Origin of the sequence: Arthrobacter sp. C9C5 (assembly GCF_013359735.1) — a bacterium.
In the GTDB taxonomy this organism is placed as follows: Bacteria; Actinomycetota; Actinomycetes; order Actinomycetales; family Micrococcaceae; genus Arthrobacter.
On sequence record NZ_JABFMX010000001.1, the window covers coordinates 56,127 to 111,808 of the forward strand.

At 67.2% G+C, this 55,682-nt stretch carries 50 protein-coding genes, 4 tRNA genes, 1 other RNA gene and 1 riboswitch; of the genes, 35 read left to right on the plus strand and 20 right to left on the minus strand.

Annotated elements, in window-relative coordinates; all coding sequences use genetic code 11:
* Window positions 1-10: 10 nt before the first annotated feature.
* A complete protein-coding gene (locus tag HNO80_RS00290) occupies window positions 11-208 on the minus strand; it encodes a hypothetical protein (RefSeq protein ID WP_175320878.1) in 198 nt (65 codons plus the stop codon).
* A 4-nt stretch (window positions 209-212) separates the two neighbouring features.
* Complete coding sequence (locus tag HNO80_RS00295) at window positions 213-1,088, minus strand: slipin family protein (RefSeq protein ID WP_175320879.1); 876 nt, start codon at window positions 1,086-1,088, stop codon at window positions 213-215.
* Window positions 1,089-1,200: 112 nt separating this feature from the next.
* Here HNO80_RS00295 and rnpB point away from each other — a divergent pair.
* Both rnpB and HNO80_RS00305 read left to right on the plus strand, forming a co-directional pair.
* Window positions 1,201-1,594, plus strand: an RNA gene (gene rnpB, locus HNO80_RS00300) — RNase P RNA component class A.
* A 169-nt stretch (window positions 1,595-1,763) separates the two neighbouring features.
* Window positions 1,764-2,885 carry a right-handed parallel beta-helix repeat-containing protein gene (locus HNO80_RS00305; RefSeq protein WP_175320880.1) on the plus strand — a complete coding sequence of 374 codons (1,122 nt, stop codon included), beginning with the start codon at window positions 1,764-1,766 and terminating at the stop codon, window positions 2,883-2,885.
* Window positions 2,886-3,048: 163 nt separating this feature from the next.
* Here HNO80_RS00305 and HNO80_RS00310 read toward each other — a convergent pair whose 3' ends face one another.
* Window positions 3,049-3,201 carry a hypothetical protein gene (locus tag HNO80_RS00310; RefSeq protein WP_175320881.1) on the minus strand — a complete coding sequence of 51 codons (153 nt, stop codon included), beginning with the start codon at window positions 3,199-3,201 and terminating at the stop codon, window positions 3,049-3,051.
* A 283-nt stretch (window positions 3,202-3,484) separates the two neighbouring features.
* Here HNO80_RS00310 and HNO80_RS00315 point away from each other — a divergent pair, with 283 nt between their 5' ends.
* The 4 genes from HNO80_RS00315 to HNO80_RS00330 all read left to right on the plus strand — a co-directional run bounded on the left by HNO80_RS00315 (window position 3,485) and on the right by HNO80_RS00330 (window position 6,610).
* Window positions 3,485-4,978 (plus strand): glyceraldehyde-3-phosphate dehydrogenase, encoded by a 1,494-nt coding sequence (locus HNO80_RS00315; protein ID WP_175320882.1) that lies wholly within the window; start codon window positions 3,485-3,487, stop codon window positions 4,976-4,978.
* A 65-nt stretch (window positions 4,979-5,043) separates the two neighbouring features.
* The gene (locus HNO80_RS00320) at window positions 5,044-5,253 is read left to right on the plus strand and encodes a hypothetical protein (RefSeq protein ID WP_175320883.1); all 210 of its coding nucleotides are present in this window, start codon (window positions 5,044-5,046) and stop codon (window positions 5,251-5,253) included.
* 150 nt (window positions 5,254-5,403) lie between these two features.
* Window positions 5,404-6,201, plus strand: a complete 798-nt coding sequence (locus HNO80_RS00325; RefSeq protein ID WP_175320884.1) for an HNH endonuclease family protein — start codon at window positions 5,404-5,406, stop codon at window positions 6,199-6,201.
* A 121-nt stretch (window positions 6,202-6,322) separates the two neighbouring features.
* Entirely contained in the window at window positions 6,323-6,610 is a 288-nt protein-coding gene (locus tag HNO80_RS00330; protein ID WP_175320885.1) for a hypothetical protein, read from the plus strand.
* A 19-nt stretch (window positions 6,611-6,629) separates the two neighbouring features.
* Here HNO80_RS00330 and HNO80_RS00335 read toward each other — a convergent pair whose 3' ends face one another.
* Complete coding sequence (locus HNO80_RS00335) at window positions 6,630-7,196, minus strand: PH domain-containing protein (RefSeq protein WP_175320886.1); 567 nt, start codon at window positions 7,194-7,196, stop codon at window positions 6,630-6,632.
* 99 nt (window positions 7,197-7,295) lie between these two features.
* On the minus strand, window positions 7,296-8,258 hold the full coding sequence (locus tag HNO80_RS00340) for a 1-phosphofructokinase family hexose kinase (protein ID WP_175320887.1): 963 nt from the start codon (window positions 8,256-8,258) through the stop codon (window positions 7,296-7,298).
* Between the two features lie 135 nt (window positions 8,259-8,393).
* Here HNO80_RS00340 and ppk2 point away from each other — a divergent pair, with 135 nt between their 5' ends.
* A complete protein-coding gene (gene ppk2, locus HNO80_RS00345) occupies window positions 8,394-9,290 on the plus strand; it encodes a polyphosphate kinase 2 (RefSeq protein WP_175320888.1) in 897 nt (298 codons plus the stop codon).
* A 162-nt stretch (window positions 9,291-9,452) separates the two neighbouring features.
* On the opposite strand, the gene def is transcribed toward ppk2, so the two are convergent.
* From def to orn, 4 genes are all read right to left on the minus strand, one after another.
* Window positions 9,453-10,025, minus strand: a complete 573-nt coding sequence (gene def, locus HNO80_RS00350; RefSeq protein ID WP_175320889.1) for a peptide deformylase — start codon at window positions 10,023-10,025, stop codon at window positions 9,453-9,455.
* A 46-nt stretch (window positions 10,026-10,071) separates the two neighbouring features.
* Window positions 10,072-11,226 carry an acyl-CoA dehydrogenase family protein gene (locus HNO80_RS00355; protein WP_175320890.1) on the minus strand — a complete coding sequence of 385 codons (1,155 nt, stop codon included), beginning with the start codon at window positions 11,224-11,226 and terminating at the stop codon, window positions 10,072-10,074.
* 107 nt (window positions 11,227-11,333) lie between these two features.
* Window positions 11,334-11,406: transfer RNA gene (locus HNO80_RS00360), tRNA-His, on the minus strand.
* Between the two features lie 131 nt (window positions 11,407-11,537).
* Window positions 11,538-12,185 carry an oligoribonuclease gene (orn, locus tag HNO80_RS00365; RefSeq protein ID WP_175320891.1) on the minus strand — a complete coding sequence of 216 codons (648 nt, stop codon included), beginning with the start codon at window positions 12,183-12,185 and terminating at the stop codon, window positions 11,538-11,540.
* Window positions 12,186-12,343: 158 nt separating this feature from the next.
* Here orn and mptB point away from each other — a divergent pair, with 158 nt between their 5' ends.
* Entirely contained in the window at window positions 12,344-13,909 is a 1,566-nt protein-coding gene (mptB, locus tag HNO80_RS00370; RefSeq protein ID WP_175320892.1) for a polyprenol phosphomannose-dependent alpha 1,6 mannosyltransferase MptB, read from the plus strand.
* A gap of 40 nt (window positions 13,910-13,949) precedes the next feature.
* Entirely contained in the window at window positions 13,950-14,717 is a 768-nt protein-coding gene (gene map / locus HNO80_RS00375; RefSeq protein WP_175320893.1) for a type I methionyl aminopeptidase, read from the plus strand.
* Between the two features lie 31 nt (window positions 14,718-14,748).
* On the opposite strand, the gene HNO80_RS00380 is transcribed toward map, so the two are convergent.
* Window positions 14,749-15,276 (minus strand): LapA family protein, encoded by a 528-nt coding sequence (locus tag HNO80_RS00380; RefSeq protein WP_175320894.1) that lies wholly within the window; start codon window positions 15,274-15,276, stop codon window positions 14,749-14,751.
* Window positions 15,277-15,515: 239 nt separating this feature from the next.
* Between HNO80_RS00380 and HNO80_RS00385 the strand changes: the two genes are divergently transcribed.
* Window positions 15,516-16,532, plus strand: a complete 1,017-nt coding sequence (locus tag HNO80_RS00385) for a magnesium and cobalt transport protein CorA (RefSeq protein WP_175320895.1) — start codon at window positions 15,516-15,518, stop codon at window positions 16,530-16,532.
* Between the two features lie 89 nt (window positions 16,533-16,621).
* On the opposite strand, the gene HNO80_RS00390 is transcribed toward HNO80_RS00385, so the two are convergent.
* A tRNA-Arg gene (locus HNO80_RS00390) sits at window positions 16,622-16,694 on the minus strand.
* 280 nt (window positions 16,695-16,974) lie between these two features.
* Here HNO80_RS00390 and HNO80_RS00395 point away from each other — a divergent pair.
* The 3 genes from HNO80_RS00395 (at window position 16,975) to ettA (ending at window position 19,823) form a co-directional block, all read left to right on the plus strand.
* Window positions 16,975-17,517, plus strand: coding sequence for a single-stranded DNA-binding protein (locus tag HNO80_RS00395; RefSeq protein ID WP_175320896.1), 543 nt, complete (start codon window positions 16,975-16,977; stop codon window positions 17,515-17,517).
* A 191-nt stretch (window positions 17,518-17,708) separates the two neighbouring features.
* Window positions 17,709-18,053, plus strand: coding sequence for a DUF6993 domain-containing protein (locus HNO80_RS00400; RefSeq protein ID WP_249777073.1), 345 nt, complete (start codon window positions 17,709-17,711; stop codon window positions 18,051-18,053).
* Between the two features lie 87 nt (window positions 18,054-18,140).
* Window positions 18,141-19,823: an energy-dependent translational throttle protein EttA gene (gene ettA, locus HNO80_RS00405; RefSeq protein ID WP_175320897.1), complete on the plus strand. Its 1,683-nt coding sequence runs from the start codon at window positions 18,141-18,143 to the stop codon at window positions 19,821-19,823.
* Between the two features lie 78 nt (window positions 19,824-19,901).
* Here the strand turns inward: ettA and tesB are convergent, their stop codons facing one another.
* Window positions 19,902-20,882, minus strand: a complete 981-nt coding sequence (gene tesB / locus HNO80_RS00410; RefSeq protein WP_175320898.1) for an acyl-CoA thioesterase II — start codon at window positions 20,880-20,882, stop codon at window positions 19,902-19,904.
* Window positions 20,883-20,945: 63 nt separating this feature from the next.
* On the opposite strand from tesB, the gene HNO80_RS00415 reads away from it, so the two are divergent.
* Window positions 20,946-21,605 carry a DUF8185 domain-containing protein gene (locus HNO80_RS00415; protein WP_175320899.1) on the plus strand — a complete coding sequence of 220 codons (660 nt, stop codon included), beginning with the start codon at window positions 20,946-20,948 and terminating at the stop codon, window positions 21,603-21,605.
* Window positions 21,606-21,637: 32 nt separating this feature from the next.
* Here HNO80_RS00415 and HNO80_RS00420 read toward each other — a convergent pair whose 3' ends face one another.
* A complete protein-coding gene (locus tag HNO80_RS00420) occupies window positions 21,638-22,081 on the minus strand; it encodes a GNAT family N-acetyltransferase (protein ID WP_175320900.1) in 444 nt (147 codons plus the stop codon).
* A gap of 38 nt (window positions 22,082-22,119) precedes the next feature.
* Here HNO80_RS00420 and HNO80_RS00425 point away from each other — a divergent pair, with 38 nt between their 5' ends.
* Entirely contained in the window at window positions 22,120-22,827 is a 708-nt protein-coding gene (locus tag HNO80_RS00425) for a Pr6Pr family membrane protein (protein ID WP_175320901.1), read from the plus strand.
* 121 nt (window positions 22,828-22,948) lie between these two features.
* Here HNO80_RS00425 and HNO80_RS00430 read toward each other — a convergent pair whose 3' ends face one another.
* Both HNO80_RS00430 and HNO80_RS00435 read right to left on the minus strand, forming a co-directional pair.
* Complete coding sequence (locus HNO80_RS00430; RefSeq protein WP_283810418.1) at window positions 22,949-23,407, minus strand: globin; 459 nt, start codon at window positions 23,405-23,407, stop codon at window positions 22,949-22,951.
* Window position 23,408: 1 nt separating this feature from the next.
* Window positions 23,409-24,068: a mechanosensitive ion channel family protein gene (locus tag HNO80_RS00435; RefSeq protein ID WP_175320902.1), complete on the minus strand. Its 660-nt coding sequence runs from the start codon at window positions 24,066-24,068 to the stop codon at window positions 23,409-23,411.
* Window positions 24,069-24,156: 88 nt separating this feature from the next.
* Between HNO80_RS00435 and HNO80_RS00440 the strand changes: the two genes are divergently transcribed.
* Window positions 24,157-25,164, plus strand: a complete 1,008-nt coding sequence (locus tag HNO80_RS00440; RefSeq protein WP_175320903.1) for an NAD-dependent epimerase/dehydratase family protein — start codon at window positions 24,157-24,159, stop codon at window positions 25,162-25,164.
* Here HNO80_RS00440 and HNO80_RS00445 read toward each other — a convergent pair.
* A complete protein-coding gene (locus HNO80_RS00445) occupies window positions 25,152-25,682 on the minus strand; it encodes an OsmC family protein (protein ID WP_175320904.1) in 531 nt (176 codons plus the stop codon). The genes HNO80_RS00440 and HNO80_RS00445 overlap by 13 nt on opposite strands.
* Window positions 25,683-25,800: 118 nt before the next feature.
* A complete protein-coding gene (gene pepN / locus HNO80_RS00450) occupies window positions 25,801-28,353 on the minus strand; it encodes an aminopeptidase N (protein WP_175320905.1) in 2,553 nt (850 codons plus the stop codon).
* Between the two features lie 145 nt (window positions 28,354-28,498).
* Here pepN and HNO80_RS00455 point away from each other — a divergent pair, with 145 nt between their 5' ends.
* From HNO80_RS00455 to HNO80_RS00465, 3 genes are all read left to right on the plus strand, one after another.
* The gene (locus HNO80_RS00455; protein WP_175320906.1) at window positions 28,499-29,500 is read left to right on the plus strand and encodes a hypothetical protein; all 1,002 of its coding nucleotides are present in this window, start codon (window positions 28,499-28,501) and stop codon (window positions 29,498-29,500) included.
* Window positions 29,501-29,572: 72 nt separating this feature from the next.
* Window positions 29,573-30,067 (plus strand): ribose-5-phosphate isomerase, encoded by a 495-nt coding sequence (locus tag HNO80_RS00460; RefSeq protein ID WP_175320907.1) that lies wholly within the window; start codon window positions 29,573-29,575, stop codon window positions 30,065-30,067.
* Window positions 30,067-30,999, plus strand: a complete 933-nt coding sequence (locus HNO80_RS00465) for an Fpg/Nei family DNA glycosylase (protein WP_175320908.1) — start codon at window positions 30,067-30,069, stop codon at window positions 30,997-30,999. Before HNO80_RS00460 ends, HNO80_RS00465 begins: the two co-directional genes overlap by 1 nt.
* A gap of 145 nt (window positions 31,000-31,144) precedes the next feature.
* On the opposite strand, the gene HNO80_RS00470 is transcribed toward HNO80_RS00465, so the two are convergent.
* Window positions 31,145-31,215 (minus strand) — tRNA-Gly (locus tag HNO80_RS00470).
* Window positions 31,216-31,346: 131 nt separating this feature from the next.
* Here HNO80_RS00470 and HNO80_RS00475 point away from each other — a divergent pair.
* From HNO80_RS00475 to HNO80_RS00505, 7 genes are all read left to right on the plus strand, one after another.
* A tRNA-Pro gene (locus HNO80_RS00475) sits at window positions 31,347-31,421 on the plus strand.
* A 68-nt stretch (window positions 31,422-31,489) separates the two neighbouring features.
* Window positions 31,490-32,911: a trigger factor gene (tig, locus tag HNO80_RS00480; protein WP_175320909.1), complete on the plus strand. Its 1,422-nt coding sequence runs from the start codon at window positions 31,490-31,492 to the stop codon at window positions 32,909-32,911.
* 246 nt (window positions 32,912-33,157) lie between these two features.
* Window positions 33,158-33,769 carry an ATP-dependent Clp protease proteolytic subunit gene (locus HNO80_RS00485; protein WP_175321079.1) on the plus strand — a complete coding sequence of 204 codons (612 nt, stop codon included), beginning with the start codon at window positions 33,158-33,160 and terminating at the stop codon, window positions 33,767-33,769.
* Window positions 33,770-33,807: 38 nt separating this feature from the next.
* Window positions 33,808-34,467 carry an ATP-dependent Clp protease proteolytic subunit gene (locus HNO80_RS00490; RefSeq protein WP_175321080.1) on the plus strand — a complete coding sequence of 220 codons (660 nt, stop codon included), beginning with the start codon at window positions 33,808-33,810 and terminating at the stop codon, window positions 34,465-34,467.
* Window positions 34,468-34,676: 209 nt separating this feature from the next.
* A complete protein-coding gene (gene clpX, locus HNO80_RS00495) occupies window positions 34,677-35,957 on the plus strand; it encodes an ATP-dependent Clp protease ATP-binding subunit ClpX (RefSeq protein WP_175320910.1) in 1,281 nt (426 codons plus the stop codon).
* A 148-nt stretch (window positions 35,958-36,105) separates the two neighbouring features.
* The gene (locus tag HNO80_RS00500) at window positions 36,106-36,723 is read left to right on the plus strand and encodes a mycothiol-dependent nitroreductase Rv2466c family protein (RefSeq protein ID WP_502707789.1); all 618 of its coding nucleotides are present in this window, start codon (window positions 36,106-36,108) and stop codon (window positions 36,721-36,723) included.
* A 536-nt stretch (window positions 36,724-37,259) separates the two neighbouring features.
* Window positions 37,260-37,553, plus strand: a complete 294-nt coding sequence (locus tag HNO80_RS00505; protein ID WP_175320911.1) for a putative quinol monooxygenase — start codon at window positions 37,260-37,262, stop codon at window positions 37,551-37,553.
* Window positions 37,554-37,668: 115 nt separating this feature from the next.
* Here HNO80_RS00505 and valS read toward each other — a convergent pair whose 3' ends face one another.
* Entirely contained in the window at window positions 37,669-40,287 is a 2,619-nt protein-coding gene (valS, locus tag HNO80_RS00510) for a valine--tRNA ligase (protein WP_175320912.1), read from the minus strand.
* Between the two features lie 83 nt (window positions 40,288-40,370).
* Between valS and HNO80_RS00515 the strand changes: the two genes are divergently transcribed.
* From HNO80_RS00515 to ndk, 7 genes are all read left to right on the plus strand, one after another.
* Window positions 40,371-40,739: a DUF488 domain-containing protein gene (locus HNO80_RS00515; RefSeq protein ID WP_175320913.1), complete on the plus strand. Its 369-nt coding sequence runs from the start codon at window positions 40,371-40,373 to the stop codon at window positions 40,737-40,739.
* Between the two features lie 26 nt (window positions 40,740-40,765).
* Entirely contained in the window at window positions 40,766-41,545 is a 780-nt protein-coding gene (locus HNO80_RS00520) for an SDR family oxidoreductase (RefSeq protein ID WP_175320914.1), read from the plus strand.
* A 193-nt stretch (window positions 41,546-41,738) separates the two neighbouring features.
* On the plus strand, window positions 41,739-42,824 hold the full coding sequence (locus HNO80_RS00525; protein WP_175320915.1) for a glycerophosphodiester phosphodiesterase: 1,086 nt from the start codon (window positions 41,739-41,741) through the stop codon (window positions 42,822-42,824).
* 401 nt (window positions 42,825-43,225) lie between these two features.
* On the plus strand, window positions 43,226-46,573 hold the full coding sequence (gene ileS, locus HNO80_RS00530; RefSeq protein WP_175320916.1) for an isoleucine--tRNA ligase: 3,348 nt from the start codon (window positions 43,226-43,228) through the stop codon (window positions 46,571-46,573).
* 3 nt (window positions 46,574-46,576) lie between these two features.
* On the plus strand, window positions 46,577-47,935 hold the full coding sequence (locus tag HNO80_RS00535) for a bifunctional folylpolyglutamate synthase/dihydrofolate synthase (RefSeq protein WP_175320917.1): 1,359 nt from the start codon (window positions 46,577-46,579) through the stop codon (window positions 47,933-47,935).
* A gap of 3 nt (window positions 47,936-47,938) precedes the next feature.
* Window positions 47,939-48,382, plus strand: a complete 444-nt coding sequence (locus tag HNO80_RS00540; RefSeq protein ID WP_175320918.1) for a DUF4233 domain-containing protein — start codon at window positions 47,939-47,941, stop codon at window positions 48,380-48,382.
* 38 nt (window positions 48,383-48,420) lie between these two features.
* On the plus strand, window positions 48,421-48,834 hold the full coding sequence (ndk, locus tag HNO80_RS00545) for a nucleoside-diphosphate kinase (protein ID WP_175320919.1): 414 nt from the start codon (window positions 48,421-48,423) through the stop codon (window positions 48,832-48,834).
* Between the two features lie 168 nt (window positions 48,835-49,002).
* Here the strand turns inward: ndk and HNO80_RS00550 are convergent, their stop codons facing one another.
* Complete coding sequence (locus HNO80_RS00550) at window positions 49,003-49,674, minus strand: vitamin K epoxide reductase family protein (RefSeq protein ID WP_175320920.1); 672 nt, start codon at window positions 49,672-49,674, stop codon at window positions 49,003-49,005.
* A gap of 474 nt (window positions 49,675-50,148) precedes the next feature.
* Here HNO80_RS00550 and HNO80_RS00555 point away from each other — a divergent pair, with 474 nt between their 5' ends.
* Together HNO80_RS00555 and HNO80_RS00560 are read left to right on the plus strand one after the other, a co-directional pair.
* A complete protein-coding gene (locus HNO80_RS00555; RefSeq protein WP_175320921.1) occupies window positions 50,149-53,523 on the plus strand; it encodes an Rne/Rng family ribonuclease in 3,375 nt (1,124 codons plus the stop codon).
* 125 nt (window positions 53,524-53,648) lie between these two features.
* Window positions 53,649-53,746, plus strand: a riboswitch (TPP riboswitch).
* A 49-nt stretch (window positions 53,747-53,795) separates the two neighbouring features.
* Complete coding sequence (locus HNO80_RS00560) at window positions 53,796-55,409, plus strand: bifunctional hydroxymethylpyrimidine kinase/phosphomethylpyrimidine kinase (protein ID WP_175321082.1); 1,614 nt, start codon at window positions 53,796-53,798, stop codon at window positions 55,407-55,409.
* Window positions 55,410-55,682 lie beyond the last annotated feature (273 nt).

Genomic DNA, 55,682 nt, shown 5'->3' on the forward strand with positions numbered 1-55,682 from the left:
CGACGTCGGGCTAGCGCCGGTGTCCGGTGCTGTCGAGGCCCACGAAATGCGACTGGCCGACTGTCTTGGCCCGCTGGATGTCCCGCCGTGCCCGCTCGGACTCCGGGTCGCTGCCCAGCCGCGCGTGCTTCCGACGGGTCAGGAGGTCACGCACGACGGTCGCGACGACCAGCAGTCCGGCGGCGACGGCAAGAAGCAGCAGTTCCATGCGGTCAGGCTACCTTCGACGGCGCGGCCGGGATAGGGGAAGGCACAGTGGCTGCCACGGGGGTGGGGACTGCGGGCTGCGCCGGGGCCGCTACCGTTGCCTGGGCGGCTTTGGTCTCCCGGGCCAGGAACGCGGACAGCTCGCCGATGGTGCTCATCAGCGGCGCCGGGAAGACCACGGTCGAATTCTTGTCCACCGCAATCTCGACGAGGGACTGCAGGTTCCGCAGCTGCAGGGCCAGCGGGTGCGCCATCATGATGTCGGAGGCTTCACCGAGTGCCGCCGCTGCGATCGACTCGCCCTCGGCGGCAATGATCTTGGCCCGCTTCTCCCGCTCAGCCTCGGCCTGCCGGGCCATGGCACGCTTCATGCTTTCGGGCAACTGGATGTCCTTGAGCTCCACGAGCGTGACCTCGACACCCCACTCCAATGTGAGGGCGTCGAGGATTTCGCGGATATCGCTGTTGATGCGTTCCGTCTCGGACAGAGTCTGGTCCAGGCTGTGCCGGCCGACGACTTTCCGCAGCGTGGTCTGCGCGATCTGGTTGATCGCGGCGGCCACGTTTTCGATCGCCACGACCGACTTCACGGCGTCGATCACCCGGTAGTAGGCCACCGCGGAGATATCCACGCTGACGTTGTCCTGGGTGATGATGCCCTGCGACTGGATCGGCATGGTTACGATCCGCAGACTGACGAGCTGCAGCCGGTCGATCACCGGGATGATGAAGCGCAGGCCGGGCATCCGGACGCCGATCACCCGGCCCAGCCGGAACAGCACGCCCTGCTCATACTGGCGCACAATCCGGATCGACATCCGGGCCACAATAAGCAGCAGGGCCGCGACGAGCAGCCAAATGACGACGGCGGTGAAATCCATCCGAATCGCTTCCTTGCGTGGCGGGAGTGGTTGCTTCCATTCTCCCACCGGGGGGACGAAAAGGATCCGGTGCGCCGTGGCCGCCGGGGGAGACCGTAGAATGAACAGCGGATGGGTTGACCAGGCGGCCGCGCGTCACGCAAGTGGCTCGAGGAACGTCCGGGCTCCGCAGGGCAGGGTGGTGGGTAACGCCCACTCGGGGTAACCCGCAGGCCAGTGCCACAGAGAATAGACCGCCTGCCTCAGGTCCGTGTCCGCACGGCCGGGGGAGCAGGTAAGGGTGAAACGGCGGTGTAAGAGACCACCAGCTTCCCGGGTGACCGGGAAGGCTAGGTAAACCCCACCCGGAGCAAGGCCAGACAGGACACGTTTGAGGGCTGCCCGCCCGAGTGTCCGGGTAGGCTGCTGGAGGGCGTCGGCAACGGCGTCCGTAGATGGATGGCCGCTACTCCCGCGCCGGCAACAGCGCGGGAACACAGAACCCGGCGTATCGGTCAACCCATCCAACAAAACGAAAAGGGGCTGGCACCGCATTACGCCGGGTGGCGTAACAAGAAATGGGAGATCTTATTGGGCACCTGTGACATCCCATACGCGACTCGAGACAGGGCGGCTCCCCAATCGTCGAAGCGTGGAGTTCAGAGGGCGGTCTTAGCAGTTTGGGTCTGTGGCGTAATGCTCCTTTCAGGAAGCCACCCGATACGCGCGGCAGACAGGGAGCAGCCGCGTCTTGATAGCAAGACCGGTGTTGACGAACTTGTCCTGAATCCCAAGAATCCACCGTTCAACGCTGAGGGGGATGGCCTGACGGACGATACAGTTGCTCTCCAAGCCTGGCTAAATGCGGGGGGCTCGCTGCTCGCAGAGGGGTCCTTCCGGATTACCCATGGCTTAACGCTCGATGGTGACGGCCGGACGCTCAACACTATGAACGCGAAAATTGTTGCGGACGGTGTCGACATCACAGCGTTGACAGTGACCGGAAATAACAGCCGGGTCAGTGTCTACGTTAACGGCAACAACAAGGCTGCGTACGGCTTGAGAGTGACTGGGTCCGGCTCAGTCATCGAGAATGGCCGCTATGTGAACTTCCGGTCAGTCACGCAGTCGGCCCGCGGGATAGACATAACTACTACTGGGGGCGCGCTCGTCCGCAATAACGTTGTTCGGAACGTGGTCAGCCTTGGTGACAAGACAAGAGGGAACGGTCCCGGTTTCTCTCGCGGGATCGGACTCAACGCTAGGGGCCCGGCCTCTGCCGAGTCGTACATCTCCAACAATCTCATCGAGAACATAACCGGTGAAGAAGGCGACGCAATCCACGTGCTGTTCTATGACGGCATGGCGAATCCTTTCAACTCTGGAAAGGTGACGATTAGCGACAACACGATCCGTAACGTATCCCGCCGGTTTATCAAGGTCCAAGCTTCAGACGTGGCCGTCGAACGAAACAAACTGAACTTTGACCTACCGTCGGCCCCCAAATACCCTAGCTCGGCAATCGACGTGATCCGGTCTCAGGACGTCAGGATTATCGGAAACGAAATAAACCCGAACCTGATCGGCAACGACGTTGCTGTGAACGGTACTTCCACAGCGCCCCTTCGCGGCATCCAAATAAGCGACAACGTCTTGAGGCAGACGTGTTCGAAAAAGTCTGTCAACATTTACCTTAAGTGGACTAGCTCTCCGGTTGTTCGAAACAACGTTGTACACGGCGGGGGTACCGGACTTGGGATGGATTCATCCACCAACGCCCTCCTTGGGGGAAACACATTTCGGCGTCGTTGCACCTGAGGTCCCCTGAGCCTCCAAGGCTTCACGGGTGAGAAGAGCTTACGGCTGGGCCGTAGCAGTTGGACTCAACTCTGGGACCGAGATGCAGGCGGCCCCGGAGCAAACGAAAAGGGGGCTGGCACTGTGTGGTGCCAGCCCCCTCGTTTAAGCCGTAGGTTTCGGATCAGGCCTTGGCCTTCCGCTTCACCCAGCCCCACGCCGCCGTGGCGACGAACAGGACCAGGCCGATGACGGCCAGCCAAAGCAGGCCCTTCACGACGAAGCCCAGGATCGAAAGAATGAGCCAGATGACAAGTAGTGCAACTATGAGTCCCATCTGGACATCCTACGTCAAGGGCTGCGTGACGCGGCGGACCCGGCTCGTGTGAGTGATTTCACGCCGCCTCCGGCACCCGGGGCCGGCGCCCCGCTCTAGAATGGATAGCGAACGTAGATGTTCTGCCACCGGGTCTGCGTTCGCAGCCGGTGGCTTTTTCTTTGCGCTCCATGCAGGCGCGCGGGGTGGACCGAATCCCCGCCGCGTCCAGGTTCCGGAGATCCGCCGGCAGCCGACTTCCGCATACGAGGACGTATGTGGTGGATTTTAGGAAGGTAGTTCTGTGAGCCAGACGTCAGATTCTTGTCTTGATACGTGGATGGGCCGGGAGGCGCTCGCCGAGGCCATGATTCCGGTGATCGGCCGGCTGTACCGCGAAAACAACGTGGTGACGTCCATCCACGGCCGGAGCCTGATCAACAAGTCCACCATGAACATCCTCAAGGCGCACCGTTTTGCCCGCCGGATGAGCAAGGAAGAGCTGCGCCTCGAAGAGACCGCGCCCCTGCTGGACGCCCTCACCAAGCTGGACCTCGGCGCGGCAGCCATCGACATTGCCCGCCTGACCGAAAAGTACCGCGCAGAAGGCGACGGCATCAGCCTGGACGACTTCCTGCGCGAGGAGCTGGCCGAAGTTGTCGGCAAGCGCGGCGGCGACGACCGCACCAGCACCGACGTCGTCCTCTACGGCTTTGGCCGCATCGGCCGGCTCCTGGCCCGCCTCCTGATCGAGAAGGCCGGCGGCGGACACGGCCTGCGCCTGCGCGCCATCGTGGTGCGCCGCGGTTCGGACAACGACCTCACCAAGCGCGCCAGCCTGCTGCGCCGTGACTCGGTGCACGGGTCCTTCGAAGGCACCATCAAGGTGGACCTCGAGAACGACACGATCACCGCTAACGGCGTCCAGATCCAGGTCATCTACTCGGACAACCCGGCCACGGTGGACTACACCGCCTACGGCATCCACGACGCCCTGGTGGTCGACAACACCGGCCGCTGGCGCGACGCCGAGGGCCTCTCCCAGCACCTGCAGAGCAAGGGCGTTTCCCGCGTTCTGCTCACCGCCCCGGGCAAGGGCGAGCTGAAGAACATCGTGCACGGCATCAACCACGCCACCATCACGGATTCGGACAAGATCGTCTCGGCGGCGTCCTGCACCACCAACGCCATCACGCCGGTACTGAAGGCGATCAACGACCGCTACGGCGTGGTGCACGGCCACGTTGAGACGGTCCACTCCTTCACCAACGACCAGAACCTGATCGACAACTTCCACAAGGGTGACCGCCGGGGCCGCTCCGCCGCGCTGAACATGGTCATCACCGAAACCGGTGCCGCCAAGGCTGTCGCCAAGGCCCTGCCCGAGCTCCTGGGTAAACTGACCGGCAGCTCCATCCGCGTCCCCACCCCGGACGTCTCGCTGGCCATCCTGAACCTGAGCCTGGAAAACGGCACCACCAAGGATGAGGTCAACGACTACCTGCGGGAGATGTCGCTGCACTCGGAGCTCCGCAAGCAGGTCGACTACATCGATTCGCCCGAGGTTGTCTCCACCGACTTCGTCGGCTCCCGCCGCGCCGGCATCGTCGACGGCCTGGCCACCATCAGCAATGACAAGAACCTTGTCCTGTACGTCTGGTACGACAACGAATTCGGTTACAGCTGCCAGGTGGTCCGCGTGATGGAGGAAATGGCCGGCGTAAACCCGCCGTCGTTCCCGGCCAAGGACGCGGCCGCGACCCTCGAAGCTGCCGGGCTGCCGGTCGAGGTCGGGTAGCCCCACTTTGGACCTTCCCGGCCGGTTCGCTGGAATCGGCCGGGAAAGGGAACCACAATGGAGCCATGGAACAGAACTCGGCTGTGGAGCACGAAACCACCCTGGAACATGCCCTCGATGTTGCCCGGCGGAACGCCAAGGAAGCCAAGCGCCTCCTCGACGACGCCCGCGCCAAACGCGAGGCAGGCGAGATCGACGACGCGCGGGTCAGCCAGTTGGAAGCGCTGCTGAACCTCGCCGAGGAGGACCTCCGCAGGGTCACCAAGGAACAGTGACCGCACGGCACTGACCAGCAGGCGGCTGTGCGGCCGCTAATCCCGGGGCGTGACCTGACCTGTCCTGCACACTGTGGACAACCGGCCCGCTGTCGGTGCCCCGGCCTAGGCTGATGAGGTGCAGCAGTCCCACCCCTCCCGGGAACTTCCTTGACCATCACCTGGCGAGACTTCAGGCGCGCCCGGCGCCGGTCCCGCCAGGCCTGGGCGCTGCTGGCCGTCACGCTGCTGGCGTTGCTGGGTGGCCTCGGCTGGTTCTTCACCGCCGGCCAGTTCGCCATCGCAGAGCCGAGGATGGCGGGCCCCACCGAAGCTCCCGTGCTGGCGGCGGGTTGGATGAAACCGGTCGCGCCGGTACGGGCCGTACCGTCCGGACTCGCCGTGGACGTGCTGGCGGTGCTGCCGGTCAAGGGGCGTGCGGCCAGCGGCAACTACAACCGCAGTGTCTTTGGCCAGGCGTGGCTCGACGTCGACCGCAACGGCTGTGACACCCGCAACGACATCCTGCGCCGCGACCTGGCCGGCGCCAGGTTCACCGAAGGCTCCCGCTGCCGGGTCGGATCCGGGAGCTTCCAGGAGCCCTACACCGGGCGGACCATGGCCTTCCGGCGCGGAGCGGATTCCAGCAAGGCGGTGCAGATCGACCACGTCGTGGCGCTGGGTGACGCCTGGCAAAAGGGGGCCCAGCAGCTGAGTCCGCTTCAGCGCCAGCACCTCGCCAACGATCCGTTGAACCTCATCGCCGTTGACGGTCAGGCCAACCAGGACAAGAGCGCGTCCGACGCCGCCACCTGGCTGCCGCCGAACAAGGCGTTCCGCTGCCACTATGTGGCCCGGCAAATCTCGGTGAAGGCCGCCTACGGGCTGTGGGTGACGCCGGCCGAAAAGGACGCGATGAAACGGGTTCTTGGTGCCTGCCCTGGGCAGCAGACCATCGTGCCGCGCTGACTGGTGCGCACTGACCGTGCCACGCTGACGAGGTCGGCCGGATTCCCAGCTCATTGACAGGCGACACCACCAGGTCTACGACTGGACTCGTCAGCTAAGGCCCACCATTCGAGGAGCAGAAATGGCCTACGGAGTTGTGCACTTTTTCCCGGGGGGAACCAAGGAACAGTACGAGGCGTCCATTGCCGCGGTCCATCCCGGCGAAGGTCGCTTGCCGGAGGGTCAAGTCTTCCATGCCGGCGGCGCTTCAGCCGGAGGCTGGACGATCATGGCGGTCCATGATTCGAAGGAGAGCTGGGAGAAATTCCGTGACGGCATCCTGATGCCCAAAATGCAGGCAGGCATCGAGGGCGGCTTTAGCTCCCCGCCGGAAGAGACCGTCATCGACCTGTACAAGGTGATGCCTTAGCCCGCCGGATCCTCGGCTCTCAGAAGAGCACCGAGACCAGGCACCAGCCGGCGAGGAGCAGCCCCAGGGCCAGCATTGGGACGTTCCATTCGGAGACGACCGTGCGGTCGGCCGAACTCCAGCCGGAGCCCCCCGTCCCGCTCGCTTGGCGGGCATCCTGCCAGGCCCTGACAATCGCATCCCGTCCGCCCGGCGTCGGAGACTGGCCCATCCGCTCATTGGACGGAAGCATCCCGAAGGGGCGTTCCTTCCAGTCCCGGGCCTGTTCGAACCCGGCGCCAAAGGCGCTGGGCGGCGTCGGGGCGCCCCAACTGACGTACCTCTTCCCGGCGGCTTTCACCGTCACGGTATAGCGGACCTCGACGTCGTCCACCGCGGCGAACGGGATCCGGTGCCGACGGAGGCCGTTCACCACGTCAAACCCGTCGGCTCCGACGATCAGCCTTGGCTGCCACTGCGTCAGATAGACCAGGAGTGCCGCGGCAGCCAGCCACGGAGCGGCCGCTACAGCGGCCCCGCCCCTTCCCGCGAGCAACAGCCAGCCAACGGCGGCAGCGCTGCCGGCCCAGACCAGGAGCGATACCACCCTCCCGGATGGCTCCTTGAAACTGCTCGGCTTCGGTCTTGAGCGTGTTCTGTTTTCCCCCATGCGGCCCATCATGCCAGCGGTGCGCAGGTTTGGCGGCTAAGCCCCGAGGACCTGTTCGGCGAGTTCAGCTTCCAGCCGCTCGACGTCGACCCGGTGGCACAGTTCGGTGGCGCGCGTCGTGACGGTTGCGCTTCCGGCGGCGACCGCCGAGCGGAAGGCATCGGCCAGGGTTCGACCCTGTGCCAGCCGGAGCACGAAGGCTGCCAGGAAGCTGTCGCCCGCACCGACCGTGCTCTGCACCCGCACCTGCGGCACGCCCAGCCGGAGCGTACCGCCGCTGGAAGCAAGAACGGCTCCCTGCCCGCCAAGGGTCAATGCGACATGTTCGGCGGATCCGTCGGCCACCAGGGCCATGGCAGCGTCGAGTTCGCTTTGCTCGCTGTCCAGTGTGGTGCCGAAATGCAGCCCAAGCTCCCGCCGGCTCGGTTTGACCAGGAACACCCCCTCGGACAGGGCAGCGGCCAAGGCAGGCCCGGAGGCGTCGACCACGCACCGCGCATTCTGCTCGCGCGCCAGCCGGGCCACCTCCGCGTAAAAGTTGTCCGGCACCCCGGGCGGAAGGCTGCCGCTGGCCACCACGTAGCCACCCGGCTGGATGGAATCCGCCACCAGGGCCAGGCACAGACGCCATTCCGGCTCACTCAACTCGGGCCCCTGGAGGACAAAGCGGAACTGCTTCCCGGTGGACGTCTCATCCACCGTGAAGTCCTGCCGCGTGCTGCCCTGGATCGGCACTACCAGGGTGGCGAGCCGCTCCGCCTCGATCAGCCGCCGGTACGCCTCGCCCGTCGGGCCGCCCGCCGTGTAGACCGCCAGGGGACGTCCGCCGAGCCGTTGAACCACACGGGCCACGTTCACTCCGCCGCCGCCCGGATCCAGACGGCTGGGGCCGCAGCGGAGCTTATGACCGCTGGAGACCACCTCGGTGGTGGTGCTGATGTCCAGGGCGGGGTTCACGGTGACCGTGAGGATGGGCTGCGCCGGCGTGGTGGCTTCCATGGGCCCAAGCATAGGAGCGAGGGCTTACCGGTGTCCCCGGGCCGAGGTCCCCTTGTGGGCAGCCGGCCGCTCCGCAAGAATGGGCGCGGCAGGGCAGGCGGCTGGAAGTCAGCCGCCACTACTGGGGCGGGAACCATGGCACATCGCAAGGCAGGCGCCGGCAAGGGCAGTGCCGGCAAAGGTCTGGCGCGCCGGAAGGCCGGCCCGGGAGAGGACCCAGGGCAGCCAGCGCGGTTGCCGCTCGGCGTCTATGCGGCCGAACTTACCCGGCTCCAGGCGGAGCTGGTTGCGCTGCAGGAATGGGTCCGCAGCACGGGCGCGCGGGTGCTGGTGATCTTCGAGGGCCGCGACGCCGCCGGCAAGGGCAGCGCCATCAAGCGGGTCACCGAGTACCTGAATCCCCGCGTTGCCCGGATCGTGGCGCTGCCGGCGCCGACCGAGCGGGAGCGGGGTGAATGGTATTTCCAGCGCTATGTCCAGCATCTGCCGGCAGCCGGTGAAATCGTCCTGATGGACCGCTCCTGGTACAACCGCGCCGGCGTCGAGCGGGTGATGGGATTCTGCACGCCCGCTGAGCACAAGCGCTTCATGTCCCAGTGCCCGGTCTTTGAGCGGCTGCTGATCCAGGACGGCATCCTGCTGTTCAAATACTGGTTCTCGATCAGCCACGCGGAACAGGAACGGCGGTTCAGGTCCCGGCTGGAGGACCCGCTGCGGCAGTGGAAACTCTCGCCGATGGACCGGGAAGCGATCCTGCGGTGGGAGGACTACTCGCGGGCCAAGGACGACATGTTCATGCAGACGGACACCGCCGAATCGCCGTGGTTTGTGGTCGAGGCAGAAGACAAGCGCCGGGCCCGGATCAACATGATCGCCCACCTGCTCTCCAGCATCGACTACACGGAAGTACGGACGGAGCCGGTGACCCTGCCGGAGAGGCCGCACGCCGTCAATTACACGCGCCCGCCGCGGGATCTCTTCCGCTACGTCCCGGACCACGCCGCCCTGCTGCTGAAACCGGCCGAGGACTAGCCCGCCGGCGCGTAACTCCGCGGCGGAAATTCCCCGCCTTTGCGACAGGCCGCCGGCGCGTCCCCCGAAATTGCCGGCGATTTCCGGTGCGTCGGCGTCAAACATGGGGAGAATCCGCGCCCGCCGGCGCAGTCCCGCCTTTGGGAGTAGGCCGCCGGCGCGCTAGTGGCCGAACGGGTCGGGGTCCACACCCGGCATCCACGTCAGCCCGGGGACGCCCCAGCCGCTCTTCTTGGCCTGCTTCATCGCCTTGCGGGAGTACCGGTCGATCAGCCGGTTGACGTACAGCTTGCCGTCGAGGTGGTCGTATTCATGCTGGATCACCCGAGCGAACCAGCCCGTTGCCTCGAACTCGACGGGGTTGCCGTCGCCGTCGAAGCCCTGCACCCGGGCCCATTCGGCGCGTTTGAGCGGGTACTGCCCGCCCGGGAAGGACAGGCAGCCCTCCTCTTCCTCGTCCGGGTCCGGCAGCGCCCCGGAGACCTTGGAGAGGGTCAGCACCGGGTTGACGACGACGCCGGAGGGCGGGGCGCCGTCGTCGTTGGCGTACTTGTAGACGAAAAGCCGCTTGCCCACGCCGACCTGGGGCGCGGCCAGGCCGACGCCGTTGGCGGCGTCGTTGGTCTCGAACATGTCCGCGATCAGGGTGCGGAGCTCGTCGTCGAAGACCTCAACTTCGGCGGCCCGGCGGTGCAGCACGGGTTCGCCCCAGATCGTGATGGGTAGGACTGTCATGTCGAAAGAGTTCCTTTGGTGCTGTTGGCTGCTGGTGCTGCGGCGGTCAGCCTGCGATGGTGCGGCCGACGACGTCGCGCATGATTTCGTTCGTGCCGCCGAAGATGGTGAGCAGCCGGGCCGCGAGGAAGGCCTGCGCCACCGGGTACTCCAGGATGTAGCCGTAGCCGCCGTGCAGCTGCAGGCACCGGTCGGTGACGGACTTGGCCCGCTCAGAGGCCCAGAGCTTGGCCCGTGCCGCCGAGGCGGCGTCGAGCTCGCCCGCGTTGAACGCCCGGATGGCCTGGTCCACGTAGGTTTCAGTGACTTCAACCTCGGTGAGGATGTCGGCCAGTTCAAAGCGGCTGTTCTGGAAATCGATGATCCGCTCGCCGAACGCGTTGCGGTCCTTCGTGTACGTCACGGTCGCCTCGTAGACGGCGCGGACGACGGCGGAACTGGCTACGGCGATGGCCAGCCGGCCCTGGGGGAGCTGCTCGGCGGCGTACTGCAGCCCCTTGCCTTCTTCGCCGACCAGGTCCGCGTGAGGCACCCGGACGTTGTCGAAGAACAGCTCAGCGGTGTCCGAGGCCTTCAGCCCCATCTTGTCCAGCTGGTTGCCGGTGTTGTAGCCCTCGGACTTGCGCACCATGAAGAGCGAGAAGGAGTCGCGGCCGCCCCGCCCGGTGCTGCCGTCGGTGCGGGCCAGGACCAGGGACGCGTCGCCGGAGATGCCGTTGCCGATGAAGGTCTTCTGGCCGGTGATGAGCCAGTCGTCGCCGTCGCGCACGGCCTTGGTGCGGATGCCGCGGAGGTCGGAGCCGGCGCCGGGCTCGGTCCAGGCGACCGAGGTGACCGTCTCTCCGGAGACCATGCCCGGCAGCCAGCGCGCTTTGAGATCGTCTGAGCCGTAGGCCAGCAGGTGGGGGAGGACCATGTCATCGTGCAGGTGGAAGGCCAGGCCCACGGCCAGGTGGTTGCTCTTGGCGAATTCCTCGTCCAGCACGGCACGGAAGCGGTAGTCGTCCATGCCCAGGCCGCCGAACTCTTCGGGAACGGCGAGCCCCAGCAGGCCCTGCTCGCCGGCCGCGGTCCAAAGCGAGCGGGGCATCATGTGGTCCTGGTCCCACTGGCCGTAGTGCGGGGCCACCGCCCGCGCGTTGAACTCCGCAGCCATCTCACGGAACATCTCGTGGTCTTCTTCAAAGAGCTGGCGCTTCATCGCGGTTCCTTCCACGCATGGACAAGACTGGACAGACAACAAAGGCCGCACCGGATATCCGGTGCGGCCTTTGGGAAAGGTCGGACAATTCTACCGTCCTTTGTGAGGGTGAGCGACGGGGGTTGAACCCGCGACCTCCTGGACCACAACCAGGCGCTCTGCCAACTGAGCTACGCCCACCATGTGCCCCGCCATGCCTTCCGGCGAACCGGCTGGCTGAAAAGGCAACGACAAATAGCTTACCTGCTGTTTGGGGGTGGTTTTGCCACTTTCCTCGAATTCGACGAAATTTTCCCTAAACGTGGTGGAGATTACTCCGCGGGTGCTGCTGCCGGCGCGTCTGCGGGTGCATCCGCCGGGGCCATGATCGACTTCGCGATCCGCTGCGCCGTGGCGCTGTCCGGACCCGGTGCGGGCACGAAGACAGCCTCCCGGTAGTAGCGGAGCTCGTCGATGGAATCCTTGATGTCGCCCAGGGCACGGTGGCCGCCGAGCTTGGCGGGGGACTGGAAGTACGCCCGGGCGTACCAGCGCCGGGAGAGTTCCTTGATGGTGCTGACATCGATCACGCGGTAGTGCAGGTGTTCCACCAGCTCCGGCATGTCGCGGACCAGGAACACGCGGTCGGTGCCCACCGAGTTGCCGCCCAGCGGGGCCTTCTTCGGGTCCGGCACCCACTTCTTGATGTACTCGAGCACGACGGCCTGGGCTTCGGCCATGGTCTTGCCGTGGGGGAGTTCCGCCAGCAGCCCGGACCGGGTGTGCATGTCGCGCACGAAGTCGTTCATTTGGGCCAGCGCGGCGTCGTCCGGCTTGATCACGACGTCGACGCCGTCACCGAGGATGTTGAGTTCCGAATCCGTCACCAGGGCCGCGACCTCGATGAGGGCGTCGTTCTTGGAGTCCAGGCCGGTCATTTCGCAGTCGATCCACACGATGCGTTCATTAGATATAGGCACCCGCCCAGCCTACCGTTCCGCCGCCGCTGAGCGGTCCGGTGCTAGGATTTCGGGTACGCGGCCGTCGAAGATTTTCGTCATCGCGGCGTGCCCCATGGCCGGCTTGTCGGTCCGCTGCGGGCCAAAACGAGCCCCACAAGAGATTGGACGATCCTGAGATGACGGCGCCTGTACCTGCGGCGGGGGAAACGGCTGCCGGTACCTCCCGCCAGTCCCCGAAGGCCGTTGTTGCTGATGTGGACAACGCCAGGTCGCCGATCCTTGCCGGATTCCTTGGCTCCGTGTTCATGGCGGTCGGCTCGCTCGGCGTCGGCTGGCTCGCTCCGGTCTCCGAACTGCGGCGCCTGCCCTTGTTCATCTGGATGCGGACCGAGGCGGTGGGTGTCGGGCTGAGCATTGTGCTCCTGGCGGTCGGCGGAATGCTCCTGGTCCGCGCCTGGCTCCGGCTGGGGCAGCGGGTGCGGACCTGGGGCCCCGGTGCCCGCAAGGCGACGCTGCTGGCGGTGGCTGCGTGGGGGCTGCCGATGATGTTCTCCGTCCCCTTGTTCAGCCGCGACGTCTACGCCTATATCGGCCAGGGCCGCCTGATGGTGGAAGGCTTCAACCCCTACGAGAACGGCATCTCGGCGCTGTCCAACTACTTCCAGCTGGGCGCGGACAAGATGTGGACCGAGGCTCCCGTGCCGTACGGGCAGCTCTTCCTCTGGATTGAACAGTTCGTTGTCTGGTCCACGAACGTCCACCCCGAGGCCAGCATCATGCTGTTCCGGCTCGCGGCCCTGCTCGGAATCGTGCTCTGCGTGATCTACGTGCCGAAACTGGCCGAGCTCCACGGCGTCAACCCGCACCGCGCCCTCTGGCTCACCGCCGCCAACCCGTTGTTCCTGACCAACTTCATCGCCAGTGTGCACAACGATGCCCTGATGATCGGCCTGGCCCTCGCCGGCCTGTACTACTGCGCCACCAAGCGCGTGCTGCTTGGCCTGGTCCTGGTCACGCTCTCCATCTCGGTCAAACCCATCACGATCGTGTTCCTGCCGTTCATCGGCCTGCTGTGGGCGGGCAAGAACGCCAGCTGGCCGCGCAAGTTCGTCTTCTGGGCCCTCACCGCCGGCATCAGCCTGGCGCTGCTGTACGCCATGAGTCTGGTCAACGGCTTCGGGTTCGGCTGGATCAACGGGCTCTCCGCCCCGGGCAGCATCTGGATCTGGTACGCGCCGGTCGGCCTGCTGGGGCTCATTGTCGCCTCGATTTTCAACGCCTTCAGCCTGGACGGCTGGGGGATGGCCAAGTGGGTGTACGACGCCGGGAAGCTGCTGGCGCTCGGAATCGTCGGCTGGCAGATCTTCCGCGGCGACTTCGACCGGCTGATGCGACGCCTCACCCTGGCCTTCGCCGCCGTCGTCTTCCTCGCCCCGATGATCCAGTCCTGGTACGTCGTCTGGCTCATCCCGCTCTTTGCGGTGACCGGCATCCGGGACGACTGGCAGGTCAAGGCGGTGTACTTCATGGTGTCCTTCTTCATGGTCTACGCCATTTCGGACCAGCTGGAAGTCTTCCCCTACCTGCAGACGGACGACCTGGGCCTCGCGCTCGCCCTGGCCCGCAACGCCGCTGCCATCATCGCCCTGCTGTTCGCGCTGTACCTGATCTTCCTCGATCCGAAGACCAAGCAGCTGTTCAGCAAACCGTCGGAACCGGTGACCACCCGGCCCGTCATCTGAGCCTCAGGAGCCACCTGCTCCCGCGTCGGAAGGAAGCCCCATGTCCATGATCAAGAGCCCCGAAGAGATCGCCCTGATGCGCGAGGCCGGACGGGTGGTGGCGAACGCGCTGGCGCAGGTGCGTGAGGCTGCCGCCGTCGGCGTGTCCCTCAAGGACCTCGACGGCGTGGCCGCGCAGGTGATGGCCGAGGCGGCCGCCACGCCGGCGTTCCTGAACTACCGTCCCCGCTGGGCCTCCATTCCTTTCCCCGGCGTGATCTGCACGTCCGTCAACGACGCCGTGGTGCACGGCATCCCCAACGATTACCGGCTCGAAGACGGCGACCTGCTCAGTGTGGACTGCGGTGCCTTCCTGGCGGGCTGGTGCGGGGACGCCGCCGTCAGCTTCATCGTGGGCACGGCAGACCCGGTGGACCAGGCACTGATCGACGCCACCGACGAGGCCCTGGCCCGCGGCATTGAGGCGGCGCGGATCGGCAACAAGATGGGCGACGTAGCGTACGCGATCGGCGGGGCCGCGCGCCGGGCCGGTTACGGGCTGCTCGCCGACCACGGCGGCCACGGCATTGGCCGGACCATGCACGCGGAGCCGCCCGTGCCCAACGACGGGCGGCCGGGCCGGGGCATCAAGCTGACCGAAGGTCTGGTCATCGCGATCGAACCCATGCTGATCCTCGGCGGCAAAGGCGACTACTACCACGACGACGACGAATGGACCCTGCGTTCAGCCAACGGACGCCGGGCGGCCCACAGCGAGCACACCGTGGCGATCACCGCGGAGGGCCCGGTCATTTTGACGCTGCCCTAGGGACGGTGGGCGGCGCCGGGCCCGCTGGTGATCAGCGGGTCCGGGTGCCCTGGCCAGCCAGTCGGATGCGCTGGCGATGCGTTGCGAGCCGCAACTGGATGATGCGGGCCGCTCCGGCGATGGCGACCAGCACCCCGCCGCCGACCGCGGCGATGAAGAGCGCAACGCCGAGCGGGACGGACCCCTCCAGGCCGAAGAACTTCACCTGGACATAGACCTGGTTCTGCAGGATGAAGACGATCAGCAGGATCAGCACCACCAGCGCGCTGGCAACCGCGGTCCACACCATGCCCGCGCGGGTGACCCGGCGGGGTTCCGGTGCAGCGGCCTTCGGTTCCGGCGTCTCGGCGCGGGGAGTTTCGTCGCGCGGAACGGCTATTGCGTCCACTGGGGCCCCGGTGCCGAGGTCGGTGCCGTCTGCCGGGCCGCCGGCGGGGTAGCCCTCGACGGGGCCGGACGGGGCCTCCGGCGACACCGGGTACTGCGCGGGAGCGGCGTTGCGGGGATCCTGGGAATCGCGGGGATCCCGGGGATCGAATCCGTGGGGTGTCTGGGTCATGGCGGCCGTACCTTTCGATAGCGGGCGGGTCGCTCAGGTTTTCCCTGGTGTCCTGCCTGTCACCTCAATACTAAGCGTGCTGATGGCGGAGCAGGCCTGCAGCTGAGGGGCGCGTTGCGGCTCAGTCCGGCCGTGGCAGGCGCGAGAAGGCAGGCTGTTGGCACCGGGCGGGCGGGGGTATAGCGTCACAGCCAAAGGGGCGCCCGGAGCCGGGGGCGTTCAGGCGAGGAGGCATAGCCGTGACGATCGTCGACAACGCCGTCTACGTGGACGGGTACCGGACCGCGGACCCGGACGACCTGGACGAGACGTACTTCCTGTTGCGGCAGCGCCAGGGCATGGCCTGGATCGGCCTCTACCGTCCGGACGCAGCGGAGCTCCGCTCGGTGGCCGAGGAATTCGACCTGAACCATCTGGCGGTGGAGGACGCGCTCGCCGGCCATCAGCGCGCCAAGCTCGAACACTACGGTGACACCCACTTCCTGGTGCTGCGGCCGGCCCGGTACCTGGATGAGGTGGAGAAGGTCCAGTTCGGCGAGATTCATATTTTCACCGGCCCCGATTTTGTGGTCACCGTCCGCCACGCGGAATCACCGGACCTGGCACGGGTGCGCCGTCGGATGGAGTCCCAGCCGGAGTTCCTGGCGCTTGGGCCGGACGCCGTGCTGTACGCCATCCTCGACCAGGTGGTCGATGAGTACGAGCCCGTTGCCGCCGGCCTGGAGAACGACGTCGACGAGATTGAAGACGAGCTGTTCGCCGCCGATCCGGGAGTTTCCCGCAGGATCTACGAACTCTCGCGGCAGGTGATCATGTTCCAGCGCGCGACGGCGCCGCTGACCGTTATTTTGCAGGCACTTCGGGCTGGCGCCCCCAACCACGTGCCGGACCCGGAGCTGCAGGACCACTTCCGCGATGTGCTGGACCACGTGCTGCGCCTGAGTGAACGGATCACCGCGTTCCGCGCCCTGCTCCAGAACGCGCTCGCGGTCAACGCAGCCCTCGTGGCGCAGCGGCAGAACGATGAAATGCGGCTCCTCACGGAATCGAGCATCGCCCAGAACGAACAGACCAAGCGGATCTCGTCCTGGGCCGCCATTCTCTTCGCGCCCACGTTGATCGCGTCGATCTACGGCATGAACTTCCGCCTGATCCCGGAGCTCGACTGGATCTTCGGCTATCCCATGGCGCTGGGGCTGATGCTGGTGATGGGCGTGGCCCTTTACCTGACCTTCCGGCACAACAAATGGATCTGAAGGGGCGCGGCTTCGCGTCGTAGCGGGCCTCGAGGCGGAAAGGGTGCGGCCCTGGACGGCGGATGATCCGCGACCAGGACCGCACGTTGTGCCCCAGGAGGGAATCGAACCCCCGACCGGCGGATTAGAAGGCCGCTGCTCTATCCCCTGAGCTACTGGGGCACGTTCGGCGTCCCGCCCGGCTGCTGCCGGGGACGCCTCAAGAAGTTTACAGTGCCCCGCGCGCCCCGCCAGTCAAGCGTGCCCGCGCCTGCCTCGCCGACCCTGTTTTCCACATAGCGCAGTCCCGCACTGCCTGCCGCTGCGCCCGGGCGTGAAGCTGGAACTGCTCGGTAGGCAAGACCAATCGAGCGAGCGTTCTCAAGACATGGCTTATTCAGGACAGGGCATATTCAGGACAGAGCCTGTTCAAGGCAGCGACTATTCAAGACAGGACAGACCAATGAACGACAGCATCACGGTCCGCGGCTTCGTCGCCTCGGAGATCAGGAGCTCGACGACGCCGGGCGGGGTCGCCACCGCTTCCTTCCGGCTGGGCTCGACGGAGCGGCGTTTTGACCGCTCCGCGAACGCCTGGGTGGACGGAAACACCAACTGGTTCACGGTGCAGGGATACCGCCAGCTGGCCGGAAACATAGGCTGCAGCATCAAAAAGGGTCAGCGCGTCATCATCGTGGGCCGGCTCAAGATGCGCAGCTGGGAAAAGGACGGCCGCGTCTATCACGTGGCAGAAATCGACGCCGAGTCTGTCGGCCACGACCTGATGTGGGGGTCCGCCAACTTCACGCGCACCGCCGCCAACGGCCCGGTGCCCGGCCAGGACGCCGCATCCCCCGAACGGACCGACGGCGGGCACGACGCCCCCGACGAGGACCGCGGCGTGGACGCCGGCACGGACGATGAAGGCGCCGACGATGCCGGGTCGGACGATGACGAGCAGGATTTTGACGCAGAGACCGGCGAATTGAAGGGGGCCGCCGCCTGAGGCCGGCGGACGGCCGCCCATGGCAGAATTGCCGGGTGAAGCGAGCCCGGACGAACACTCAATACCAGGCGGTGCTGCCGGTGCTTGGGGCGCTTACCCTGCTGCTTGCATCAACGGCTGGTTGTTCTGCGGCCGCTGGCGGCAATGGGGGAGCGGCGGCTGACGTCCACTCCGCAGAAACACCGCCGGGCATGGCCCGGCCCGCACCCGCCCAGGTCCCTTCCGCGGCAGCGACAGCGGGCCCTGCCACCTCGGCGGCCACGGCCCGGGTAGAGGCGGCCTTGGCGAAGGTGGCCAGGGAGGCCGAGCCCGGAACGGAACAGATCCGGGCGGCCCTCGTCGAAGCCGGATTCCCGCGGGACGCCATCGAAGTTACGGCGAGCCGAACCCCCACCGGGCTGCAGGCTGACGCTGTGGAGGCCGCGGTCCGGCAAGACCGGGACTGCGTCGTTGCCCAGCTGCGCAACGGTACGGTGGCGGTGACCGTGTTGGCCGTCTTGGCGGATGGCCGCTGTTTCGCGGGCTCACCCGCCTAGAGACCGTCCGGAGACCCGGTGCCGGGCCTCCGGCTGGCCGGGCCCCGGAATGTGAGTTATCCGCGTCAAGCCACTAGATTTGTAGGCATGGCGGAATTTATCTACACAATGACCAAGGCCCGTAAGGCCGTTGGCGAAAAACTTATCCTCGACGACGTGAGCATGTCCTTCTTCCCGGGGGCCAAGATTGGTGTTGTTGGCCCGAATGGTGCCGGTAAGTCCACCATTCTCAAGATCATGGCCGGCCTGGACACTCCCTCCAACGGCGAGGCCCGGCTGAGCCCGGGCTACACCGTCGGCATCCTGCTGCAGGAGCCGCCGTTGAATGAGGACAAGACCGTTCTGGGCAACGTCCAGGAAGGCGTCGGCGAGATCTACGGCAAGATCCAGCGCTTCAACGAGATCTCCGAAGAGATGGCCAACCCCGACGCTGACTACGACGCCCTCCTTGAGGAAATGGGCCAGTTGCAGGAAGCCATCGACGCTGCCGACGCCTGGGACCTCGACTCCCAGCTCGAGCAGGCCATGGATGCCCTGCGCTGCCCGCCGGCCGACGCCGATGTCACGCTGCTCTCCGGTGGTGAGCGCCGACGCGTCGCCCTCTGCAAGCTCCTGCTGCAGAAGCCGGACCTGCTGCTCCTTGACGAGCCCACCAACCACCTCGACGCCGAGAGCGTGCTGTGGCTTGAACAGCACCTCTCCTCCTACCCGGGCGCCGTCCTCGCCGTCACCCACGACCGGTACTTCCTGGACCACGTGGCGGAATGGATCGCCGAGGTGGACCGCGGCCACCTGTACCCGTACGAGGGCAACTACTCCACGTACCTCGAGAAGAAGCGTGCCCGCCTGGAGGTCCAGGGCAAGAAGGACGCAAAGCAGGCCAAGCGCCTCTCCGAGGAACTCGAGTGGGTTCGCTCTAACGCCAAGGGCCGCCAGACCAAGTCCAAGGCCCGTCTGGCACGCTACGAGGAAATGGCCGCCGAGGCGGACCGCACCCGCAAGCTCGACTTCGAAGAGATCCAGATCCCGCCGGGACCGCGCCTTGGCGGCCTGGTCCTGGAGGCCAAGAACCTCCAGAAGGGCTTCGAGGACCGCACGCTGATCGACGGCCTGACCTTCACGCTTCCGCGCAACGGCATCGTCGGCGTCATCGGCCCGAACGGTGTCGGCAAGACCACACTGTTCAAGACGATCGTTGGGCTGGAGCCCCTCGACGGCGGCGAACTGAAGATCGGCGACTCCGTCAAGATCTCCTACGCGGACCAGAGCCGTGGCGGGATCGACCCGAACAAGACCCTGTGGGAGGTCGTCTCCGACGGCCTCGATTTCATCCAGGTCGGCCAGGTCGAGATGCCGTCCCGCGCCTATGTTGCCGCGTTCGGCTTCAAGGGCCCGGACCAGCAGAAGAAGGCAGGCGTGCTCTCCGGTGGTGAACGCAACCGCCTGAACCTGGCCCTGACCCTCAAGCAGGGCGGTAACCTGCTGCTCCTCGACGAACCGACTAACGACCTCGACGTCGAGACTCTCAGCAGCCTCGAAAACGCCCTGCTCGAATTCCCGGGCTGCGCCGTCGTGGTCTCGCACGACCGCTGGTTCCTGGACCGGGTGGCCACCCACATCCTCGCCTACGAAGGCGACGAGGAGAACCCTTCCAAGTGGTACTGGTTCGAGGGCAACTTCGAATCCTACGAGGAGAACAAGATCGAGCGCCTCGGCCCCGACGCGGCCAAGCCGCACCGCGTGACGCACCGCCGCCTCACCCGCGACTAAGTCCGCAAAGCGGTCCCGTCAGGGCCTGCGCAAAAGGGCCGGCTCCCCACGGGGAGCCGGCCCTTTCGCGTGTCTGGGTCAGCCGCGGTCGGCCTTGCGCATCTGGTGCTCCAGCACCTTGGTCTGGACGGCGCCCTTGACCTTGTTCTTGAAGTCGGTCGGCACCCGGATCATGCCCTCCTGGGCCACCGTCGCGACGTGCCGGCCGTCGCGGCTGAAGATCTTGCCGGTCGCCAGGCCGCGGGCACCCTGCGCGCTGGGGGATTCCTGGACGTAGAGCAACCACTCGTCCACGCGGACGGGTCGGTGCCACCACATGGCGTGGTCCAGGCTGGCGACGGACATTCCCGGGGTAATCCAGCTCATGCCGTGCTTGCGCAGGACGGACTCCAGCAGCGTGTAGTCGCTGGCGTAGGCCAGTGCGGCGCGGTGCATCTCCGGGTCATCGGGCATCGGGCCGAAGGTACGCATCCAGACCGCGTTCCGGGCTTCCTTGGGTCCTTTCGCGGAGACGTACAGGGCCGGATCCACGTGGCGGATGTCGAAGGGGCGCTCGTAGGCCCAGTGGCGTGCCACCGGGTGGTCGTACTTGCCCAGCAGGTCAGCCGTGCTCGGCAACGACTCCGGGTCCGGTATCCCGGCGGGCATCTCGGTCTGGTGCTCGATGCCTTCATCCTCGTCCTGGAAGGACGCGATCATCGACAGGATGGGCATGCCCTCCTGGTACGCGTGGACCCGGCGCGCGGAAAAGGAGCGGCCGTCGCGCAACCGCTGGACGCCGAAGGTGATGGGCTTGTTGGCGTCGCCCGGCCGGAGGAAATAGCCGTGCATGGAGTGGACGGCGCGGCCGTCCGGAACGGTGCGACTGCCCGCCACGAGGGACTGGGCCAGCACCTGGCCGCCGAAGACGCGCTGCCGCGGCTGCTTCTGCGAGGGGCCCATGAAGATGTCCTCGTCGGTCCGTGCGCCCTCCAGCTCACCGAGGTTCAGGAGTTGGATGAGCGAGGAGGTGGGATCCTCGGTGGGCATCGCCTGCAATCCGGCATCGGCTTCAGTCATGGTTTGACTCTAGACGGCACCCCGGCACGGCTCAAAAGAGGCACAGCCGGTAGAGTCAAGATTGTGTCTGACGTCCTAACCCAGCCCCTGCAGTTCACTGATCCCCGCGACCTGGCCGACCTGCGCACCTTCGCCACCCGCGCCCGGGCCATCGAGGACGGCGCCATCCGGCTGAACGCTTCCGGGCCGGTCCTGGCCGCGTACGTCTGCGTGCTCCGGCCCCGGCTGCTGGGGGAGGCCACCCCCACCATCCTGGGGCTCCGGACCGTGGCGCTGGCAGCGCCGGCCGAGCTCGATGTGACCGTTCCGCTCTCTGCCGTGTTGGACCGTCTGGCCCGCGCGGGCGCCGACGACGTCGAATTCCCGGTGCCGCCGATGACCGTCACCGAATCGTGGGCCGGCGTCGGCGCACCTCGCGCCGGCTGGGAGCCGCTCGGCGCGCTGCCGGACACTGTCCTGCGGCTGGCGGCGGAGGCAGGCATCACCGAGATCGCAGCCATCATCCCGGACAAGCCCGGCGCCCTCATCGTGAACAACGCCCGGGCCACCGTCTGGGGCAGGCCGCTGCCCGACGCCGGCGGACTGCCCGCCGGGGCGGCGTTCGCCGCGCTGACGCTGGGCTTCCTGGCGGACGGCGAACAAAGCCTCTTCCGTTCGGGAAGGTGGTTCCGGCTCAGCAGCCCCCGCGGCCACGTCCTGGTCCGCGCCGGCTCAGGGCTCTAGGACGCAGCCCGGCACTACTACCTGGCTCCGGCTTAGAACCGGAGAACGCTGAGCTCGTCGGCAGGCTGGAACCCCAGCCGAGCGTAGAAGGTCCGGGACGCGGGCGACGGCGAGAGCACCATCCGTGCCGCGTTGATGCCCTGCGAAAACTCAACCGCCGTCTGCACCAGCTGTGCTCCGATGCCGGCGTTCCGGAAGTCCGGCAGCACATAGACGTTGCCGAGGTAGACCCAGCGGGAGGGCGGTTTCCCCGGCTTGGGCATCCGCTCGAAGATGAGGAGGTTAAGCATCCCGACCAGTTCGCCGTCCTCCTCGGCCACAAAGAACTTCCGCGGATTGGCATCCATCCAGCCGCCGTAGATGTCTTCGAAATCTGGATCGTCCTGCGGTTCCGGCTCCTGTTCTGCGGCCCACGTGGCCCTGAGTGCTGCAAGGCCGGCGCGGTCCTCGGGGCATTCGTCGCGGATTATCAGCATGGGGTTACCCTACTGATCGGGCCTGCCATACTGAGCGCATGAGCGTCATGTCGGTGCTGGATCCCCCGGTCTTGCGACATCTTGGCTTCAATGATGCGCTGCATCCGGACCGCAGCTGGATCCGATTGCTCCGTTTCGCCGTCGGCGCCTTCGTCCTCGTGGCCCTGGTCCGGAAGACGTGTGACGCGACGCTCCCTGGCAACGACGTGGACGTGGCCCAGCTCTACTCGGAGTTCACGGTCCAGTCGAACCTCGTCCTCGGGCTTGTGCTGCTCGCATCCGCCGTCCTGCCGCGGACCCGGCTGCCGGAATGGTGGGACCGCATGTTCGGGGCGCTCGCCTTGTATCTGGTGATGACGGGCATCATTTACGTGGTGCTTGTGGCCCCGCCCGGGGAGCCTTTGTGGAGCCTGGACTTGTACTGGCCGCAGCTCGCCCACCACCGCGTGGCCCCGCTGTTCGCCGCTCTCGACTGGCTCCTTGTTACGCGGACCGTGCGCGGCAGCTGGTGGCGGCCGCTGGCGTGGCTGGGCTACCCGGCCGCTTTCCTCGTGTTCTCGTGGGTGCGCGGGGGTATCGACGGCTGGTACGTGTATGACTTCCTCGACCCGACGCTCGCCGGCGGCTGGCCGGCCGCGCTCACCACGACGGCGGAGGTGCTCCTCGCCTTCCTGGCCGTTGCGGTCCTGCTGCATGTGGCGGGCAACGCGCGCTCCTCGCTCGCCGCAGGACGTGGGAAGCGTTGACGCCGGCGTTGATCGAGGCGCACGAAATACTTGCCGCCCCATACCCAGCCGGGTATTCTGGACGCAGAAAGACCCCGGAGGCATTCCCCCAAGTGCCTCCGGGGTCTTTCCATGTCCGGTCCTAGGCCCCGGAAGGGCTGTTGACCATCGAGAGCGCGGCCCGCTCCATGTAGTCCCAGAGGGTCCCCTCGTAGAGCGGCGGCAGCTCCAGGGCGTCGATGGCGGTGCGCATGTGGTGCAGCCAGGCGTCCTTCGCCTCGGGCGTGACGCGGAACGGCTGGTGCCGCATCCGCAGCCGCGGGTGGCCGCGCTCCTCGCCGTACGTGGTGGGGCCGCCCCAGTACTGTTCCAGGAACATCAGGAAGCGCCGCTTGGCCGGCCCGAGGTCCTCTTCCGGATACATCGGACGCAGCAGCGGGTCGGTCGCGACGCCGTCGTAAAACACATCGATCAGCTTCACGAAGGTTTCGTGGCCGCCCACGGCGTCATAGAAGTTGTCCGTGTAACCGGGCTGGCTGAACGGATCGTTCTGCATCAGCATCTTGGGCTGGCGGGGTTCGCCGGAAATTGGGATCGTCATATTATTCTCCGGCCTGTTGCTGGGTTGAGGAGCCGGCGTCGTCCGCCGGCCCGCTGTCGGGCGCCACGTAGCTGCCCTGCGAACGGTTGCCCACCCGCAGGATCTCGCCGTTGCGCAGGTACCAGACGGTGCCGTCCTCGGCCCTGACCCGGGTGATCCGCAGGCCCATGGACTCGACCGTTCCCACCACCTCGGACGTTTCGATGATGTCGCCGATGCCGTACTGGTCCTCGATGGTGATGAAGATGCCGGCCAGGAAGTCGCGGATCAGTTGCTGGGCGCCGAAACCGATCGCGACGCCGAGGATGCCGACGCTGGTCAGCAATGGGGCGATGTTCACGTTGAGGTTCTGCAGGACGTACATCACCGTGATGACGACGACGAGCACGCTGACCACGCTGTTGAGCAGCGAACCGATCGTGTTGGCGCGCTGCTCGCGCCGCTGGTGGTCCAGGGCACGCAGCGCGGGTGCCACCCAGCGGAAATGCGGCTTCTTGAAGAACGTGGTTCCGGCGGCAACCCGCTTCGTGATGCCCGCGATTACGAAGGACGCCACCAGCCAGGTGGCGACGCCGACGCCGATGCTGATCAGGACGCCCGGCAGGTTGACCGCCGAGATGTCCGGCGGCGTGAGGGGCTCGGCGGTGGTCAGGCTGTACATCAGCAGGGTTTACTCCTTAGGGGCGCCCGCGTTCGCCGGGCGCATAACACTCTGTTCAGCTTCAACATTAGCGCCGTAGCGTGGCCCCATGCGCATTCTGGTCCTCGGCGGCACCGCCTTCCTGTCAGCAGAAATCGCCCGGCAGGCGGTCGCCGCCGGGCATGACGTCATGTGCCTGGCCCGCGGGACCCGTTTGGCCCCGCCGGAGGGCGCCAGTTGGCTGAAAGCGGACCGCTCGCAGGGCCCCGCCGCCTACGCCGGCGCCGCCGGCGTGGGGGACTGGGACGCCGTCGTCGACGTCGCGCGGGACCCCGGGCAGGCGCGGGAGGCACTCGAAGCCCTGGCGCCAAGCACCCGGCACTGGACCTTTGTCTCGAGCTGTTCGGTCTATGCGGACCATTCCGTCCCGGGCGCGGCCGAGGACGCCGCCGTGCTCGCCCCGCTGGCAGCGGGAATCGAGCCGACCATGGAGAATTACGGCGAGGCAAAGTCGGCCATTGAACAGGCGACGGCGGAACTCGCCGGCGGCAAGGCGCACCTTTGCCGGGCCGGGCTGATCGGAGGGCCGGGGGACGGCTCGGACCGCTACGGCTACTGGCCCGCCCGCTTCGCCCGGGACCCGGGTCCGGTACTGGCTCCGGACATTCCGGCGGACCCCACCCAGATCATCGATGTCCGCGACCTCGCAGCGTGGGTGCTGCTGGCGGCTGAATCCGGTGTCACCGGGGCCCTGAACGCCGTGGGCGACCCGGTGCCGTTCGGCGACTACCTCGACGAGTCGCGACAGCTGTCCGGGGGAGCAGCCGAGGTGGTGGCCGCCCCGGCGGGCTGGCTGGCCGCACGCGGGGTGAACTACTGGGCCGGCCCGGACTCGCTTCCGTTATGGCTCCCACCCGGCCACGAGGGCTTTGCGGCCCGCAGCAACGCCGCGGCCCGCGCCGCGGGACTGGAGTTGCGGCCGTGGCGGCGGACATTGCAGGACACGCTGGCGGACGAGCGCCGCCTTGGACTCCGCAGGGAGCGCAAGGCGGGGCTCAGCCCGGACACCGAGCGCCGGCTGCTGCTCGAATTCCAGACCGAGTTTCAGTCCGCCTGAGCATCAGCGGCCGTAGCGGCCGGATCCGCCGGTACACCGGGAGCCGGGTCCACGGCTGCTGAGGCCTCGTGCCGGACCGGGAAGTTGACGCTTCGGGCGATGAAGCACACCGCGTTCGCTCCGCGGTGCAGTTCCTCGAAAAGTTCCTCGGCCACCGGGGCCGCCGTCGTGACCCGGGGTTTGAGCGTGACCGATTCGAACTGGCCGCTGCCGTCCCGGTTGGTCCGCATCACGCCCTCGGCGCGGTCCTCGTAGCCGGTCACCACCACGCCGTGCTTCACGGCGACGTGCAAAAAGGACAGCATGTGGCACTGCGAAAGCGCCGCCAGCAGCAGCTGCTCCGGGTTGTACCGCTCCCGGTCGCCGTGGAACGTGGGGTCCGCGGAGCCCTTCAGGACCGGCAGGCCAGGGATCTCGACGTCGTGGTCGCGCGAGTAGCCCCGGTAGGAGGACGTCCCGCTGCCCAGGTTCCCGGTCCAGCGAACCGTCAGGGCGTAGTGGTGCTGGTCGAGGTTCATGCGGCCAGTCTAACTGCGCCAAAAACAGCAGGACCCCGGCGCCGCCAAGCGGTGCCGGGGTCCTGAACTGCAGGTCCTGAACTGCAGGTCCCGGAGTGCGGGCTAGTTTCCGCCGGGCCTAGACGTCCGCCGCACGGGCGCGCAGGGCGCGGGCGACGCCGTCACGGTTTTCCAACATCATCCGTCGCAGCGCCGCGCTGTCTTCCGGCAACGAGGCCAGGAACTCATCCGTGCGGTCCACCGTGGCCTGCGTGGTCAGCTGCGCCGGGTAGAGCCCGACGACGATCTGCTGGGCCAGGGCGTGGGTGCGGTCCTTGACGATGCCCGGCACGGCTTCGAAGTACTTTTCGGCGTAGGGCTCCAGCAGCGCGGTGTCCAGCACGCGGGTGAAGCCGGCAACCGCCGAACCCTGCAGTGCGTTGGACAGCTCACCCTTGACCACGATCGATTCCCAGGCCGCGGCCTTGGCCTCGGCGGTGGGAATGGCTGCCTTGGCAAGGGCCGCCGCGTTCTGTCCGGTGGCGGTGTTGTCGTGCTCCAGTTCGGCGTCGATCTTCTCCTGCCCGGCCCGGCCGCCTGCGACGAGGGACGCGATCAGCTCCCAGCGCAGGTCCTGGTCCACGGTGAGGCCCGCCAGCTCCAGCGAGCCGTCCAGCAGGCCGGCGACGGTGTCCAGCTGCCCGGCGCTGCGGGCCAGCAGGGCGTAAGACTTCACGAACTGCAGCTGCGCGTCGGACCCGGCCGGGACGCGGGAGGCGAGCTCCCAGAGCCGATCGGCCGCGGCCGTCGCGGTGGCGTCCTTGTGCTCCGCGGCCACGTAGAAGTTCAGCGTGGTGGCGAGCTGGCGGAGCTGGACCAGGATCACGGAGGAATCGGACTCCTCGGCGATGTTGGCCAGGATCAGTTCCACGTAGCCGCGGGCCGGGGTTTCGCCGTCGCGCGCCGCGTCCCAGGCCGAACCCCAGACCAGCGTCCGGGGGAGGCTCTGGCCGAAGTCCTTCAGGTGCGCCGTGGCGGTGGCGAGGGACTTCGGGTCCAGCCGGACCTTGGCGTAGGCGAGGTCGTCGTCGTTGAGCAGGATGAGGTCCGGCTGCGCCAGACCGGCCAGGGCGGGAACCTCGGTGCGCTCGCCGTCGACGTCGAGCTCCTCGCGGTGCACGCGCTCCAGCTTCCCGGCGCCGTCCAGGTTGTAGAAGCCGACGGCGAGCCGGTGCGGGCGGATGGTCGGCTGCGCCTCGGTGGCGGACTGCAGGATGGCGAAGGACGAAATCGCGCCGTCCTCGCCGACGGACAGCTCCGGCTTGAGCGTGTTGACGCCGGCGGTCTCCAGCCAGAGCCGTCCCCAGTGGTCCAGGTCTCGGCCGCTGGCCTTTTCCAGCTCGACCATCAGGTCGCTGAGCTCGGTGTTCTGCCAGGAGTGCTTGCGGAAGTACTCGCGGACGCCGGCCATGAACTCTTCCGGGCCCACCCAGGCCACCAGCTGCCGCAGCACCGAGGCACCCTTGGCGTAGGTGATGCCGTCGAAGTTCACCTCCACGTCCTGCAGGTCGTTGATCTCGGCGAAGATCGGGTGCGTGGTGGGCAGCTGGTCCTGGCGGTAGGCCCAGGACTTTTCCACCGAGGCGAAGGTGGTCCAGGCGTGGTCGAACTTCGTGTTCTCGACGGCGGCGAGGTGGGACATGTACTCGGCGAAGGACTCGTTGAGCCAGAGGTCGTTCCACCAGCGCATGGTCACGAGGTCGCCGAACCACATGTGGGCCAGCTCGTGCAGCACGGTGATGGCGCGGCGTTCCACCTGGGCATCGGTGACCTTGCTGCGGAAGACATAGCCCTCCAGGATGGTCACGGCCCCGGCGTTTTCCATGGCCCCGGCGTTGAACTCCGGGACGAAGAGCTGGTCGTACTTCTCGAACGGGTAGGGGCAGCCGAACTGAGCCTCGAAGAACTCGAAGCCCTGGCGGGTGAGGTCGAAGATGTTGTCCGCGTCGAGGTACTGCATGAGGGACTTGCGGGCGAAGACGCCCAGCGGGGTGACTTTCCCGTCCGCGGACTTCACTTCGCTGCGGACCGACTGGTACGGACCGGCGATCAGGGCGGTGACGTAGGAGGAGAGCCGCGGGGTGGGGGCGAACTCCCAGACCGAGCGCGCGCCGCCGTCCTCGCCGGGGATGGTTTCCACCGGCACCGGGGTGGGGGAGTTGGAGACGACGTCCCAGTGGGAGGGCGCGGTGACCGTGAAGCTGAAGCTGGCCTTAAGGTCGGGTTGCTCGAAGACGGCGAACATGCGCCGGGAATCCGGAACCTCGAACTGGGTGTACAGGTAGACCTCGTTGTCCACCGGGTCCACGAAGCGGTGCAGTCCCTCGCCCGTGTTCATGTAGGGCGCGTCCGCGACCACCAGGAGCTCGTTCTCGGCGGCCAGGTCCGGCAGCTGGATCCGAATGCCGTCGGAGACTTCCGCGGGATCCAGCTCGCGGCCGTTGAGCGTGACGCTGTGCACCGCGTGGGTCACGGCGTCGATGAAGGTCGAGGACCCCGGCTTGGCCGTGAACTTCACGGCGGTGGTGGAGCCGAAGACCTTTTCACCACGGGTCAGGTCAAGGCTGACGTCGTAGGAGTCGACGGCGATCAGTTCTGCGCGCTCGCGGGCTTCGGCGCGCGTGAGGTTCATACCGGGCAAAGGGTGCCTCCAGAAGTGGTGGGAACGGTGGAAACGATACTGTGAAATTATTCTTTCACGCTGTGCTGGGTTGGCAAGTTGTCCACGTCACAGCGCGTCCCCTCCGACCGGCCCCGGCAGGGGTAGCGTTGGGTCTATGGGAAAGATCCGGGATTCCGTTGACGCCAGGGCCCTGCGTTTCGCCGTGGGTTTCCCGCTCATGCTGGCTGCCGGCTTCGTGGTGTGCGCGCTGCTGATCCGCGCGGACCTGCCCGAGCCGCTGGCCGTCCGCTGGACCGAGGCCGGCGCCGCCGATTTTGCGCCCTTTGGAGCCGTGGTGGGGGTTGGTGCGGCCATGATCGTCCTGGTCGGCTGGGCCGTCCTGCTGCAGGCGGCGCCGCTGTCCCGGCCGGCCCTGATGCGCCGGTTCATGATGGGCGCCGGGCTTGCGGTAAGCCTTTTCGTCACCACCGTCCTTGCCGCCGTGCTGGTGGGCCAGCTGGGGCTAGCCGATGCGCGGGAGTCCCGCGTGGACGTGGCGGTCCTGGCCATGGGCAGCGGTGCGGCCCTGGGCCTCGGCGTGGTGATGGGCTTCGTCTTCAAGGCGGACGAGCGGTGGTCCACCGAGGACGAACGGGCCGCGCAGGCCGCGCTGGAACGGGAGCTGGACCCCGAACTGGCCGGCGATTCCGTCATCCTCTGGGTCCACGCCCGCAGCTCGGTGTTCGTGATGCTCGGGATTGCCACGCTGTTCCCCGCGGCCCTGCTCACCGTTGCCGTGCCGTGGCTGGCCGCGTTGCTCGTGGCGGTCGCACTGCTGGCGGCCGTGTTCCTGTTCGCCCGCATCCGGGTGGACCGGAGCGGCCTGCGGGTGTTCGCGGCCGGGTTCGTCCGGGTTATGGATGTTCCCGCGGCGGCCATCGACTCGGCGACGCCGAAAGAGGTCAAGGCCGCCGACTATGGCGGCTGGGGATACCGGAGCCACGGCTCCACGACGGCGATGCTGGTCAGCAGCGGCCCCGCCGTCGTCGTCGACCGCTCCGACGGCCGCCGGCTGGCGGTGAGCGGCGGCAGCGCGACGACGGCGGACCATGTCGCGCAGGTGCTCTCCCGCGTTGCGGCCCGTGCGCGCCGCAACGGCGGGGCGCCGGCGGCATAGCCCTAGTAGGCTTGGACGAGCCCTGATCAGCAGCGCCGAGAGTCCACCGGCGCCCCACAGAACGGATACGCCGTGACCACTGCCCCGGATTTCCCGCGCGTTCACATCGCCACCGACCACGCCGGCATGGAGCTCAGTGCCCATCTGGTGGCCTACCTCCGGGCGAAGGGCTACGACGTGGTGGACCATGGGCCGAAGGTCTATGACGCACTGGATGACTACCCCTCGTTCTGCATCAACGCCGCCCGCGCCGTCGTGGCCGACCAGGAAGCCGGCACCCACGCGCTGGGCATCGTCCTGGGCGGTTCCGGCAACGGCGAGCAGATCGCGGCCAACAAGGTCAAGGGGGTCCGGGCCGCCCTGGCCTGGAACCTCTCCACCGCAAAGCTGGCCCGTGAGCACAACGACGCCAACGTCGTGGCCGTGGGCGGCCGCCAGCACAGCGTCGACGAGGCCACCGGCATCATCGAGGCCTTCCTGACCGAGCCCTTCAGCAACGACGAGCGCCACGTCCGCCGGATCGGCAAGATCGCCACCTACGAAACCACCGGCGAGGTCGTCGAGTAGTGCCGGAAGGGCATTCGGTCCACCGGCTGGCGCGGCAGTTCGCGGACGTCTTTGCGGGGGAGCGGCTCGCCGTGTCCAGCCCGCAGGGACGTTTCGTGCAGGGCGCAGCGCTGCTGGACGGCCACGTCCTCACCGGGTCCGTGGCGCACGGGAAGCACCTGTTCCTCGGCTTCGACCACGGACTGGTCCTGCATGTCCACCTGGGGCTGTACGGCGCGTGGGACTTCGGCGGCGACGCGGACTTCCGCGGGGCCTCCAGCATTGGCGCACCCCGGAAAATAGGGGAGCGGGAGGTCTACAGTGACGGCGGCGCGGATCCCGTATACGCGGGCCCGCCGGCTCCGGTGGGCGCGGTCCGGGTCCGGCTGGCCAGCGCGCACGGCTGGGCGGACCTCCGCGGGGCAACCACCTGCGAGACGCTGACCGAAACCGAGGCCGAAGCCGTCACGGCCCGGCTGGGCCCGGACCCGCTGCGGAACCTCCCGGGGGACCGGGAGGGCTTCATCGCCGCTCTGGCGAAGAAGCGCACGCCGCTGGCCACCCTGCTGATGGACCAGAAGGTGATTGCCGGCGTCGGCAACGTCTACCGGGCCGAGCTGCTGTTCCGGCAGCGGCTGGACCCCTGGCTGCCCGGGAGTGCCCTGCCGGCAGAGGCCGCCGGGCTGCTCTGGGACGACACCGTCGCGATGATGTCCGACGGCGTCCGCGACGGCCGGATCATCACCACCCCGGCAAGCTACTGGACAGGGCAGGGCCACTGGGCAGGGCAGAGCGACCGGGCAGGGCATGGCGACAGGCTGCCTGACCCCGAGGAAGCGCACTTTGTCTACCGCCGGCAGGGCCTGGACTGCCGGGACTGCGGCACGGCCGTGGCACTGACCGAGCACGCCGCCCGGAAGCTCTACTGGTGCCCGGTCTGCCAGCGCGCCTGAGCCAGCCGACGCACCGCGGCCCCGTGTCGGTTGCTCCATAAGTGCCCCTTTGACCCGCGAGAAGGGCACTTGCGGAGCAGCCGATGGCGGGGGTGGGCACGAAAAAAGCCCCTCCGGGGAGGGGCTCGCGCTTCGTCATATTCGGAGGGGACGACGGGAATCGAACCCGCGTAATCAGTTTGGAAGACTGAGGCTTTACCATTAAGCTACGTCCCCGGGAATTTGCTGGAACTTCAGCAAAACTTCCGGGCGGCTGTTGAAGCCGGATACAACTAAACCCAATTCAGGCCCCCAGTGTCAAATGTGCAAATCAGCACAGTATGACCGTAGACTGTTCTGTGCACTTACGGGGTGTAGCTCAGCTTGGCTAGAGCGCCTGCTTTGGGAGCAGGAAGTCGCAGGTTCAAATCCTGTCACCCCGACTCTGCAGCAACTGCCAGATAAGTGGCGTTGCAGAACCCCATCCCCCAAAACCAGGAGTACTTAGACTGTGAAGAGCGCTGTCGAGAACCTCACCCCCACGCGGGTCAAGCTCAATGTTGAGGTCCCCTTTGAGGAATTGAAGCCCAGCATCGCAGAGGCATACAAGACTGTTGCTTCGCAGATCCAGGTTCCCGGGTTCCGCAAGGGCAAAGTCCCCTCCAAGCTCATTGACCAGCGCGTCGGCCGCGGCTACGTGCTGGAAACGGCCATCAACGAAGGCCTCAACGGCTGGTACCAGGCTGCCGTGCAGGAAACCGGCATCCGCCCGCTGAGCCGTCCCGAGGTTGAAATCACCGAGGTGCCGGACCCGTCCGCCACCGACGGCGAACTGAAGTTCCACGCCGAGGTTGACGTGCGCCCCGAAATCGAACTCCCGGACTACTCCGGCATCAAGGTTGAGGTCGCCGCTGCCGAGTCGTCCGAGGCCGACGTCGACAAGGCCCTCGACGAGCTGCGCGGCCGCTTCGGCACGCTCAAGTCCGTTGACCGCCCCGCCGCCGACGGTGACTTCCTCACGATCGACATCACTGCCTCGATCGACGGCGCCGAGGTCGACTCCGCGTCCGGCCTGTCTTACCAGGTCGGCGCCGGCACCATGCTCGAAGGCCTCGACGAAGCCGTCACCGGCCTCAGCGCCGACGAAGACGCCATCTTCGACACCACCCTCGTGGGCGGCGACCACGCCGGCGAGGCCGCGCAGGTCAAGGTTGTCGTCAAGGCCGTCAAGGAGCGCGAGCTTCCCGAGGCCAACGACGACTTCGCCCAGCTGGCGTCCGAGTTCGACACCCTCGCGGAGCTCCGCGAGGACCTCGCCAAGCAGGCCGCCGACTCCAAGACGGTCGAGCAGGGCGTAGAGGCCCGCGACAAGGTCCTTGACAAGCTCGTCGAGCTCGTTGAGGTGCCGGTCCCGGAATCCGTCGTCGAAGAGCAGCTCGAGCAGCACTTCAGCGCCGAGAACTCCCACGGTGAAGGCGAGCACGACACCGAGGAGCACCGCGCCGAGGTCAAGGCCAACACGGAGCGTGCCTTCCAGAACGAGATCATCCTTGACGCAATCGCCGAAAAGGAAGAAGTCAACGTCACTCAGAACGAGCTGATCGACTACATCGTCACCACCGCCAGCCAGTACGGCATGGACCCGAACCAGTTCGCGCAGATCATCGATCAGAGCGGCCAGGTTCCCATGATGGTTTCCGAGGTGCGCCGCCGCAAGGCACTCGCCGTGGTCCTGGGCCAGGCCGAGGTCACCGACTCCGAGGGCAACAAGGTTGACCTGAGCGACTTCGTCCGCCCCGGCGGCGAAGAGGCCTCCTTCGAAGCCGACGCCACCGACGAGGCAGCCGCAGCCGAAGCAGCCGCCGAGTCCTCCGACGACGCGGCAGCGACCGAAGCGACGAAGAACGACGACCCCGCGGCCGTGAAGTTCTAGCACCTACGGTTCCCGTAGTTCCTGCCCGCACCCCCGGATCACCGATCCGGGGGTGCGGCTTTTTAAGCCTGCAATGAACCCTTCCGGGCAATCGTGCGCCGTCAGCGAACAGCCCTGCGCCTGAGCACAAAGCAGGCGCGAAAACCGTTAGTGTCCATGTAGGAAAGTTCAGTGATGCCGTCCAGTGGCGTCACCGTCGCCAGCGAGAGGTAAGTACACATGTCACAGCAAGCAGGGGATCCCCGGATGGCTACCGTCGATCCGGCAGCCCAGGATAACTACATTTACAACCGCCTGCTGAAAGAGCGCATCATCTGGCTCGGCTCTGAGGTCCGCGACGAGAACGCCAACGCGATTTGCTCGCAGCTGCTGCTGCTCTCGGCCGAGAACCCCGAGAAGGACATCTACCTGTACATCAACTCGCCCGGCGGCTCAGTCACCGCCGGCATGGCCATCTACGACACGATGCAGTTCATCCCGAACGACGTCGTCACCGTGGCCACCGGCCTGGCCGCCTCGATGGGCCAGTTCCTGCTCTCCTCCGGCACCAAGGGCAAGCGCTACGCCACCCCGAACGCCCGCATCCTGATGCACCAGCCCTCCGGCGGCATCGGCGGGACCGCCTCGGACATCAAGATCCAGGCCGAGCTGATCCTGCACATGAAGAAGGTCATGGCCGAACTGACCGCTGAGCAGACCGGACAGACCGTGGAGACCATCCTCAAGGACAACGACCGCGACAAGTGGTTTACGGCGCCCGAAGCCCTCGAATACGGCTTCTTCGACAAGATCGCGGCGCACGCCGGGTCCGTGGCAGGCGGCGGCGGAACCAACGCCGACGCTGGCACCGAAAACTAACCGGCACGCAGACAGAACCGACTTCAGGAGCAATGAACATGGACTACAACTTCGGATCGACTGCCGGTAACCTGCCGAGCAGCCGCTACGTGCTGCCGCAGTTTGAAGAGCGGACCCCTTACGGCTTCAAGCGCCAGGACCCCTACACCAAGCTGTTCGAGGACCGCATTATCTTCCTGGGCGTCCAGGTCGACGACGCCTCCGCGGATGACGTGATGGCGCAGCTGCTGGTGCTCGAGTCCACCGACCCGGACCGTGACATCACGCTTTACATAAACTCGCCGGGCGGCTCCTTCACCGCCATGACGGCAATTTACGACACGATGCAGTACATTCGCCCGGAGATCCAGACGGTCTGCCTGGGCCAGGCCGCGAGTGCGGCCGCCGTGCTGCTCGCCGCCGGCACCCCGGGTAAGCGCCTGGCATTGCCGAACGCGCGCGTCCTGATCCACCAGCCGGCCCTCTCCGGCGGCCAGGGCGGACAGGCTTCCGACCTGGAGATCCAGGCCGCCGAGGTCATGCGGATGCGCTCCTGGCTGGAGGACACCCTGGCCAAGCACTCCGGCCGCACCTCGGAGCAGGTCAACAACGACATCGAACGCGACAAGATCCTCACGGCCGCCGAGGCCATGAGCTACGGCCTGATCGACCAGGTGCTTGACTCCCGCAAGATCAAGCCGCAGGCGATCACCAAGTAGCAACACGGCAGTTCAACCACGACGCCGGTGCAGCTCAGCAGAAATGGGCCGCACCGGCGTCTCCTTTCCACCCATCAGGCCGAAAGTGACCTAGAGTGGAAGTTGTCACGGCCTCACGTCCCGCGAGGAACGTCCGTGATTCCAGTAACGGGTGCAGCGCTGCACAGGAGCACGACCCAGCCGGCAGCAAGATACTAAGGGGTTCACATATGGCTCGGATTGGCGAGAGCACCGATCTGCTGAAGTGTTCTTTCTGCGGAAAGAGCCAGAAGCAGGTCCGCAAGCTCATTGCCGGGCCCGGCGTCTACATCTGCGACGAGTGCATTGAACTCTGCAACGAGATCATTGAAGAAGAACTCGCCGAAGTAGCTGACCTGGGCAGCTTCGAGCTGCCCAAGCCCCGCGAGATCTTCGACTTCCTGCAGGAATACGTCATCGGCCAGGAGCCCGCCAAGCGGTCCCTCGCCGTCGCCGTCTACAACCACTACAAGCGGATCCAGGCCGGCCACGCGCCCAAGAGCGGCGCTCTCGCCGAGGGCGGCCACCACGACGACGTCGAGATCGCCAAGTCCAACATCCTGCTGATCGGGCCCACCGGCTGCGGCAAGACCTACCTTGCGCAGACCCTCGCCCGGCGCCTCAACGTCCCGTTCGCCGTGGCCGACGCCACCGCTCTGACCGAGGCCGGCTACGTCGGCGAGGACGTCGAAAACATCCTGCTCAAGCTGATCCAGGCCGCGGACTACGACGTCAAGAAGGCCGAACAGGGCATCATCTACATCGACGAGATCGACAAGATCTCACGCAAGAGCGAGAACCCCTCGATCACCCGGGACGTCTCGGGCGAGGGAGTGCAGCAGGCGCTGCTGAAAATCCTCGAAGGCACGGTCGCCTCCGTCCCGCCGCAGGGCGGCCGCAAGCACCCGCACCAGGAATTCATCCAGATCGACACCACCAACGTGCTCTTCATCGTGGCCGGTGCCTTCGCCGGCCTGGAGGAGATCATCGGTTCGCGCTCGGGCCGCAAGGGCATTGGCTTTGGCGCCCCGCTGAACGAGGTCAAGAACAACGCGGACTCCTACGGCGAGGTCATGCCCGAGGACCTCCTGAAGTTCGGCCTCATCCCGGAATTCATCGGCCGGCTCCCGGTCATCACCACGGTCTCGAATCTGGACCGGCCGGCGCTGATACAGATCCTGTCGACGCCCAAGAACGCGCTGGTCAAGCAGTACCAGAAGATGTTCCAGCTGGACGGCGTCGAGCTGGTGTTTGAGGAAGAGGCCCTGGACCTGATCGCTGACCAGGCCCTGGAACGCGGCACCGGCGCCCGCGGCCTCCGGGCCATCATGGAGGAAGTCCTGCTGCCGGTGATGTTCGACCTGCCGAGCCGCGACGACGTCGCCAGCGTGGTCATCACCGAGGACGTTGTGGCCAAGAAGGCCCCGCCCACCTTGATCGCCCACGACGTCAAGCGCCGCAAGTCCGCCTGATCCGAATCGCGTAGCGCGCCGGGAAAGTTCCGGAATAAATCCGCCGGCAGCTTCGCTATGGGTAACTGATGCTCCGTGCCGTCCTTGGCTATCTTCCGCCGGCCCGCCGCGGTGCCGCTTACCTGTCGACTTCCAAAGGAGATCTCCTGTGCCTGAGACCATGACGAACAAAGCTGACTTCTGGTTCGACCCTATGTGCCCCTTCGCCTGGGTGACGTCGCGCTGGATCAGCGAAGTGGAAGACGTCCGCGACATTAAGACCGAATGGCACGTGATGAGCCTGGCAGTCCTGAACCAGGGCCGCGACGAGTTGCCGGCCGAGTACCAGGAATTCCTGGCCAAGGCCTGGGCCCCGGTACGGGTGATAGTGGCCGCCGCCGAGAAGCACGGCACCGAGTACATCAAGCCGCTTTACGACGCCATGGGCACCAAGATCCACAACGAGGGCAACAAGGACATCGCCGAGGTCATCGCCAAGTCGCTGGCCGAGGCAGGCCTGCCTGCCGAGCTCGCGGCTGCCGGCCAGAGTGATGAGTTCGATGCCCAGTTGCGCGCCAGCCACGAAGCCGGCATCTCCCTGGTCGGCCAGGACGTCGGAACCCCGGTTGTGGCGTTCAACGGCACGGCGTTCTTCGGCCCCGTGCTCACCCGCATCCCGCGCGGCGAGGACGCCGGCAAGCTGTGGGACGCCACCGTTGCCCTCGCATCCTTCCCGTACTTCTTCGAGCTCAAGCGCAGCCGCACCGAGAGCCCCGTTTTCAGCTAGGCGGCTGCCCCGACCGCGATCACAAGGGTCCCGGAAGAACTACTCCCATGTAGTTCCGCCGGGGCCCTTGTGCATCCGGAACCACGGGAGAACAATGGAACTTACCCACTTCGAAAGAAGCGGGACGCAGGAACCAAAGATTCAGTGACACTCATCCGACGCAGCCTTCGGCAAAGTCAGATGATGGCTACCAGTGACGAGGTAGGAAGACCTGAAATTCCAAGGATCCCGCCAGATTACCTAAGACGTCACGTGGTAATCGAAAAGTCGAAGCCCCACCAACCGCAAAAAGCTGATGGGGCTTCCCCTTTGCCCAAAAATCGCCTCAGATTGGTGCCACGCGGGGCAACTTCCCGCAGGCCTTCAGCCACATCGGACTGGTCAACGCGGCCTGGGCCATCAGCGAGGCGGAACGGCGAAGCCAGGGTTCCGCTACCCAACAGCGGCAGAGGATCGGAGCGGCGTCCAAGGAACAAGTCCGGCAGCGCCGCTGTTGCTTCCAGTGACCAACCTGACCACGCGACCATTGGAGCGCCATGCCCATCACAGCCCACCTTGACCTGACCCTCAAAACGGAATCCCTGCCCATGGCGCCGGCCGTGCTCCGCGACATTCTCGCCGATACGCGGGCGTTCGACGGTTGCCTCGGCGTCGATGTGCTGGTCGACAGCGCGGATCCGGCGCATATCCTTGTCGTGGAAAAGTGGGCGTCCCTCGAGCACGACTCCGCCTACCGCGCCTGGCGGGCGGGCGACGGAGCAAGTGGGCTGGGAGACCTCCTGGCCGCCCCGCCGGTCCTGACGCACTTTGAGACTTCCTTCGGCGTCTGAGCCCGGAAGACACAGCACGGAAGACAAAGCACGGAAGACCAAGAATGGAAGAGGGCCCTCCGGCCGGCCTGAGCCGGCCGGAGGGCCCTCTTTATGGTTGTCGCTTTGCCGGGCGCTACGCCTGGGCGGGCTCCTCGGCGGGGGCCAGCACGACGTCGCTCACGGTCAGGTCGCCCTCGCCGGCCACCAGCGCCAGCTCACGCGCGTTGGCCGCGGCCTTGAGGTCGCCCAGGCCGGCCTTCAGCTGCGTGGTCAGTGACTCCGTCGCCGTGATGGTCGCGGAGAGCACCTCGGTGCGCTGCTTGACCTTGGCCTCGGACTTGGCCTTGCGGATGCCGCCCAGAGCCGCGCCCACCGTGGCGAGCAGGGTGGTGTCGCCGTCGATGTCCACGGCGGACGGCCACTGCGCGCGGTGCACCGAGCCGGTCCGCCACCAGCCCCAAACTTCTTCGGTGGCGAACGGCAGGAACGGCGCGAAGAGCCGCAGCAGGGTGTCCAGGCTCGTCGCCAGCGCGGCCAGCACCGACGCCTGCTGGGCCTCGCCTGCGGCACCGTAGGCGCGGTCCTTGATCAGCTCCACGTAGTCATCGGTGAAGTGCCAGAAGAAGCTCTCGGTGATCTGCAGCGCCCGGGCGTAGTCGTAGTTCTCGAACGCCTTGGTGGCCTGCTGGACCACGTCGGAGAGCTGGGCAAGCACGGCGCGGTCCAAGGGATTGGTCAGGACCGAGAGGTCGGAAGATACCACCGAGTCCTCCGTGGCGCCGAGGTTCAGCACGAACTTGGAGGCATTGAGCAGCTTGATCGCCAGCCGGCGGCCAATCTTCATCTGCGCGATCTCGTAGGCGGTGTCCGCGCCGAGCTTGGCCGAGGCCGCCCAGTAGCGGACGGCGTCCGAGCCGTATTCGTTGAGCACGTCGGTCGGGACGATCACGTTGCCCTTGGACTTGGACATCTTCTTGCGGTCCGGGTCCAGGATCCAGCCGGAGATCGCCGCGTGCTTCCACGGTGCGACGTCCTGCAGGGCGTCGGCGCGGACGGCGGTGGAGAACAGCCAGGTCCGGATGATGTCGTGCGCCTGCGGGCGCACGTCAAACGGGAAGACCTTGGCGAAGAGTGCCTCGTCGGTGCTCCATCCGCCCACGATCTGCGGGGTCAGTGAGGAGGTGGCCCAGGTGTCCAGGACGTCCGCATCGCCGGTGAAGCCGCCCGGCACGTCGCGCTGGGCTTCCTCGTAGCCGGGGGCCGCGTCCGCGGCGGGGTCCACCGGCAGCTGGCCGTCGGCGGGCAGGATGGGCGCGTCGTAGTCCGGGTTGCCGTCGGCGTCGAGCGGGTACCAGACCGGCACCGGCACGCCGAAGAACCGCTGGCGGGAGACCAGCCAGTCCCCGTTCAGGCCGGTGATCCAGTTCTCGTAGCGGGACCGCATGAAGGACGGGTGGAATTCGATCTCGTTGCCGCGGCCGACCAGGCGTTCGCGGCGCTCCTCGTCACGGCCGCCGTTGCGGATGTACCACTGGCGGGAGGTGACGACCTCGAGCGGCTTGTCGCCCTTTTCGAAGAAGTTGACCGGGTGCATGATCTTCTTCGGTTCGCCGTCGAGCAGGTCCGCGGCGGCCAGCAGCTCCACCACGCCCTCCTTGGCGCTGAACACGGTCTTGCCGGCGATGGCCTCGAACGCGGCCCGGCCTTCCGCGGACGTGATCCAGTCCGGGGTTTCGCCGATGATCCGGCCGTCGCGGCCGACGATCGCGCGGGTCGGCAGCTGCAGCTCGCGCCACCAGGTGACGTCAGTGAGGTCACCGAAGGTGCAGACCATGGCGATGCCGGAGCCCTTGTCCGCCTTCGCGAGCGGGTGGGCCTTGACCTCCACCTCGACGCCGAACAGGGGAGAGGTGACCGTCTTGCCGAACAGCGGCTGGTACCGCTCGTCGTCGGGGTTCGCCACCAGCGCGGCACACGCGGCGAGCAGCTCGGGCCGGGTGGTCTCGATGTAGATCTTCTCGCCCTCGGCGGTGAAGAACGGGTAGCGGTAGTAGGCGCCGGCGACCTCGCGGTCCTCCAGCTCGGCCTGGGCCACCGCGGTGCGGAAGGTGACATCCCAGAGCGTGGGGGCCTCCGCCATGTACGCGTCGCCGGCGGCCAGGTTGGCCAGGAACGCCCGCTGCGAGATGGCGCGGGACTTGTCGTCGATGGTGCGGTAGGTCAGGTCCCAGTCGACGGACAGGCCGAGGGTCTGGAAGAGGTTCTCGAAGACCTTTTCGTCCTCGACGGCGAGTTCCTCGCACAGTTCAATGAAGTTGCGGCGCGAGACGACGTCGAAGTCGCGCTGGTTCTTGGCGGGCTCCGACGGCGGCCGGTACCCGGCGTCGTACGGGATGGCAGGATCGCAGCGCACGCCGTAGTAGTTCTGCACCCGACGCTCGGTGGGCAGGCCGTTGTCGTCCCAGCCCATCGGGTAGAAGACGTTCTTGCCGGTCATCCGCTGGTAGCGGGCCAGGACGTCGGTCTGGGTGTAGGAGAACATGTGCCCCACGTGCAGGGACCCCGACGCGGTGGGCGGGGGAGTGTCGATCGAGTAGACCTGCTCCCGGGAGGTCTCCCGGTCGAACTTGTAGGTCCCTTCGTCAAGCCAGCGCCGGGTGAGGGCGACTTCCAGCCCCTCGAGGGCGGGCTTGTCCGGAACGTTGATGGGGGCAGTGGTGGGCGTGTCTGTACCCTGAGTGTCTTCAGCCATGGGTCAATTCTTGCAGTTCTTTACAGTTCGTCTCACCGCGCTTCGCTAGTTTCGCGAATCTAACTGCAATAACGTGCACCACTATGGAGGAAAGCACCGGAAGTTTCGCAATCAAACGCATCTACGACGAGCCCGCCGACGACGACGGCTGCCGGGTCCTGGTGGACCGACTCTGGCCGCGCGGGGTCAGCAAGGAACGCGCGCAGCTTGGGCTGTGGCTCAAGGAAGTGGCGCCCTCGCCGCCGCTGCGCACGGAATTCGCGCACATGCAGGAACGGTTCGCGGACTTCCGCGCCGCCTACGAGGCGGAGCTCGAATCCAACCCGGCCGTTGGCACCCTGCGGGAACTGGCGGCCGAACACGGGAAGGTGACCCTGCTGTTTGGCGCCCGGGACCCGGAGACCAACCACGCCCGGGTGCTGCTGGAGTTCCTCGGCCGCGGCAGGAAATGAACCGCCGATTCCCATAGGGTGGTGCCATGACTGAGGCAACTGACAACGCAGGAACTGCAACTACAGCAAAAGCGGCGGTCGTCACCGGCGCCAGCACCGGGATCGGGGAGGCCACCGTGCGCGCGCTCCGGCAGGAGGGCTGGACCGTCTTCGCCGTCGCCCGCCGTGCCGAGCGGCTCGAGGCGCTCGCCGCCGAGACCGGCGCAGTCGCGGTCCCCGCCGATGTGACAGACGACGCCGACGTCGCGCGGCTGGTGGATGAGGTGACCCGCGCCGGCGGCATCGACACCCTGATCAACATCGCCGGCGGTGCCCGCGGCGCGGACAAGGTGGCCGAGGCCAAGACCGAGGACTGGGCGTGGATGTACGAGGTCAACGTCCTCGGCACCATGAAGCTCACCCGGGCGTTCTTGCCGATGCTGCGCGCCTGCGGCGAAGGCACCGTCCTGAACCTGACCTCGACGGCGGGCCTGTCCGCCTACGAGGGCGGCGGCGGCTACAACGCCGCAAAGTTCGCCCAGCATGCCCTCACCGGCGCCCTGCGCCTGGAAGAGGCCGAACACAACCTGCGCGTGATCGAGGTGGCCCCCGGCATGGTGCAGACCGAGGAATTCTCGCTGAACCGGCTCGGTGATCAGGGCGCCGCGGAAAAGGTCTACGCCGGCGTCGAGAAGCCGCTGACGGCCGCCGACGTCGCCGACGTCGTCCGCTTTGCGGTCGCCGCGCCGCACCACGTCAACCTGGACCAGATCGTGATCCGCCCGGTGGCGCAGGCCTCCAACTTCAAGGTGATCCGCAAGGGCTAGCCGCTGCCGGAGCGCGCCGGGCCCGGGAGGGGGCGCGCCGGGCTCTGTCGGCGGGCTCTGTCGTCGGGGCCGCGGCGAACCCGGACGTTCACCCCGGCGTCGTACGGAGGTCGGACAGGGGTGGCCGGGCGTTGGCCGGCGGAGGACACCGTGGGTGGGCAACTGCACACCACCAGAGTGGAGATTCCTTCCCATGCGCACCCCCACGAAGCTTGGTTCTTCGATTGTCAGCGCCGCCGCACTTGGCGCAGCCCTGCTCCTCGCCACCTCCGTCCAGACCCACGCCGCCGGCACCAACCCGAACGGCGGCGACAACCACTTCGACCTCCAGGCACACCGCGGAGGCATCGGCCTGACCGTCGAGTCCACCCTGGCGTCCTTCGCCAAGGGCATCGAGACCGGCGTCTCCACCCTGGAACTGGACCTCCAGATCACCAAGGACGGCCGGGAAGTCATCACCCATGACCGCAAGATCAGCGGCAAGAAATGCCTGGACACGGCACCGGTGACGCCGAACGACCCCCAGTACCCGTACGTGGGCAAGTACATCAAGGACCTCACCTTCGCCCAGGTCCGCAGCCTGGACTGCGGGTCGCTCACCCAGCCCGAGTTCCCCGGCCAGCAGGCCTCGCCGGGAGCCAAAATGCCCACCCTCGCCGAGGTGTTCGCCATGACGGACGCCCACCGGGCCAGCCAGGTGAAGTTCAACATCGAAACCAAGGTCGAAGCCGGCGCCCCCGAGCAGACCGCACCCCGCGAGCAGTTCGTGGACGTCGCCCTGCGCGAAATCAACAAGGCCCACATGCAGCACCGCGTCTCCATCCAGAGCTTCGACTGGGGATCCCTGCGCCTGGTGCAGCAGCGCGCGCCGCAGATCCCCACGGTGGCCCTGACCAACAAGGACTTCCTGCAGGCGGGCCAGCCGGGGAAGTCTCCGTGGCTTGGCGGCATCGACGCGGACGACTTCGGCGGCGATCTGGTCGCTACGGCCGCGTCGCTCGGCTTCAGCGCAATCTCGCCGGTGCATGGCACACCGCAGAACGGCAAGGTCACCGACCCGGACTACGTCCCCTACGTCACCCCGGACATGGTCCGGCGCGCCCACGCGGCCGGCATGCAGGTCATTCCGTGGACGGTCGATGACAAGCCCACCATGCGTGCCCTGATCGGCGCCGGCGTCGACGGACTCATCACCGACTACCCGGACCGGCTCCGCGAGGTCATGGCGGAGTCCGGCATGAAGTTGCCCAAGGCCTTCGCGCTGCAGCCCGGTCGCTAAGCGGCCGCCGCGGCCTAGCGCCGGATCCCGGCAGGGATCCGGCGCGGTTGCCGGGAAAGTGCCCAAGGCTAGCCCGTTCTACCAGTAGCTGCTAGTAGTTTCCGGTAACATCGACTTATCAGCTTTGACCCGGCCATCACCGGTGAGCTTCCGGAAGAACGCCCCGGCGCGGCAACACAACGCACCAGGGCCGGTAGAACCGGACGGGTAAGCCCGTCACAGCAGTCAACGAGCGGCCGCCTCCGGTGCAGCGCTTTCCTTGGAATTCCCAGGGAAACGGCGGAACCGGGGACGGCAAGTGAGGTGGTACCGCGGTGCCGGTGTTGGTGAAACAGCATTAGGAGCCGTCCTCGCATCCTGAATGAATCCCGTTGTTCACCAGCTCAACCCAGGATGTCGAGATGACCCATTACCCCAAGGCCTCAGCCGCACCGTCAGGCGCCAACACCTCCGCTTCCAACACCTCTGGCGTGTCCGCCTCCGTGAAGTTCCCGGAGATCGAAGAGCGCATCCTCAAGTACTGGGACCAGGACGGCACCTTCCAGGCGAGCATTGACCAGCGGGATGCCGGCAAAGACGGGTCCAACGAATTCGTCTTCTACGACGGTCCGCCCTTCGCCAACGGCCTGCCGCACTACGGCCACCTGCTGACCGGCTACGCCAAGGACCTCGTGGGCCGCTACCAGACCCAGCGCGGCCGCCGGGTCGAGCGCCGCTTCGGCTGGGACACGCACGGGCTGCCCGCCGAACTGGAAGCCATGAAGCAGCTCGGCATGACGGACAAGACCCAGATCGAGGCCATGGGCATCGACAAGTTCAACGACGCCTGCCGCGCCTCGGTGATGAAGTACGCCGACGAGTGGAAGAGCTACGTCACCCGCCAGGCGCGCTGGGTGGACTTCGAGAACGACTACAAGACGCTCAACGTCGAGTACATGGAGTCCGTGCTCTGGGCCTTCAAGCAGCTGCACGAAAAGGGCCTGACCTACAACGGCTACCGCGTGCTGCCGTACTGCTGGAAGGACGAGACGCCGCTGTCCAACCATGAACTGCGGATGGACGACGACGTCTACAAGAACCGCCAGGACCAGACCGTAACGGTGACCTTCCCGATCACCGCGGGGGAGTCGGAGCTGTCCCGCCAGCTGGCCGGGGTGCAGGCCCTCGCCTGGACCACCACGCCCTGGACGCTGCCCACCAACCTGGCGCTCGCCGTCGGGCCCGCCATCAACTACGTCGTGCTGCCGGCCGGCCCGCACGGGATCAAGGCCGCCTCGGCCGAGGCCCCCGTCACGGGCAGCTTCCTGCTCGCCGCGGACCTGCTGGGCGCCTACGCCAAGGACCTCGGCTACGGCGATGGCGCCGAGGGTGCCGCCGCGGCGGAAGCCGCCGTCACCTCCCGCCACACCGGCGCCGAGCTCGAGGGCCTGAGCTACGAACCGCTCTGGGACTACTTCCACGACGCCGAGAAGTACGGCACCGAGAACGCCTGGCGCTTCCTCGTGGCGGACTACGTCACCACCACGGACGGCACCGGCATCGTCCACCAGGCCCCGGCCTACGGTGAAGACGACCAGAAGGTCTGTGAAGAGGCCGGCATCCCCGTGGTCCTCTCCGTCGATGAGGGCGCGAAGTTCCTGCCGCTCTTCGGCCACGGCGACCTCGCCGAAATCGCCGGACTCCAGGTCTTCGAGGCCAACAAGCCCATCACCCAGGTGCTCCGCGCCCAGGGCCGCCTGGTCCGCCAGGCCAGCTACGAGCACTCCTACCCGCACTGCTGGCGCTGCCGCAACCCGCTGATCTACCGCGCGGTGTCCTCCTGGTACGTCGAGGTCACCAAGTTCAAGGACCGCATGTCCGAACTGAACCAGGAGATCAACTGGATCCCGGGCAACGTCAAGGACGGCCAGTTCGGCAAGTGGCTCGCCAACGCCCGCGACTGGTCCATCAGCCGCAACCGCTACTGGGGCAGCCCCATCCCGGTCTGGCAGTCCAGCGACCCGGACTACCCGCGCACCGATGTCTACGGCTCACTCGCCGAGATCGAAGCCGACTTCGGCCGGCTGCCGCTGAACAACGACGGCCAGGTGGACCTGCACCGGCCGTTCATCGACGAGCTCACCCGCCCGAACCCGGATGACCCCCGCACCCCGGAGGAGGGCCAGTCCGTGATGCGCCGCGTCGAGGACGTCCTGGACGTCTGGTTCGATTCCGGATCCATGCCGTACGGCCAGGTCCACTACCCGTTCCAGAACGAGGAGTGGTTCGACACCCACAACCCGGCCGACTTCATCGTCGAGTACATCGGCCAGACCCGCGGCTGGTTCTACATGCTGCACATCCTCTCCACCGCGCTGTTCGACCGGCCGGCCTTCCGCAACGTCATCAGCCACGGCATCGTGCTCGGCTCCGACGGGCAGAAGATGTCCAAGAGCCTGCGCAACTACCCGGACGTCTCCGAGGTCCTGGACCGCGACGGTTCCGACGCGATGCGCTGGTTCCTGATGTCCAGCCCGATCCTGCGCGGCGGCAACCTCGTGGTCACCGAGCAGGGCATCCGCGACGGCGTCCGCCAGGTCATCCTGCCGCTGTGGAACGTGTACAGCTTCTTCACGCTGTACACCAATGCCGCGAACGGGGGCGAGGGCTACGACGCGAAGCTTCGCTACGACGGTTACGCCGACACCCTGGACCAGTATCTGATGGCCAACACCGGGGACCTGGTCCGGAACATGACCGCGCAGCTGGACAGCTACGACATCTCCGGGGCCTGCGACGAACTGCGCGGCTACCTGGACATGCTCACCAACTGGTACGTCCGCCGCAGCCGCCAGCGCTTCTTCGACGAGAACGTCGACGCCTTCGACGCGCTCTACACCGCGCTGGAAACGGTCTGCCGGGTCGCGGCCTCGCTGCTGCCGCTGGTCTCCGAGGAAATCTGGCGCGGCCTCACCGGCGGGCGCTCCGTGCACCTGGCCGACTGGCCGGACGCGGAGCTGTTCCCGGCCAACGCCGGGCTGGTCGAGGCCATGGACCGGGTCCAGCAGATCTGCTCCACCGGCTCCTCGCTGCGCAAGGCCGCCAACCTCCGCGTGCGGCTGCCGCTGCAGGAACTGACGGTCGTGGCACCCGGCGCGGACGCCCTCGAAGGCTTCGCCGCTGTCGTCGCCGATGAACTGAACCTGCGCTCCGTGCGCCTGCTCGACGCCGAGAGCGCCTCCCCGGAGGAGTTCGGCATCGAGCAGAAGCTCGTGGTGAACGCCCGCGCCGCCGGCCCGCGGCTGGGCAAGAACGTCCAGCAGGCCATCAAGGGCTCCAAGTCCGGCGACTGGTCCGTGGACGACGCCGGGGTGGTTACCGCCGGCGGCCTCGCCCTCGAGCCGCAGGAATACACCCTGGAAACCGTGGTGGCCGAGGCCGCCGAAGGCGAAGGCTCCCGCGCAGCGGCAGTGCTGCCGGGCGGCGGCTTCGTGGTGCTCAACACCGAGGTCACCCCGGAACTGGAAGCCGAGGGCACCGCCCGCGACCTGGTCCGTGCCATCCAGCAGGCCCGCAAGGACGCCGGGCTGAACGTCAGCGACCGGATCCGCACCACCGTCACCGCGGCGCAGGACACCGTCGAGGCGCTGCTTGCCCACGCCGCGCTGGTCAAGACCGAGACCCTGACCGTGGAGCTGGACACCGTTCCGGCCGAGGTCAAGGAACCTCAGGTCAGCGTCGAAAAAGTAACCGTTGAAGCAGGGGCATAATCCATGAGCGACGAATTTTCCGTAGAGAGCGTCTACGCCGAGCTGCTGGGCCGGGCGCCGGAAAACAAGATGGAGCCGAGGCTGGCTCCGCTGCACCGGGCCATGGACATCCTGGGGGAGCCGAACAAGGCGTTCCCGATCATCCATGTCACCGGCACCAACGGCAAGACCTCCACGGCCCGGATGATCGAGGCCGGCCTGCGCGCCCACGGGCTGAGCACCGGCCGGTACACGAGCCCGCACCTGTCCAAGGTCACCGAGCGGATCAGCATCGACGGCGAACCGGTGCCGGATGAGACGTTCGTCCGGATCTGGGACGAGATCCGCCCGTACCTGGAAATCGTGGACAGCGAGCTCGTTGCCGAGGGCCAGCCCCGGCTGACCTACTTCGAATGCCTGACCATCCTGGGCTTCGCGGTGTTCGCGGACCAGCCGGTCAACGTTGCCGTGATCGAGGTGGGCCTCGGCGGCATCACCGACGCGACCAACGTCGGCGACGGCCAGGTCGCCGTGATCACCCCGATTTCGCTGGACCACACGGAGCTGCTCGGCGAGACCACCGAGGAGATCGCCTACGAAAAGGCCGGCATCATCAAACCCGGCGGGTTCCTGATCAGCGCCGCGCAGCCCGTCGACGCGGCCCAGGTGCTGCTGGAAAAGGCCAAGGAAGCGAACGTGCCGTTCCGCTTCGAGGGTGTGGAGTTCGGCGTCGAGTCACGCACCGTCGCCGTCGGCGGCCAGATGGTGAACATCCAGGGCATCGCGGGGCGCTACGAAGACCTGCTGCTGCCCCTGCAAGGCGCACACCAGGCGGAGAACGCCGCCGTCGCGATCGCCGCCCTGGAAGCCTTCTTCGGCGCCGAAAAGCCGCTCGACCCCGAGGTGCTGCAGGAGGCCTTCGCCTCCGTCACCTCCCCGGGCCGGCTGGAGGTGCTCCGCACCGCGCCGACCATCATCGTGGACGCCGCGCACAACCCGGAAGGCATCCGGGTCTCCGCCGAGGCCATCCACGAGGCCTTCAGCTTCAGCAAGCTCGTGGTGGTGCTGGGCGTCCTGAAGGAAAAGGACGCCGAGGAAATCCTCCGCCAGCTCAAGGAATCCCTGGGCGACCTCGCCTCGGACTACTGCTTCACCCAGTCCAACTCGCCCCGAGCCGTACCGGCCGAGGACCTCGCGGAGCTGGCGCTGGACCTGGGCTTCGGCGAGGACCACATCCACGTCGCCGAGAAGCTCGACGACGCCCTGGAATGGGCCGTGGAGCGGGCCGAGTCCAACGACGACCTCGCCGCCGGGATCCTGGTCACGGGGTCCATCACGCTCGTTGCCGAGGCCCGGATCCTGCTCGGAAAGACCGAGGCGTAACCCATGGCTAAACTCACCAAGGCCCAGCGCGAATGGCGCCCGGGCATGCCCAAGAAACGCCGTTCCACCAAGGTCATGTTCGCCTCCACGGTGCTCGTGCTGGAGGCCTTCGTGGCGCTCTTCGGCACCCTGGCGGTCTTCGGCCTCCGGCGCGGCGAGCTCCCGCCGCTGCTGGTCTTCGGGGTCGGCATCGGCCTCAGCGTGGTGCTCGTCCTGACCTGCGCGGTCCTCTCCAGGCCGTGGGGCGTGGCGCTGGGCTGGGTCCTGCAGCTGTTGCTGGTCCTCACCGGGTTTGTGGAGCCCACGATGTTCGTGGTGGGCGGCCTGTTCGCGATCACCTGGTGGTACGGCATCCGGACCGGTATCCGGATAGACCGCGAAGCCGCCGAACGCGAACGCGAGCAGGCGGCCTGGGAGGCCGCGAACCCCGAGGGCCAAAGCAACTAGACTTGTCCCGAACCCCACCCCAACACATTGGAGCAGCTGTGAGCACTGAGCGCACCCTAGTCCTGATCAAGCCCGACGGCGTCGCCCGCAACCTGACCGGCAGCATCATCGCCCGGATCGAAGCCAAGGGCTACAGCCTGGCGGAACTGAAGAAGGTCAACGCCACCCGCGAACTCCTCGAGCAGCACTACGAGGAGCACGTCGGCAAGCCGTTCTACGAGCCGCTGGTCGAGTTCATGCTCAGCGGGCCCGTGGTTGCCGCGATTTTCGAAGGCCACCGCGTGATCGAGGGCTTCCGCTCGCTCGCCGGCACCACCGACCCGACGACGGCGGCGCCCGGCACCATCCGCGGCGACTTCGGCCGCGACTGGGGCCTCAAGGTGCAGCAGAACCTGGTCCACGGCTCAGACTCGGCGGAGTCCGCCGAACGCGAGATCAAGATCTGGTTCTAAGCCCTCCGGCGCGAACGAACACTTAAGCACCCGCCTTTAAGCGCGAACGTACACTTGGGGCCCCGGTTTCTCTTGAAATCGGGGCCCCAAGTGTACGTTCGCGCTCTTTTGTGCCCGCGCCGTGGTGCCTGTGCTGGGCCGGCCGTTGCGTTGGGGAGCGTCGGCTGACTAGTAGCCGGAGGTCCCGATGAAAACCTGGATGAAGGCGAAGAAGATCGTGGCGACTACGGCGACGTAGAGCAGGGCCGTGAGGATCCAGCCGGAGTCCGCCAGGATGCGGGCGGCAGCGGCGGGCACCCGGATGGCGCCGTGGCTCACGTTGCGGACCGTCACCCAGACGAACAGCGGGATCATCGCGGCCCAGACGATCATGCAGAACGGGCAGAGAATGTGGATCGAGTACAGCGCCTGGGACCACAGCCACACCACGAAGGCGAAGCCCAGCGTCACCCCGGCCTGCAGCCCGATCCAGTACCAGCGGGCAAACGTGGCACCGGCGAGGATTCCCATGGCCGTGGTGATGATGACCGCGAACGCGACGATGCCGATGAACATGTTGGGGAAGCCGAAGACCGAACTCTGCCAGGTCTGCATTACCTGTCCGCAGGAGATCCACGGGTTCACGTCGCAGACCGTGGCGTGGTTGGGGTCCTTGAGGACGGCCAGTTTCTCCAGCACCAGCGTGCCGGATGCGAGCCAGCCGACGACGCCGGTGATCAGCAGGAGCCAGGCGAACGGCCGGTCACGCGTCATCGGGGGCAGCGGGCGCTCCGCAGCTGCCGCGCCGGCGCCGCGCTCGTGGGCGGTCACGTCGCCGGGGGCGTGGGAGATGCTGGGCATGGGATTTCAGTCCTTTGCGTCGGGTGCTCTTGGGCCGATTCTATCGCCGGAGGCTGGATGTAACCGGGTAGGCGTCATGCCCTCACCAGTGATTCGGTCCACGGCGCGGACTGGATGTCCGGCCTAGCCCTGCTTTGGCGGCTCCTGTGAGACAATGAACCTGGCTGGGGCTCGATCCACATTCGGGTTTCGGTCCGGCGACTTTGCTTTCAAGACCGCCAATGATGAGCAGGGCATACTTCGGATCCCTCGATCCGGCCTATCCTGCAATGCCATTGGACGGCACCTGGTTGTGACATAGAGATCAACGGGTTCAGAGCAATCTTGCCGGCCTTCCAGGGCTGCCGCACCCCACTGCCGGTGCGAACCTGGAGGTATCCAATTGACTTCTGTCAATGCCTGCGGGTGTTGACAAATATTTGCCCCACGGGTGCCGGATGTGGCGGTACATCAGGGGCAGGAGTGTCGCCACATATGGATAATGACCAGCTTGTAGCCGGTAACGACGAAGCCACTGTTACCGAAGTAGCACCGGAAGCCGCCGCCACGGAGGCGCCCAAGAAGGCCACCCGGTCCCGCCGCAAGGCGGCCCCGAAGGCGGAGGCCGCCGATCCGGCCCCCGAAGCGGCCGCCCCCGCGTCCGACGTCGTTGCTGACGCCCCCGCCGCTGACAGCACCGACGCCGCCCCGGAAGCGAAGGCCCCGGCCCGCCGGAGCCGGTCGCGGAAAAAGACCGAAGCCGAAGTATTGCCCGCCTTCGCCGACTCGGCCGCAAGTACGGAAACTGAGGTTCCCGCCGACGAAGCAGCTGCCGAGCTGCCGGCCGCCGAGGCGGCACCGGAGAAGCCGGTCCGCCGCCGTGCCTCCCGCGCCAAGACCGCACCGGCGCCTGCAGCGACGGAAGAAGCCCCGGCCCAGGTCGAGGCGTCTGCCGCCGTGATGTCCGACGCGCCGGCCCCTGAGGCCGCGCCCGCCGAGGCCCCGGCCGACGCCGCGCCCGCTGAAGCGTCTGCTGAGGCGTCTGCCGAAACAGCCGAAGCCCCCTCGCTCTTCCTCGCACCCGGTGCTGTCACCTCGATGATCTTCCAGGCCCCGGACCTGAGCACCGTCATCCGCCCGGCACCGGTCGCAGCCGCGGAAGCCGAAGAGGAAGAGGACGAAGAAGCCGAGGGCGAGGACGCCGGCAGCCGCCGTCGCCGCCGCAGCCGTGGACGCCGTGGCCGCAGCCGGGCCGGCGAAGCCGACACCGACGCAGACGGCGCAGCCGAAGGCACCGAGGAGTCCGGTGAGGACTCCGAGGGCACCCTCGAAGACGGCGTGACCTCGCGCCGCCGTCGCCGTCGCCGCCGCGGCGACCAGGATCTGGAACTGACCGGCGGCGGGGACGACGATCCGCCCAACACGGTGACCCGCGTCCGGGCGCCGCGCTCGGTCAGCGAGGCCCCGGTCAACAACCGCGTCACCTCCGTCAAGGGCTCCACCCGTCTGGAAGCCAAGAAGCAGCGCCGCCGCGAGTCCCGCGACACCGGCCGCCGCCGCACCGTCATCACCGAGGCCGAGTTCCTGGCCCGCCGTGAATCCGTGGACCGCCAGATGATCGTCCGCCAGCGCGACGACAGAATCCAGATCGGCGTCCTCGAAGACGGCGTCCTGGCCGAGCACTTCGTCTCCAAGACCCAGCAGGATTCCCTGATCGGCAACGTCTACCTGGGCAAGGTCCAGAACGTGCTGCCGTCCATGGAAGCCGCTTTCGTCGACATCGGACGCGGCCGCAACGCCGTGCTCTACGCCGGCGAAGTCAACTGGGACTCCGTCAACCTTGAGGGCAAGCAGCGCCGGATCGAAAACGCGCTGAAGTCCGGCGACTCCGTGCTCGTCCAGGTCACCAAGGACCCGGTCGGCCACAAGGGTGCACGCCTGACCAGCCAGATCTCGCTGCCCGGCCGTTACCTTGTCTACGTGCCCGGCGGCTCCATGACCGGCATCTCCCGCAAGCTGCCCGACGTCGAACGCAACCGGCTCAAGCGGATCCTCAAGGACCGCCTGCCGGAAGACGCGGGCGTGATTGTCCGCACCGCGGCCGAAGGCGCCTCCGAAGAAGAACTCACGCATGACATCAACCGGCTGCGGGCCCAGTGGGAGGGCATCGAAAGCCAGTCCACGTCCACCAAGATCCTGGCCCCCGAGCTGCTCTACGGCGAACCTGACCTGACCATCAAGGTGGTCCGCGACGTCTTCAACGAGGACTTCTCCAAGCTGATCGTCTCCGGCGAGGAAGCCTGGGACACCATCGAGGCATACGTCACCTACGTGGCTCCGGACCTGGTGGGCCGGCTCGAGAAGTGGACCAAGGACACGGACATCTTCGCGGCCTGGCGCATCGACGAGCAGATCCACAAGGCACTGGACCGCAAGGTCTTCCTGCCCTCCGGCGGCTCCCTCGTGATCGACCGCACCGAAGCGATGACCGTGGTGGACGTCAACACCGGCAAGTTCACCGGCAGCGGCGGCAACCTCGAGGAAACCGTCACCAAGAACAACCTCGAAGCGGCCGAGGAAGTCGTCCGGCAGCTGCGGCTGCGTGACATCGGCGGCATCATCGTGATCGACTTCATCGACATGGTGCTGGAATCCAACCGCGACCTCGTGCTGCGACGCATGGTGGAGTGCCTGGGCCGGGACCGGACCAAGCACCAGGTTGCCGAGGTAACCTCGCTGGGCCTCGTGCAGATGACCCGCAAGCGGATGGGCACCGGGCTGCTGGAAGTCTTCGGCGAACAGTGCGAGGCCTGCGCCGGCCGCGGCATCGTCACCCACGACGAACCCGTGGAACACCGCCGTGCCAACACCGTCGCCGCGGAACACCACGTCCCGCGGACCGAGCACCAGCCCGCCGCACGCAGTGAGCGCAAGCGCCGCCGCGGCAAGGGCGGCCAGGGCGGCGAAGCCATGCCGTCCGCACCCGCCGCTGTCCACGCCGAGCCCACCGAGGCGGAGCGCCACGCCAAGGCGGAGGCGACCCGCGCCGCGCTGGCCAACATCGCCGCCGCGGCGCACGCCGCCCACCTGCACGACGGCGAAGCAACAGCAGCTCCCGACGCCGAAACCCGCCAGGCCGCGCTCGACGCAGCCGTGGAACTCGCTTCCTCGGAGGAGGCAGCGGGGCGTCCCGCGGCCGTGCTGACCTTTGGCGGCGAACAGGTTGCCCTGCCCTTCGTCGAGCACGCCGAGGAAACCCCGCAGCCCGCGCTGACCCTGGACCTGCTGACCGAAGCGTTCGCCCACCTGGGCGACGCCGAGACCGGCAAGCAGGCCGCCGCGACTCCGATTGCGGAGACGCCTACAGCCGAGGTTCCCGCGGCGGAGCAGGCGGCGCCTGCAGCTGCAGCGCCGTCCCGTGCCACCCGGGGCCGCGGCCGCGCCCGGACGGCGCGGATCCAGCCGCCGAGTGCACGTGCCGCCGAGGCGCAGGCCCCGGTGCGCCAGGAAGCTGCGAAGGCACCTGCGGCCCAGGCGCCGGTTCGCGAGGAAACCCGCAAGGCACCTGCGGCCCAGGCCCCGGTTCGCCAGGAAGCTGCGAAGGCACCTGCGGCCAAGGCACCTGCGGCCCAGGCGCCGGCCCAGGCCGCGGACACCACCGGACCCCGGCGGGTGCGCCGGAACCGGAGCGCCAGCCGAGCCCAGGGCGCCGCCAACGAGACGTCCGTGCAGCAGCGCGAGACCGCTCCGTCGGTTGCGGCTGTCTCGGTCCATGAGGCCAAGGCCCCGGAGCCGGCAAAGGTGGCCGCCAAGCCCGCCGCCAACGAGCCGATCATCCTCGGCGTCGGCGTCCCGGCGTCGGAGCTCTAGGACCCAGCAGGCACCACTCGCGGGTGCCGTCCGGGATCGACGTAACATCACGTCGACCCCGGACGGCACCCGCGAGTGCGTTAAGGGGACGGGCTGAAATTAGCCTGCGGGGAACGCTAGGCTGGGGGACTGACACGGGGTGCCGCGCATCGAGCCGGCTGAGATCCAGACCCGTTGAACCTGTCCGGTTAGCACCGGCGAAGGGATGTCTCTTGTCTTCAACAACCCAACCTGCATCGACCCAGCCGGCATCAAGCCGAACCTCAGTTTTCCTGGAGTCCGTCTTCCCGGCGCCTGACGCCGAAGCCCCCACGCCGCCGCAGCGGATTCCGCGGGTGCTGGCCATCGCGGGCTCGGACCCGTCCGGCGGCGCTGGCATCCAGGCCGACCTGAAGAGCATTGCCGCGAACGGCGGCTACGGGATGGCTGCCATCACGGCGCTGACCGCCCAGAACACCCACGGCGTCCGGTCGGTGCATGTACCGCCGGCATCGTTCCTGACCGCCCAGCTGGAGGCGATCAGCGACGACATCACCATCGACGCCGTGAAGATCGGCATGCTCGGCGACGAGTCGGTGATCGACGCCGTCCGAACCTGGCTCGAAAAGGTGCGCCCCGGCGTCGTGGTCCTAGACCCGGTGATGGTGGCGACGAGCGGCGACCGGCTGCTCCAGGAATCGGCCGAGACCGCGCTGCGGGCCCTCCTGCCACTGGCGGACCTCATCACCCCGAACCTGGCCGAGCTGGGCATGCTGCTGGGCGAACCGCCTGCCGCGGACTGGGCCAGTGCGCTGGAGCAGGGCAAGCGGCTCGCGGCGCTGGCCGGCACCACGGTGCTGGTCAAGGGCGGGCACCTACCGGACAGCGGAGCCCGGAACGGCGGAAGCCAGGACAGTGGAGTCCAGGACAGTGGAGTCCAGGACGGGGGAGGCCAGAACGACGGCGGTTGCCCAGACGCGCTCGTCAACACCGAGGGAGTGCTCGGCCAGGAGACGGTGGTGGTGCCGGGCGAGCGGATCGACACCCGCAACAGCCACGGTACCGGCTGCTCGCTGTCCTCGGCGCTGGCCACGGTCCAGGCCAGGACGGGGGACTGGGAGGCGGCGCTGCGTGAGGTCAAGCCGTGGCTGCTGGGCGCGCTGCGGGAAGCCGGACGCCTCGAGGTCGGCTCCGGCAACGGACCCGTGCACCACTTCCACCACTTGCGGCACGCTGCGGTGCCCCAGCTTCCTGCCGAGGGCAATTTCGCCGCGGTCCTGGCCGGGCACGCGGCGGACGGGCTGGACGCGATCTACGGCCTGGACTTCATTCGGGGGCTCGCGGACGGTTCCTTGCCGGAACGCGAGTTCGCCTACTACCTCGGCCAGGACGCCCTGTACCTCAACGGCTACTCCCGGGTGCTGTCGCGCGCGGCGGCCCTAGCGCCGTCGGAAGCCGAACAGCTCTTCTGGTCCCGCTCGGCGCAGCAGTGCCTCGAAGTCGAATCCGAACTGCACCGGAACTGGCTGGCCGGCCGCGCCGTCGAGACCCAACAGGGACCGGTGACCAAGGCGTACGTGGACCATCTGCACGCGGCCTCGCTCGCCGGCAGCTACGGCGTGCTCGTGGCCGCGGCGTTGCCGTGCTTCTGGCTCTACGCGGAGGTTGGCGCCACGCTGCATCGCGAGTTCCTCGCTGCCGGCGCACCGGGGGCGCACCCCTATGCGGAGTGGCTGCGCACCTATGCGGACGAGGCCTTCGCGGAGGCGACACGGCAGGCGATCAGGTACACGGACGCGGCGGCCCGTAGAGGCTCCGAGGCGGAACGCAGCGCCATGGCGGTGGCCTTCAGGCAGTCCTCCCGCTACGAGGTGGAGTTCTTCGACGCGCCGAGGCTGCACGCCTGAGCCGCGCTAGGCAAAGCAGCCGGTAGGATAGTTGGGCACGGTTCCGGAAGTCGCTGCGGCACCATACCTTTGGCCCCCCGGGGGACGGGGTGTGGCGGCCGTCACGCACTACCCGCCGGAACCAGCCTCGTTTGCGGCCGAAGGCAAAATTAGCGTAGTCTAGATCTTCGGTGCTTACGCCAACACTTGGGTTATGACCTTGAGGAAAAGTTCACCCGTATTACGGGCAGGACTTTTCCGCAGGATAGCTCATGGGTTCCCCCGGGGAATCCA

Excerpts from the sequence above, each read along its gene's own strand:
- HNO80_RS00290 (WP_175320878.1), bottom strand. The coding sequence starts at position 208 with ATGGAACTGCTGCTTCTTGCCGTCGCCGCCGGACTGCTGGTCGTCGCG.
- HNO80_RS00295 (WP_175320879.1), bottom strand. The coding sequence starts at position 1,088 with ATGGATTTCACCGCCGTCGTCATTTGGCTGCTCGTCGCGGCCCTGCTG.
- HNO80_RS00305 (WP_175320880.1), top strand. The coding sequence starts at position 1,764 with ATGCTCCTTTCAGGAAGCCACCCGATACGCGCGGCAGACAGGGAGCAG.
- HNO80_RS00310 (WP_175320881.1), bottom strand. The coding sequence starts at position 3,201 with ATGGGACTCATAGTTGCACTACTTGTCATCTGGCTCATTCTTTCGATC.
- HNO80_RS00320 (WP_175320883.1), top strand. The coding sequence starts at position 5,044 with ATGGAACAGAACTCGGCTGTGGAGCACGAAACCACCCTGGAACATGCC.
- HNO80_RS00330 (WP_175320885.1), top strand. The coding sequence starts at position 6,323 with ATGGCCTACGGAGTTGTGCACTTTTTCCCGGGGGGAACCAAGGAACAG.
- HNO80_RS00340 (WP_175320887.1), bottom strand. The coding sequence starts at position 8,258 with ATGGAAGCCACCACGCCGGCGCAGCCCATCCTCACGGTCACCGTGAAC.
- ppk2 (WP_175320888.1), top strand. The coding sequence starts at position 8,394 with ATGGCACATCGCAAGGCAGGCGCCGGCAAGGGCAGTGCCGGCAAAGGT.
- def (WP_175320889.1), bottom strand. The coding sequence starts at position 10,025 with ATGACAGTCCTACCCATCACGATCTGGGGCGAACCCGTGCTGCACCGC.
- HNO80_RS00355 (WP_175320890.1), bottom strand. The coding sequence starts at position 11,226 with ATGAAGCGCCAGCTCTTTGAAGAAGACCACGAGATGTTCCGTGAGATG.
- mptB (WP_175320892.1), top strand. The coding sequence starts at position 12,344 with ATGACGGCGCCTGTACCTGCGGCGGGGGAAACGGCTGCCGGTACCTCC.
- map (WP_175320893.1), top strand. The coding sequence starts at position 13,950 with ATGTCCATGATCAAGAGCCCCGAAGAGATCGCCCTGATGCGCGAGGCC.
- HNO80_RS00380 (WP_175320894.1), bottom strand. The coding sequence starts at position 15,276 with ATGACCCAGACACCCCACGGATTCGATCCCCGGGATCCCCGCGATTCC.
- HNO80_RS00395 (WP_175320896.1), top strand. The coding sequence starts at position 16,975 with ATGAACGACAGCATCACGGTCCGCGGCTTCGTCGCCTCGGAGATCAGG.
- HNO80_RS00400 (WP_249777073.1), top strand. The coding sequence starts at position 17,709 with ATGGCCCGGCCCGCACCCGCCCAGGTCCCTTCCGCGGCAGCGACAGCG.
- ettA (WP_175320897.1), top strand. The coding sequence starts at position 18,141 with ATGGCGGAATTTATCTACACAATGACCAAGGCCCGTAAGGCCGTTGGC.
- tesB (WP_175320898.1), bottom strand. The coding sequence starts at position 20,882 with ATGACTGAAGCCGATGCCGGATTGCAGGCGATGCCCACCGAGGATCCC.
- HNO80_RS00420 (WP_175320900.1), bottom strand. The coding sequence starts at position 22,081 with ATGCTGATAATCCGCGACGAATGCCCCGAGGACCGCGCCGGCCTTGCA.
- HNO80_RS00425 (WP_175320901.1), top strand. The coding sequence starts at position 22,120 with ATGAGCGTCATGTCGGTGCTGGATCCCCCGGTCTTGCGACATCTTGGC.
- HNO80_RS00430 (WP_283810418.1), bottom strand. The coding sequence starts at position 23,407 with ATGACGATCCCAATTTCCGGCGAACCCCGCCAGCCCAAGATGCTGATG.
- HNO80_RS00435 (WP_175320902.1), bottom strand. The coding sequence starts at position 24,068 with ATGTACAGCCTGACCACCGCCGAGCCCCTCACGCCGCCGGACATCTCG.
- HNO80_RS00440 (WP_175320903.1), top strand. The coding sequence starts at position 24,157 with ATGCGCATTCTGGTCCTCGGCGGCACCGCCTTCCTGTCAGCAGAAATC.
- HNO80_RS00445 (WP_175320904.1), bottom strand. The coding sequence starts at position 25,682 with ATGAACCTCGACCAGCACCACTACGCCCTGACGGTTCGCTGGACCGGG.
- pepN (WP_175320905.1), bottom strand. The coding sequence starts at position 28,353 with ATGAACCTCACGCGCGCCGAAGCCCGCGAGCGCGCAGAACTGATCGCC.
- HNO80_RS00455 (WP_175320906.1), top strand. The coding sequence starts at position 28,499 with ATGGGAAAGATCCGGGATTCCGTTGACGCCAGGGCCCTGCGTTTCGCC.
- HNO80_RS00485 (WP_175321079.1), top strand. The coding sequence starts at position 33,158 with ATGGCTACCGTCGATCCGGCAGCCCAGGATAACTACATTTACAACCGC.
- HNO80_RS00490 (WP_175321080.1), top strand. The coding sequence starts at position 33,808 with ATGGACTACAACTTCGGATCGACTGCCGGTAACCTGCCGAGCAGCCGC.
- clpX (WP_175320910.1), top strand. The coding sequence starts at position 34,677 with ATGGCTCGGATTGGCGAGAGCACCGATCTGCTGAAGTGTTCTTTCTGC.
- HNO80_RS00505 (WP_175320911.1), top strand. The coding sequence starts at position 37,260 with ATGCCCATCACAGCCCACCTTGACCTGACCCTCAAAACGGAATCCCTG.
- valS (WP_175320912.1), bottom strand. The coding sequence starts at position 40,287 with ATGGCTGAAGACACTCAGGGTACAGACACGCCCACCACTGCCCCCATC.
- HNO80_RS00515 (WP_175320913.1), top strand. The coding sequence starts at position 40,371 with ATGGAGGAAAGCACCGGAAGTTTCGCAATCAAACGCATCTACGACGAG.
- HNO80_RS00520 (WP_175320914.1), top strand. The coding sequence starts at position 40,766 with ATGACTGAGGCAACTGACAACGCAGGAACTGCAACTACAGCAAAAGCG.
- HNO80_RS00525 (WP_175320915.1), top strand. The coding sequence starts at position 41,739 with ATGCGCACCCCCACGAAGCTTGGTTCTTCGATTGTCAGCGCCGCCGCA.
- ileS (WP_175320916.1), top strand. The coding sequence starts at position 43,226 with ATGACCCATTACCCCAAGGCCTCAGCCGCACCGTCAGGCGCCAACACC.
- HNO80_RS00535 (WP_175320917.1), top strand. The coding sequence starts at position 46,577 with ATGAGCGACGAATTTTCCGTAGAGAGCGTCTACGCCGAGCTGCTGGGC.
- HNO80_RS00540 (WP_175320918.1), top strand. The coding sequence starts at position 47,939 with ATGGCTAAACTCACCAAGGCCCAGCGCGAATGGCGCCCGGGCATGCCC.
- HNO80_RS00550 (WP_175320920.1), bottom strand. The coding sequence starts at position 49,674 with ATGCCCAGCATCTCCCACGCCCCCGGCGACGTGACCGCCCACGAGCGC.
- HNO80_RS00555 (WP_175320921.1), top strand. The coding sequence starts at position 50,149 with ATGGATAATGACCAGCTTGTAGCCGGTAACGACGAAGCCACTGTTACC.